Below are 44,006 nucleotides of genomic sequence, written 5' to 3'. Positions count from 1 at the left end.
GGCGCCCTCATCACCACCCTCACCATCCTGCTCGCCGCCCCCTACCTCTGGCTCCGCTACTTCCTCCTCACCTAACACGACAAACGACCCGCAGGCCCGAGCCCTTCGGCCGAGTTGTCCGCAAAATTGTTGACAATCTGCGAACGGCGCTCTTAGGGTCGGGTCAGCGACGGGGCGAGCAGGGAGATGTCCACGATGAGTCCGAATCCGCTTCCGGCGAGCGGAGTGCGTTGCCTGCTCATGCGCGGTGGTACCTCCAAGGGTGCCTACTTCCTCGCCGAAGACCTGCCTGCCGATCCGGGCGAGCGGGACGATCTGCTGCTGCGCGTCATGGGCAGCCCGGACCCGCGGCAGATCGACGGGATCGGCGGCGCGCACCCGCTCACCAGCAAGGTCGCGGTGATCTCGCCGGCCGCCGGCGCGGACTCCGATGTGGACTACCTGTTCCTGCAGGTGGGGGTCGAGGAGGCCACCGTCACCGACCGGCAGAACTGCGGCAACATCCTGGCCGGCGTGGGACCGTTCGCGGTCGAGCGCGGCCTGGTCGCGCCCGGCCGCGAGACCACCTCGGTGCGGATCCACATGGTCAATTCGGACTCCGTCGCGATGGCGACCTTCCCCACCCCCGGCGGGGTAGTCCAGTACGACGGCGACACCGCCATTTCGGATGTCCCCGGCACCGCGGCGGCGATCACGCTCGACTTCGCCGACACCGAAGGGTCCGCCTCGGGCAGCCTGCTGCCGACGGGGAACGTGCGCGACGTGATCGACGGCATCGAGGTGACCTGCATCGACAACGGCATGCCCGTCGTCGTCGCATACGCGCGGGATTTCGGCATCACCGGCTACGAGAGCGCCGCCGAACTCGCGCGTCTCGCCGACCGCATCCAGCCCATGCGGCTCGAAGCCGGGAAGCTCATGGGGCTCGGCGACGTCAGTGAGGCGTCGGTTCCCAAGACGACGCTGGTGGCCGCGCCACGTGACGGCGGCACGATCTGCACGCGCACGTTCATCCCGGTCAAACCGCATACGTCGATCGGTGTGCTCGGCGCGGTCAGCGTCGGGACGGCCGTGCTCATGGACGGCGCGGTCGGGCACGAGCTCGCGCACGTCACCGGCAACCGGCTCGACATCGAGCATCCGTCCGGGCATCTGGAGGTGGAGGTCGAACTCGACGGCGCGCACGTGCGCCGCTCGGGTGTCGTGCGCACCGCCCGCAAGCTCTTCGACGGCACCGTTTTCCCGCGTAGCTAGGAGATCGCTGATGGCACCGTTGCACGACATCGCTCACGTCGGCCACGTCGAGCTGCTCACCCCGGAACCGGAGAAGAGCCTGTGGTTCTTCACCGAGATCATGGGCCTGACCGAGAACGGCCGGCAGGGCGACTCGGTATACCTGCGCACGTGGGACGACTACGAGCACCACAGCCTCAAACTCACCGGGCATTCGACGTCCGGGATCCGGCGCACCGCGCTGCGGGCGTCGAGCCAGGAGGCGCTCGACCGCCGGGTCAAGGCACTTGAAGCGGCGGGTCGCGGTGTCGGCTGGATCGACGGCGACGAGGGCATCGGGCCGACGTATCTCGCCACCGACCCGGACGGGCACGAGTTCGAGCTGTACTGGGAAAGCGAATGGTACGACCCGCCCGAGGAGCTGCGACCTTCGCTGAAGAACCAGGCGCAGGCCTACCCGGGGCGGGGCGTGTGCGTCCGGCGGCTCGACCACGTGAACTACCTGGCCGCCCAGGTGGAGCCGAACGGCGATTTCGTGAGCGAACTGCTCGGCGGTGAGGTCACCGAGCAGATCCGGCTCGACGAGGGCAAGATCGCCGCGCAGTGGCTGCACTTCGGCAACAAGTCCTACGATCTGGTGTACACAGAGGACTGGACGGGCAGCAACGGGCGCCTGCACCACATCGCGTTCGCGACCGACACCCGCGAGGACATCCTCCGCGCGGCCGACATCTTCCTCGACAACGACGTGTTCATCGAGACCGGCCCGCACAAGCACGCGATCCAGCAGACGTTCTTCCTCTACGTCTACGAGCCCGGCGGCAACCGGATCGAACTGTGCAACCCGGTGGCCCGCCTGATCCTGGCCCCCGACTGGAAGACGGTGACCTGGACCCAGGCCGAGCGCGCGAAGGGCCAGGCCTGGGGTCTCAAGACGATCGAGTCGTTCCACACGCACGGCACCCCGCCGGTGCCCGCGAAGTAACCCGGCGCCGATCCCGGCCGCGCAGCGTTCGCTGCGCGGCCCTTTTGCGTTGTGATGCTTGCCAGGCGCTCCTTCTAGCGTTACGTTACTAACGAATCGTTAGTTGCTGATGCGGCCGGAAGTGGGCCACGCCAGGCGGATCGTCGTGACCGTGGCCGGATCAGCAACGATCAGCACGGTAGGAGCCAGCGTGGGCTATGACGACGACGGGGACTCGCCGTGGGCGGGTCCCGGATCGCATCGGGTGACGGTCGCCGAGTTCGGCGAGTGGGCCGCGGTCGGCGGGCATCGGATCGCCGTCGTCGCGCGCTATCCCGATCCACATCCGGCCGGTCCAGTGCCGGTGATCGTGCTGTGCCACGGGCTCGGCGGTGACCACCGTGGCTACGCCGGGCTCGGCACCCGCTTGGCGTCGCACGGCTACGCGGTGCTGCACCCGCGATTCCCTGACTCACCGGGCGTCGCGTTCCCGGAACTCACGCAGGACGATCCGCGCCTGCGGGACCTAATACGCCCGATGCTGTTCGACCCCGCGCATTGGGTCTCCCGCGTGGCGTGTGTCCACGCGATCGTCGATTCGCTGGCCGGGCAGACACGTCTGCCGATCCGTCTCGACGCCGGCGCCGTGCTGGTCGCCGGGCACTCCTACGGCGCCTACACCGCGCAGCTCCTGCTCGGGACGAAATTGTCCGGGGCCGGCCTGGACGGCGAAGATTTCGCCCACCCGGCCGTCGCGGGCGGGATTCTCCTGTCACCACAGGGAAGCGGGGACCGGGGACTCACCCACCGGTCGTGGCGAAGCGTCGAGTCGCCCTTGCTGGTCGTCACGGGCACCCGTGACACCGGGGCCCGCGGCGAGGGGCTGAGCTGGCGGCGGGAGGTGTTCGACCGGGCACCCTCCCGCTTCAAACATCTCGCGATCGTGCGCGGCGGCGACCATTTCCTGGGCGGGATTCCTGATCCCGGCACCGGATTCCTCGCCGGAACAGGGGCCGCGGTCTCGGCGGTGACCGTGGCGTTCGCCTGCCACGTGCACGGTGACCGGGCGGCGGGCGCGTGGCTCGCGGCCGGTCCCTTCCCGACCACGTTCGAGCACGCTCACCGAGAGGAACCCGCATGTCCGATGTCGTGATCAGCGCAACCGGCGTGTCGCGGACGTTCATCGCCCGCCGCCACACGGTGCACGCGCTCGGACCGGTCGACTTCGCCGTGGACCGGGGGCAGTTCGTGGCGATCGTGGGCCCGTCGGGGTGCGGGAAGTCCACTTTGCTGCGCATCGTCGCGGGCCTGGCCGCCCCGTCGGCCGGCGAACTCGTCATCGACCGGGCCGATCCGAAGGCGCCGCTGTGCTCGATGGTCTTCCAGGACTATGGGATCTTCCCGTGGAAGACGGTCCTCGCGAACGTCCGGTTACCGCTCGACATCGCCGGCGTCTCCCGCGCCCGCGCGAACGAGGCCGCTCGCGCCTGGATCGAACGCGCCGGAGTGACCGGTTTCGAATCCGCTTACCCGGCAACGCTGTCCGGCGGGATGCGGCAGCGAGTCGCGCTGGCGCGGGCGTTCGTGGCGAACCCCGAGATCCTGCTGATGGACGAGCCGTTCGCGGCACTGGACGCCCAGTTGCGCCTGGTCCTGCAGCAGGAGTTGCTACGGGTATGGGAGGCGAACCGCCGGACCATCCTGTTCGTCACCCATTCCATCGACGAGGCCTTGCTGCTGGCCGACCGGGTCGTCGTCATGTCCGCACGCCCCGGACGCATCCTCGAAGACATCGAAGTCCCCTTCGCGCGGCCCCGAACGTGGGACGCCCGCTCGACCGCCGAGTTCGGCGCACTCGAAGACCAGATCTGGCGACTGCTGAAAGGCGAGGTGGAAGAACGTGAGCACGCTCATGACGTCGCATGACCAGCTCGGCCGCGACCTCGTGCGGCGCGCGCCGGGCCCGGCCGAGCTGGACCCGAAACGGCACGCCCGTAGCCGGCGGATCGCCGGCCTCATACTGGCTTGGGCCACCCCGGTGCTGCTGGTCGCGGCGTGGGAGGTTTCGGCTCGGTTCGGGTCCCTCGACACGCGGTTCTTCCCGGCGCCGTCCACCATCTGGCAGGCGGGTGTCCGGTCCATTCAGGACGGTACGATGACCGGCGCCATCACCGCGACCGTGCGCAGCCTGCTCATCGGGTACGGGGCCGGCGTGGCGTCCGGCGTCGCGCTGGGCGTGCTGCTCGGCCTGTCCTGGGTGGCCCGGTCCGCGCTCGAACACACGCTGGTCGCGCTGTACACGCTGCCGAAACTCGCGCTGTTCCCGGTGTTCCTCCTGGTGTTCGGGCTCGGCTCGACGCCGCAGATCGTGTTGGTGGCGGTGTCGGTCTTCTTCATCGTGGTGCTCGCCTCGACCACCGCCGTCATCTCGGTCGAGCAGGGCTACCGCGACGCGGCGGCCGTGTTCGGCGCGAAACGCATGCAACTGCTGCGGCACGTCATCATCCCGGCCGCCCTGCCGGCCATCGCGACCGCGATCAGGCTGACCGCCGGTATCGCCATTCTCGTGATCGTCGGCATCGAGATGGTCTCGGGCGACAGGGGTCTCGGTTACCTGATCTTCCAGCGATCGCAGGTGTTCGATCCCGGCACGATGTACGCCGGGGTGGTCATCGCCGGGCTGATCGGGGTCGCCTTCACCGGTCTCGTCAGCTTCGCGCTTAAATTCGCGATCCCGCAACAACGACCACGATTCCGTCATTCCTGAGCCTTTTCGGCACGGTAGGAGAAAGCGATGTTCAGATTCCACCGCAAATGGGCCGTGTGCGTCACAGTCGTCGCTGCCGGCCTGGCATTGACGACCGGGTGCGCCCCGTCCGGCAACGGTGCCGGTGCGAGCCAGGCGGCCGACGCGCGTCAGGTGTCGGTGCTGCCGGCCGGGGTGAGCCTGGCCGGCGGGCCGGGAACCCCGCAGCCCAAACCGCTGCCGTCCCGCGAGACGCTCCAGGTCGGCATCCCCTCGAAGCTCGAGCTGGAGGCCCCCGCGCTCCTGGCGAAGGCGTACGGGCAGTTCGAGAAGGAGAACCTCGACGTCACCTTCGTGACCGACACGGTCCCGAACCTGCTCACCCTGCTGGGCCAGAACAAGGTCGATCTCGTCTACGCCGGGGCGCAGGCGCTCGTCTTCAACGCGCTCCGGCACGGCGTGCCGATTCGCTGGGTTTCGGGCGTGGCCTCCTCCGCGCCGGACAGCGGCGTGTACATGAGCACCAAGTACGGGCACTCGGCCGCCGATTTCGACCCGAAGACGTTGAAGGGAAAGAACATCGGCGTCAACCCCGGCGGGCTGGCCGCGCCCTCGGAGTACGGCCTGTACGAGCTGATCACGAAGGGCGGGCTCAGCCCGGGTGACGTGCAGATGACGCCCTTCAAGGACATCTCCGCGATGGCGCAGGCCCTCAACAGTGGAAGCATCGATGGGGCGACGCTCGGGCCGCCCTACACGGCCGGCCTCGAACCCGGTGCCTCGTTCCTTGCCGAATCCGTGTATCCGGCCAGCATCCAGATTGCCGGGTACTTCGCGACCACGTCTCTGCTCGATGCCCACCGGGCGGCGGGGGTCGCCTTCTTCCGCGCACTCGAACGCACCGTGAACACCTACCTCACCGGCGACTACCACCAGAACGCCGACGTCATGGCTGCGATGGCCAAGGAACTCGGCGCGAGCGTGGCGTCACTGAAGGTCGCTCCGTCGGTTCCGTTCGATTTCAACGTTCCCGCGCAATCCGTGGACAGCCTCCAGCAGATGTACCGGGCCGTACCGAACACGCTCCAAAGTGGAGACGCCGTCAAGCCCGGTGAGCTGGTGGATCTGTCGCTGGTCATCGACGCGGCACAGGGTAAGTGACGAGCAGGGAGGCAACCGCAGGATGAGCGACGCACTGGCCGGCGTGAAGGTACTCGACGCCGCGACCGTTCTCGCCGGACCGGTCTCGGCGACGATCCTCGGCGACTTCGGCGCCGAGGTGGTCAAGATCGAGGACCCGAAGACCGGGGACTTCACCCGCGCCGGCGGGCGATCGCCCAGCTGGCTGCAGGAGGGGCGGAACAAGAAGTCCGTGTCCCTCGACCTGCGGACACCGGCCGGGCAGGCGCTGTTGCACCGGCTCGTGCCACGGTTCGACGTGGTCGTGACCAACTTCCGCCCGCCGACGCTCGAGCGCTACCGGATGCTGCCCGCACACCTGCGGCCGCTCAACCCCCGGGGGATCTTCCTGTATCTCACCGGATTCGGCTTGGAGGGACCGTACCGCGACCGGGGCGCGTTCGACCGGATCGCCAGCGCCTACAGTGGCCTGACCTACGTCACGGGCGAGCCGGGGAACCCGCCGGTGCGCAGCGGATACTCCGTCGTCGACTACATGGGCGCGTATCTGGCGGCCTTCTCCGTGGTGACCGCGCTCTACCACCGGGACCGCGTATCGGGTGCCGGGCAGGTGATCGATCTGGCGCTGTACGAAGCGGCGCTACGGTCGAGCGAGGATTCGGTGACGGCGTTCGGCCTGCAACGGCAGGTTCGCGAGCGCCTCGGCAACAAGAACCCGTCGATCGTCCCGGCGTCGGACTTCGAAACCGCCGACGGCCAGCGGGTTTCGTTGCACGCCGGCACCGATCCGCTTTTCCGCCGGCTGGCGACGGTCATGAACCAGCCGGAATTGGCCGCCGATGCCCGGTTCGCCGAGCGGGCGGCGCGGGTGGAACACCAGGACGAGCTCTATCCGCTCATCGGTGCGTGGGTGTCGCGGCTGCGCGCCGACGAGGTCGTCAAGATGCTGAGCGACGCGGACATCCCCGCCTCGCCGATCATGAGCGTCGCGGACCTGATGAACGATCCGCACTGCCGGGCCCGGGGCTCGGTCGTCACCGTGCCCGATCCGGAACTGGGCGACATCCCGATGGTCGCTCCGCTGCCGCGGATGAGCGCGACGCCCGGCGCCGTGCGCTGGGCCGGCACCGCGCTGGGCGCGCATACCGACGAGGTGCTCGGCGAGTTGCTCGGGCTGACCGTGCCCGAGATCGACACGCTACGGGAGAACGGAGTGGTGTGAGCCGCTCAGTAAGCTCGGCCCCGCGCCCAAAACGAATCCTATCCGGGAGTTCAGGTGAACGAAGCTGCCGAGCAAGCGGCCCAGGCCCGGCGAATACGCGACCGGGCTCGCACCGAGGCAGACCTGCTCGAAGCCACCTTCGATCTGCTCCAGCGCGACGGCATCTTCGCCGGGCTGAACCTGCAGGAGGTCGCGGACCGCGCCGGAGTGAACCGTGGCCAGATCTACCAGTACTTCGGTGATCGCCGCTCATTGTTGCGGGCGGCGGTGGCCTACCGGGCGAGGGAGTGGGCGGCCGGGGCCAGACGGCACTGGGAGATGCCGTTCATCCAGCGGCGCCGGGCGAAGTTCCGCAGCGCGCTGCGGAATCCGCGGTCGACGTTCGTCGAGGCGATGCTCGCGATCGACGGCGACCCGGACTACCACGTCCTGCCGGAGATCGACAAGACACGGGCGGCGCTCGAACGCGATCAGCGGACCGGGGACCTGCCGGCCGAAGCCGACGCGGTCGCCACGCACGCGTTCATGGTGGCGGCGTACAAGGGTTACCTCATCTTCCGCGAGTCACTCGCGCGTGACCTCGGGATTCCGGTCAACCGGCTCGATGCCCGCGTGCTGGCGGTTCACGACCGGATCCTCGAAGCTATGGCCGAGGACGGTTGAGCGCGTCCGCCCAGTTCGCGGGCGCGTCGCGGGTGAGGGCACCGATGTCCAGCTCGTCCTGACCCGGCACCCCGATCCTGGTGAAGCGCATCGGCTCGGCACCGGCCGGGATCGTCGCGTCGAGGCCCATCTTCGCGCCGACCCCGGCCGACGTGGACGGGTCCAGTTTGGACGCCTGCGTGCCCGGCACGACGATCAGATCGCGATCGGCCTGGAACCGGGTCGCCACCGCCCATTCCACCTCGGCCGGGTTCGCCACGTCGACGTCGGCGTCGACGACCGTCACGTGCTTGATGTCGTAGTGCACCGAAAGCGCGGCGAGAATGACGTTGCGTGCCTCGCCCGGCGCGGGCCGGTCGACCTGGACGTGGAGGTGGTAGCGGCAGGCGCCGCCGACGGGCAGGTGCACCGCGGTCACGCACGGGAAGGTGCGGCGCAGTTCGGACAGGAACGATCCCTCGCGCGGGATGCAGCCGAGCAGCAGGTGTTCGCGGCCGCCGCCGACGATCGTGTGGTAGAGCGGATCGCGGCGGTGGGTCACCGTGCTGACCTCGATCACGTGCCGGTCCGCGCGTTCTCCGTAATACTGCGGGAATTCGCCGAACGGGCCCTCCGGTTCACGAACCCGCGCCAGCAACCTGCCCTCCAGCACGATCTCGGCGTTCGCGGGCACCCGGATCTCGCTGCCGAGGCACCGCACGAGCGGCAGCGGCGATCCGCGCAGGGCGCCGGAGATCTCCAGTTCGTCCTGGCCGAGTGGCACGATCGCCTGCGAGGCCATCAGGGTGAGCGGGTCCGCGCCCACCACGATCGCCACGTCGAGATCCTCGCCCGCGCCTTCCCGGTCCCGGAAGAAGGCGAGCGTGTGGCGGGGCAGCAGCAGCGCGCCGAGCCGGTCGGGCCCGCTGACCTGCAGCCGGTGGATCGACACGTTCTGCCGTCCGTGCGCGTCGCGGGTGATCAGCAGGCCGGCGGTGAGATAGGGCCCGTGGTCGTGCTCGTTGTGCGTCGGCAGCGGCAGCAGCCGGGTGAGGTCGACGTCCCGGTGCACGACCTCCTGCACGGGCGCGGCGGTGATCTCCTGACCGGGCAGCGGATCGCGGCAGGCTTCCTGGAAGCGGGGGACCAGATCGCGTTCGGCGACGCCGGCCGCTTCGGCCATCCAGGACCGTTGCGACAGCAGGCCCGACACGATCGGCACGGGGTGCCCGCCGGGCCGTGGGAAGAGCGTGGCCTGACGGCCGTCGAGGCGGTTGGCCACCCCGGCGACGCCGAAGCGCAGGTCGATACCGGGGCCGGCCAGCGCGAGGCGGCCGGTCGAGGCCAGGCGGCCGAGCCAGGTGCGAAGGTCAGCGCCGGGTGTCATGCTCGCTCCGCGAAATCGACGGCAACGGGTCAGTCACGACACTGCGGCCGGCGCGGTGTCGCGGCAAGGGGTGAAGCGTGATGGCAGCGATAGGGAGCGGCTATCCGGCCCTGGCCGCGTTGCGCGCCGAGGACGGGAACTCGCCGCGCGCGACCTGCCCGGCGACACGCTGCCAGAACTCGAGCGCCGCGTGTTCCATACCGAGCCCCAGTTCCAGGGTCACCATGCGGGTGGCCACGTCGTCGATGTCGCCGTATTTCGCCTTCATGTCCTCGTAGTCGGCGATGCGGCGTTCGTGCTGCTCGATCTGGCTCGCCGCGAGGCTGGCCACGTCGTCGGGCCCGGCGAGTTCGTTGAAGAACAGCTTGATCTCGGCGACGTCGCGGAGTTCGAAATGCGCGTTCACCGGTTCCGCGAGCCAATCCCGCAGCGCCGCCCGGCCTTCCGCGGTGATCGTGTACAGCTTCCGGCGGCGCCCGTGCCGCTCCTCCTCGAGGTCGAGCAGGCCCGCCTCTTCGAGCCGCTTCGGCTCCGAATACAGCTGCGCGTGGGGAAAGCTCCAGAAGTAGCCGATCGACCGGCCGACCGCGCGCTTGAGGTCGTACGGGGTCGACGGGCCGCGCAGCGCGATCATGCCGAGGACGACGTACGACGTCGTGGACAGGCGGACGCTTGACATGCCACGAAGGCTATCGTACGTTCTGGACAGTCTGAAACAGATGATGCTGATCGCACTATTGCCGGGCGGACCTCCCTTCCGCATCCCGAACGGTGACAACGGAGAACAGTGATGGATCTGGGCACGGCACTGCGCTGGACCGCCGAGCGCTATCCGGCGCGCCGGGCGGTCGGCGGCGCGAATCCCCTCAGCTACGCGGAATGGGACGACCACACGAGCCGCCTGGCCAGCGCACTCGGCGAACAGGGTGTGGGCGTGGGCGACCGCGTGGTGCTGGTGCTCGCCGGCGGGCTGCCGCTCGCGAGCCTGCACCTGGCGGCGCAGATGCTGGGCGCGACCTCCGTGCCGCTGTCGTTCCGGTTCGGTGTGCCCGAACTGGCGTACTGCGTCGCGGACGCGGCACCGGCGCTGGTGATCTACGACGCGGAGAACGAGGAACTGGTCACGAAGGCGCTCGCGGAGGCGCCCGGCGTGCGCGGGGTCTCCGCCGGCGCAATCGGGCACCAGGCCGCGCGCGCCGAGCCCGCGCCCGCCGTGCCGGTGGCGGACACCGCCACCAGTGTCATGCTGTACACGTCGGGCACCACCGGGAAGCCCAAAGGTGTGCCGCGCAGCCACTCCGCCGAGCACTACGCCGCACTGGCCCACCTGATCCAAAGTGGACAGTCATGCTTCGACACCACGCTCGGCGTCATGCCGCTGTTCCACACCATGGGCATGCGCACGCTGCTGTCGACGATCCTCACGGCGGGCACCTGGGTGCCCCAGGTCCGGTTCGACGCCGGGGAAGCGCTCGAACTGATCGTGCGCGAGGAGATCACCACCCTCTACCTCGTTCCCACGATCTACTGGGCGCTCCTGCGCACCGGCCGCCTCGCCGAGGCCACTTCGGTGCGGAAGATCGCCTACGCGGGCGCCGCGATGACCACCGCGCTGGCCGAGCGGCTCGCGGGCACGCTGCGGCCACGGTCGTTCGTGAACCACTTCGGCAGCACCGAGATCTACACGTTCTCGATCGGCCCGGACGCGGCCGCGAAACCCGGCAGCGCCGGGCGTGCCGGGGTGTTCTCGCGGGTCCGGCTCGTCCGGCCGGAGCCCGGGGCGAGCCCTGACGAGCTGGTCGGGCCGGGTGAGCAGGGGCAGGTCGCGGTGTCGATGGCCAGCCCCGAGGCGTTCGCGGGCTACTGGAACCGGCCCGATGCCGACGCGAAGACGATCCGCGAGGGCTGGTACTTCCCTGGCGATCTGGCCGTCGCCGACGAGGACGGGGACCTGTGGGTCTCGGGCCGGGTCGACGACATGATCAACTCCGGCGGGGAGAACATCTACCCCGACGAGGTCGAGGACGCGCTGGTGCGGTGCCCGGCCGTGCGCGAGGTCGTGGTCGCGGGCACCCCGGACGACCGGTGGGGCCAGGCCGTCACCGCCTTCTTCGTGCCCGAGCGGGGCACCGATCCGGCGCGGGCGGCCGACGAGGTGTGGCGCTTCGCGCGCGAAGGCTCCGGCCTGCCTTCGCTCAAACGGCCCAAGCGGGTCATCGCGGTCCCGGAGATCCCGAAGTCGGCGGTGGGCAAGATCCTGCGCCGCGAACTCGGCGCCGGGCACTACGAGGTGCTCGCCGATGTCGGGGAGAACGCGTGACCGGGCAGGGCTGCGCGCGGCTGGAGGATCCGGCGCTGCTCACCGGCCGCGGGCGGTTCCTCGACGATCTCGACCCGTTCGCGGGCACGCTGACCGCCGCGATCGTCCGCAGCCCGCACCCGCACGCGCGGATCCGCCGGGTCGATCTCTCCCGGGCCCGCCGGCATCCCGGTGTCACCGCGGTGCTCGGCCCGGAGGAGGTGGCCGCCGAGCTGAAGCCGTTCCCGCTCGCGGTGAAGGCGCCCATGCCGTATTACCCGACCGCGGTGGGCAAGGCCCGCTTCGTCGGGGAGCCCGTCGCGGTCGTGGTCGCGGCGGACCGGTACGTCGCCGAGGACGCGGCCGAACTCGTCGACGTCGAATACGGACCGCTGCCGCCCGTGATCGACATCGGGCACTCGCTCGAACCCGGCGCGCCGCGGTTGCACGACACCGCGGACAGCAACGTGGCCACCGACCGCACGTTCGACTTCGGCGACGTGGACGCGGTGTTCGCCGATGCGGACAAGGTCGTGGTGGGGGAGTACGACTTCCCGCGCTACTCGTCCACGCCGATGGAGTGCTATTCGGTCATCGCGGAATGGCGCGACGAGGCCGGTGGCCCCGCGATCGAGGCGTGGGCGAACTTCCACGGCCCGTTCTCGATGGTGGCCGTGCTCGCCGGGGCCTTCGGCCTGCCCGCTTCGCGGATCCGGCTACGCGTGCCCGCGGACAACGGCGGCAGCTTCGGCATCAAGGCCGGGATCTACCCGTATGTCGCGTTGATGGCGCTGGCGAGCAAGTACGCGGGACGCCCGGTGCGCTGGACCGAGGACCGCGTCGAGCACCTGCTCGCCAGTTCGGCCGGATCCGACCGGAAGATGCGGTTCGAGGCCGCCGTCTCGCCCGAGGGCCGGGTGCTGGGCCTGCGCGCCGACCTGATCGACAACGTCGGCGGCTACCTTCGCCCACCCGAACCGAGCACGCTTTACCGCTGTTTCGGCAATATCACCGGCGCCTACCGCATCGACGCGGTGCGGATCCGGTCTCGCGCGGTCGTCACCAACAAGACCCCGACCGGGCTCAACCGCGGCTTCGGCGGCCAGCAGCTCTACTTCGGGCTGGAGCGGCTGATGGACGAGATCGCGGAGACCTGCGGAATCGACCCGGCCGAGTTGCGCCGCCGCAACTTCGTCCAGGCCGCCGATTTCCCTTACGCCACCCCGACCGGCGGCATCTACGACTCGGGCGATTACCACACCGCACTGGAGATGCTGCTGAAGAACTCGGATTACCAGGCGTTGCGGCAGCGGCAGGCGCGGGCCCGCGAACGCGGCGAGTACCTCGGTATCGGGATCGCCACGATCGTCGACCCGTCCGCGACGAACATCGGCTACGTCGGTCTCGCGACCCCCGCCGAGCAGCGCGCCGCCGGGCGCGGGAAGTCCGGTTCGACCGAGCACGTGCGGATCAGCGTCGATCCGAACGGTGTCGTGTCGGTGCTGCTCGGCACGGTGCCGCAAGGGCAGGGGCACGCGACCGTCGCGCAGGCGGTGGTCGCCGACCAGCTCGGGCTGCCCCGCGAGCACGTGCACCCGGTGGTGGAGATGGACACCGCGACGACGCCGTGGACGATCAGCTCCGGCAGCTACTCGTCGCGGTTCGCGCCGCTGCTGACCAGCGCGCTGGTCGAGGCGAGCGAGCGGCTCGCCGAGACCGTCAAGATCGCCGGGGCGACGCTGCTCGGCGTGGACCCGGCGGCCGTCGAACTCGCCGGGGGAACCGTGCGGGAGAAGGAGAATCCGGATCGGTCGGTGCCGTTCCGGCGCGCGGCCGGGCTCGTGCACTGGGACCCCGGCGCACTGCCCGAGGGGGTGCCCGCGCGGCTGTACGAGGAGGCGGCGTTCACCCCGCCGCAGTCCAAGGCGGCCAGCCGCAGCGACCAGATCAACTCCAGCCTCTGCTACGGGTTCGTCGCGGAGATGGCGGTCGTGCGGATCGATCCGGAGACCCGCGAGGTCCGGCTGGAGCAGGTGTTCACCGTGCACGACGCGGGCACGATCCTCAACCCGGTCCTGCTCGAAGGCCAGGTGCACGGCGCGCTCGCGCACGCACTGGGCGGCGCGCTGTACGAAGAGATGCGCTACACGGAGAACGGGCAGCCGACCGCGACGTTCATGGACTACCTGTGCCCCACCTCCGCGGAGACGAGTTTCGAACTCGACAGCGACCACCTGCAGACCCCGTCGCCGCTGACGAAGCTCGGCGCGAAGGGCTGCGGTGAGGGCAGCAGCATGAGCCTGCCCGCCGCCATCGCCAACGCCGTGGCCGACGCGCTCGGCATTCCGGTCACCGGCCTGCCCCTGCACGGCAACGTCGTGCACGAACTGCTCAGCCGCAAGGAAAGGAAGAACTGACGATGGCACTGCACGGAGGCGAGATCCGGCTGGACCGCGGGCACCAGGGCCGCGTGGCCTACCTGACGCTCGACCACGGCAAGTACAACATCATCACGTGGGAGACGCGCCAGGTCATGGCCGACCGGTTCGCCGAGATCGATGCCGACGGCGAGATCCAGGCCGTCGTCGTCCGCGCCGAGGGCGAGCACTTCTCCTCCGGCGGCGACATCGCCGGATTCATGGAAGTCGATCCCGTCGACTTCACCGACCTCGGCCACAACGTCACCGCGGCCGCGCGCAGCCCGAAACCCGTGATCGCCGCCGTCGACGGGTACTGCTTCGGCGTCGGGCTGGAGCTGGCGCTGTCCACCGACATCCGGGTCTGCACCGAGCGCAGCGAGTTCGCGCTGCCCGAGATGCGGCTCGGCATGATCCCCGGCTCCGGCGGCACCCAGCGGCTGGCGCGGCTCATCGGCCTTTCGCGGGCCAAGTACCACATCATGACCGCGACCCGGATCAAGGCGCCGCAGGCGGGGGACTGGGGCCTGGTGGCGAACGTGGTGCCGGACCGGGCCGCCCTCGACGCGGAGGTCGAGCGGATCCTCGGTGTGCTGCTCGGGTTCTCCCCGATGGCCGCCCGTACCGCGAAGGAAGTGCTCGACAAGGGCGTGGACGCCCCGCTGTACTCCGGAATCGAGCTGGAACGCAAGGCGTACGCGATGCTGCGGGCCAGCAGCGATTTCGCCGAGGGCGTCGCGGCGTTCACGGAGAAGCGCAAGCCGAAGTTCCAGGGCCGGTGACCGGCGCGTGAAGGCAGCACCGTTCGCCTACGCTCGCCCGTCTACAGTGGACGAGGCGGTGGCCGAACTGGCCCGCTCCGCCGGCGGCGGCAAGGTGCTCTCGGGCGGCCAGTCGCTGGTACCGGCGCTGGCGATGCGGCTGGCCCGGCCCGAGGTGCTGGTCGATATCAACGCGATCACCGAGCTGTCCCGGATCGAGCGGTCGGACGGGTTCGCCGAGATCGGCGCCACGGTACGGCAGCGCGCGGTCGAACGCGATCCGCTCAGTACGAGGATTCCCTTGCTGGGCCTGGCGTTGCCGTGGGTGGGGCACCGGGAGCTGCGCAGCCGTGGCACGGTGTGCGGCAGCCTCGCGCACGCCGATCCGGCCGCTGAACTGCCCGCCGTCGCGTGCTGCCTCGACGCCTCGCTCACCCTCGTCGGCCCGTCCGGCACGCGGCGGGTGCCGGCGCGGGAGTTCTTCGCCGGGGCGATGATGACCGAGCTCGGGCCCGACGAAGTCCTCACTTCGGCGCGAGTCCCCCTGGCACGTAAGGGAGACGGGTTCGGCTTCGGCGAGATAGCGCGCAGGCACGGGGATTTCGCGCTGGCCGGGGTCGCGGTGCACGTGCGGGACGGGCGTATCACGCTCACCGGGTTCGGGATCTCCGACCGCCCGGTCACCCGGACCGTCACCGAGGTTTCCGACAGCCTGCTCGACGACATGGTCGACACCGAAGGCGACACGCACGCCTCGCGGGACTACCGGCGGCGCCTGTTCCGGGTGCTCGCCCGGCGGGAAATCGCCCGGGCCGCCAGGGAGGCCGGCAATGGCTGAACTCGGGCCGGTCCGCGCGGAGGCCGGGGAACTCGTCGAGGTTTCGTTCACCGTGAACGGCACCCCGGCGACGCTGCGGCTGCCCGCGCGGGTCACGCTGTCCGACGCGCTGCGCGGTCACCTCGGGCTGACCGGCACGCACGTCGGCTGCGAGCACGGGGTGTGCGGGATGTGCACCGTGCTCGTCGACGGCGAGGCCGCGCGCGCCTGCCTGCTGTTCGCGGTGCAGGCCGGCGGTGCCGAGATCACCACGGTCGAAGGGCTCGGCAAGCCGGGCGACCTGCACCCGCTGCAGCGTTCGTTCGGGCGCAACCACGCGCTGCAGTGCGGTTTCTGCACCCCGGGTTTCCTGATGAGCTCCTACGATCTGCTCACCACGAAACACGGGGTGCGGCCGGAGGACCTGCCCGGGGAGCTGTCCGGCGTGATCTGCCGGTGCACCGGCTACCGCAACATCGTCACGGCGGTGCGGGAGGTCCAGGCCGAATTCCCGGACGGCATCCCGGCCCCGGGCAACCGCGCCACCCCGGCGGCACCGGAACCGGAGGCGGCCGGACCGGTCGCGACGGACATCGTGCTGCCCGGCGGCGCGCCCACGATCGCCGTCGAGATCTCGACCGGGGTCGCGGTCGAGGCGGACCGCGTGTGGACCGTGCTCGACGACATCCACCTGCTGGCCCGGTGCCTGCCCGGCGCCGAGCTGACCGGCGATCTCGGCGGGGACACGTACGCCGGCCGCGCCCGGGTTTCGGTCGGCCCGGTGAAGCTCGCGTTCCAGGGCATCGCGCGGATCCTGGACCACGACCGCGCGTCCGGCCGCATGCGGGTACTCGCACAGGGACGGGACACGGGCGGCGCGCAGACCCAGGCGGACATCGTGCTGCGCACCGAAGGCGCCGGCGGGACCACCGTCCTGCATGCCGACGCCAAGGTGTACCTGACCGGGCGGATCGCGCAGTTCGGCCGGGCGCTCGCGGGTGACATCAGCCGCCGCATGTTCGAGCAGTTCGCGGCGGCGGTCGCCGAGGCCGCGAGCTCCGGCCACGCCGTCCCGGTGAAACCGCCCAGCGCGCTGAAGCTGATGGCCGGGACGCTGCTGCGGCGGATCAGGGACACGCTGCGGTGGGGAAGGAGGCGCCGGTGACGCCCTTCCTGGCGCGGTGAGCGGGCGTGGAACTCCACCAGCTCAGGTATGTCCTGGCCGTCGCCGAGGCGGGCAGCTTCACGCGCGCCGCCGAGAAGCTCTACCTGGCGCAGCCGTCGCTTTCGGTGCAGATCCGTAAGCTCGAAAAGGAACTCGGGGTCGCGCTGTTCGAACGGCTGGGCCGCAAGGTGGTGCTGACGACGGCGGGCGAGGCGTTCCTCGAACACGCGCGCCCGGCGCTGTTCCACCTGGAGCGGGCGCGGGAAGAAGCCGTCGCGGTGCGGAATCTCCACCGTGGACGGCTGGCACTGGGCACGCTGCCCAGCGTCGGCGCGAGCCTGCTGCCGGGTGTGCTCGCCGGGTATCGCGGCGCGCATCCCGAGATCGAACTGCGCCTGATCGAGCACACCGTGTCGGGCGAGTTCGAGCGGATGGTGCAGGTCGGCGAGCTCGACCTGGCGATCATCCGGGCGCCGTGGAGCAGGCCGGGTGTCACGGGACGGGTCCTGGTCCGGGAGCCGATGGTGGCGATGCTGCCTCCCGGGCACCGGCTCGCCTCCCGCGAGACGCTCGACCTCGCGGAACTCGCCGCCGACGATTTCGTCGGCATGCGACCGGGTTCCGGGCTGCGCACGCTCCTGGTGTCGGCCTGCCACCGCCACGGATTCACGCCGGCGGTGACGGTGGAGACCGAGCAGCTTTCGGTGCTGTGCGGGATGGTCGGCAGCGGGGTCGGCGTCTCGGTGGTACCGAGGCTGGTCGCGGCCGGCTATCCGATCACCGTGCCGCTCGGCGATCCGCGGGATTCCCGCGAACTGGCGGTGGTGTGGCGGTCGGCCGGCCCGCTCGCACCGGCGGCGCGGGCACTGCTCGACCTGCTGCTGGCGGCCGCCCGCGAGCCCCCGGCCCATAGCCACCGCCTACCGGACCGGTAGGCAGCCGCACATCGCTTCGCACACCCGCACGGACTGTAATTCCTGCAGTAAGTGCGTCACCACAAGGAGGTGGGTATGCACGAACCGTCCCGTCGGGCCACGCTGTCCGCGGCCGTCGCCTCGGTCGCCGGCTGGGCCTTCGATCTGTTCGACCTGTTCATCCTGCTCTACATCGCCGGCACCGTCGGCAAGCTGATCTTCCCGGCGCACAGCCCGACGCTGAGCCTGGCGGCCGTGTACGCGTCGTTCGCGGTGAGCGTGCTGCTGCGCCCGGCGGGCGCCGCGATCTTCGGCGCGGTCGCCGACCGCGGCGGCCGCAAGAAGACGATGGTGATCGTGCTCGCCGGGGTGGGCCTGTCCACCGCGGCGATGGGCGCGGTGCCGACGTATGCGGCCGCCGGGCTCGCCGCGCCCGTGCTGTTCCTCGTGCTCCGGCTGGTGCAGGGCGTGTTCGTCGGCGGCGTCGTCGCGGCGACGCACACGCTGGGCACGGAAAGCGTTCCGCCGCGGTGGCGTGGTCTGATGTCGGGGCTCATCGGCGGCGGGGGAGCGGGCGTCGGCGCCGCGCTGGCCAGCGGCCTCTACCTCGGGGTCAACGCGGCGTTTCCCGGGCCGCAGTTCACCGTGTGGGGCTGGCGCGTGATGTTCTTCGCCGGCCTGCTCGCCGCGATCCTGAGCTACTTCGTGCTGCGCGGGGTCGAGGAGTCTCCACTGTGGAAGGCCGCGCGCGAATCCGGCCCGCCCGCGAAGGCCCGGATCGGTGATCTGGTGCGCGGCGGGCGCGGGAAGCTGTTCGCGCTCAACATCGTGCTGGTGGCGGGCGCGGGCTCACAGTACTACCTGACGTCGGGCTACCTGCCAACGCTGCTCGGTGACGTGACCGGCGTGCACTCCGGCGCGCGGGGCGTGATCCTGCTCGTCTCCAGCGCCGGCGTGATCTTTGCGGCGGTGGCGGCGGGGCAGTTGAGCGAGCGGTTCGGGCGGCGGCGCACGATGCTCGTCATCGGCGGCGTGAATCTCGTCGCGCTGCCCTTGCTGATCTGGCTCATCACGAGCACCGACCCGGCGCGCGCCGGCGTGATCGGGCTGTACTCGACGCTGCTGGCGTTCTTCGCCAACGCCGCCTACGCGCCGGTGCTGGTGTTCCTCAACGAGCGGTACCCGACGGCCCTGCGCTCGCGCGGCACCGCGGTGTGCTGGAACGTGGGCTTCATGATCGGCGGGCTGATGCCCACGTTCGTCAACCTGGCCAGTCCGGGACTCGCGGACGTGCCTGGCAGGCTGATGCTGTTCCTGGGCGTGATGGTCGCGGTGTTCCTCGTCGCGAGCGTGCTCAGCCCGGAGACGCGGGGCGCGATGGAAGCCCCGCGGGTATCCACGATCGAGAGGGAGGAAGTGGCGTGAGCCTGCGGGACAGGGCCGTGCTCCTGACCGGGTGCACGGGAGATATCGGCGCCGCGTACCTGGACGCGATGACCAGCGCCGGGGCGAACGTGGTCGCGGTCGATCTGGACGACGGCACGGAGCTGGCGGCGCGAGCCTCCGAACGGGGCCCGGGGAAGGCCGTGTTCCAGCGCTGCGACATCACCGACGATTCCGATGTGCACAGCGCGGTGCGGGCCGCTGTGGAACGATTCGGCGGGCTCGACGCGGTCGTGAACAACGCGGCGGTGTACCGCGGTCTCGGGCGGAAACGCCCGCTGGAGGAACTGACGCTCGAGGACTGGGACACGGTGCTGCGTGTCAACGTGCGCGGCACCTGGCAGGTGATCCGCGGCGCGCTGCCCGCGCTGCGGCGGCGCGGCGGCGGGCGGATCGTGAACGTCTCGTCCGCCACCGCCCGCATGGGCACCGCCGGGTTCGCCCACTACGTCGCGTCCAAGGCGGCGGTCGAGGGCCTCACCAGGGCCGCGGCCCGCGAACTCGGCAAGGACGGCATCACCGTCAACGCCGTGTCGCCCGGGCTGGTCGACGACGGCGCCACACGGGCGCTCAACGATCCCGGCTACGTGGCCGCCGCGGCCGGCGCCCGGTCGCTGCCCCGCGACATGCGGCCCGATGACCTGGTCGGCGCCCTGCTGTGGCTGATCGGACCGGACAGCGGGTTCGTCTCCGGGCAGACCGTCATCGTCGACGGCGGCGGGGTGTTCGCCTGACCGGCTAGGTATGCGGTCGCGCCAGCCGGAACACCGGATGCCGGGCGGCTTCGGCGGCGAACTCCTCGACCGGGGCGCCGGGGGCCGCGTCGAAGAACGGCGCGGTCACCCGCACCTGGCCGACGTAGTGGCGGAGTACGGGTGCGGCTGCCGCGCCGTCGGCTTCCTCGACGTCCCACACCTCGCGGGTCGCTCCCCGGTGCAGCCGGGCGACGGGTTCGGCGCGCAGGTTGTGCACCCAGCCGACCGTGCCGTAGGGGGACACGAGCCAGCGCGCGCCGCCGAACTCGACGACGTTGACCGGGGTCGTGCGGTCGAGACCGCTCTTGCGCCCCTTCGTGGTCAGCAGGAAACCGGTCTTGCCCGCGGCCGGGACGCCACGGGCGAGCAGCGCCCCGACGACCACGTTGGCCAGCTTCCGGGCGAACCCCAGCCGGTATGTCCTCGCCATCCTCGCCCCCTCGGTCCGTGATTCCAGGGGCAGCCTAGCGATCCTCCGGCGGGAGCAAAGCCGCGGACCAGATGTCGCCGAGCACCTCGGCGGGTCTCGCGCTTCTGCCGGTCCCGCAGCGTCAGGCGTTCGCCCAGCGAACATGTCACAGTGGCAGCGGGCCGGAGGCGGGCGTCGTGAGCGAGGGCGCCCGCGATCCACGGTTCGCCCCGGTGCGCGATCTCCTGGACCGCAGACTCGAACAGGATGGCACCGGGGCTGGTCGGCGCCGCCAACGCGACCGCCTTCACCGAGGCCGTCTACTCCTGTTTGGACAGCCCGTGACCTTCCTCAGCTCAGGTCGAACACGCCCGGCGCGTTCCGGCTCAGCACGCGGTCCCGCTCCGCGTCGCTCAACCGCGCCTCGCCGAGGATGCCGGTCGCGGCCCGCGGGCTCCAGCACGGGTAGTCGGTGCCGTAGAGCACCTGCCCGGCTCCGTAGAACTCCATCGCGGTGCGCACGGTCAGCGCCTGGGGTGTCACGGTGTCGACGAACGTGCGCTTGAGGTACTCGCTCGGCGGGAGCGGCAGCGGTTGCCGCGCGTTCTTGTCGATCCGGCCCGCCTGGTAGGGCAGGAAACCGCCGCCATGGGTCTGGACCACCTTCAGGCCGGGATGCCGTTCGAGGATCCCGGCGAAGATCAGCCGCAGTACGGTGACGCTCGAATCGAACAGCCGCCCGATCGTGCGCTGCAGGGCGTCGCCGTAGTCCGAAAGGGCCTCGCCGAACACGAGGTCCGTCGGATGCACGATCAGCGGCACGCCGAGTTCGGCCACGCGGGTGTAGAACGGATCGAGCCGCGCGGCGTCGATCGCGTCGCCCGCGCTGACCGGCGGCAGGTTGACCGCGCGCAGGTCCAGCTCACCGATCGCGTGCTCGAGCACGGCCAGCGCCTGCGCACCGTCCTGCAGCGGAATCGCGGCCGTGCCGAAGAACCGGTCGCGATGGGTGCGCTGCGCCTTCGCGATCTCCTCGTTGTACGCGGCGGCGATGTCCACCGCGTCGCCGGCCGGCAGCTGATCGAGCAGCCCGCTGAGCACGCCGGTCGTGCACACCACGGCGGTTTCCGGCCCCGTCGCCGCCTCGGCCGCGGCGAGCCCGGCGTCGAGGTCGAACCAGACCGCGGGCAACGGCAGGAAACCGCGGCCTTCGTTGTAGTAGTAGCGGTAGCCGTCCCCGGCGCGTTCGGTGCGCGGGTACTCCGCTCGCGCGGCCATGGCTTCGAAATGCGAACGCGGGAACCAGTGGAAGTGTGTGTCGACCGTCCTCATCGGACACTCCTCTCGGTCAGGGCTCACCCTGGTTGGCCGCCAGGATCTCCGCGACCAGCGCGGCCGCGGCGGGTGCGTAGCGTTCGTGCAGCGTCCGGAACAGCTCCTCGCAGCGCGCCGCCGGCCAGTCCGGCGGCAGGTGCCCGGCCGGCAGCCGCGGCGTTTCCCGCAGGAGCTGCCGCCACGTGCTGATCAGCAGCAGGTCCTTGCCCAGCTCGTCGGTGGCGGCCGCGGCCGGGTCGGGGACATCCCAGTCCCGCAGGAACCGCCGGTACCGCCCGGCCAGCTCGCCGAGCTCCCAGACCCGCGCGATCATGCCCTGCACGTCGGCGAACTTCGGCCGCGCGGTGAACGCGTCGATCTGCTGGTCGACGCCGATCTCGCGCAGCGCTTCGTACATCTCGGTGAGGTCGTGGTCGCCGGGCGCGATCCACACGCCGTCGCGCAGCAGGCCGAATCCCTCCCACGCGAGCCTGCGCCGCAGCAGGTGCCGTTCGCGGCGCTGGGCCTCGGGCAGGCTGAAGCTCAGGATCGTCCAGGTGTCCTCCGCCGCGGGCAGGCCACCGGACTCGCCGAACGTGCGCCGTTCCTGGTTCCGCATCACCCGGAGCCCCAGTTCGGTGATCCGGTAGTACGCGAGCCGTCCCCGGCGCAGCCGTTCCAGCAGGCCGCGCTCGACCATGCGGGCGAGCGTGAGCCGGGCGGCCTGCTCCGACAGCCCGATCCGCGCCAGTACCGACAGATGACCGTTGGTGGCGATGGCCGGATTGTCGTCGAGACAGTAGCGGCCCAGCATGGTCATCAGCACCATCTGCGGTGTCGGTGGGCGGCTTCCCCCCGGCATCAGGCCTCCTGTCGGGCAAGTTGCGGTCGCAGCAACGGCAGCACCTGTTCGGTGAGCACCGCCGCCGGGGTGGTGTCGAGCAGTGCCGACGCCAGGCCCCGGGCCGCTTCGTCGCCGAGCGCGGGACCCGCGAGCGTGACCGCCTTGCGCAGCAGTTCGCCGGTACTCAGCTCGTGCCCGGGATCCCCGCGGGCGTGGTGACGTTCGAGCCGGACCGTACCGGAGTGCGTGGCGATCTCCAGCCGCGCACCCCAGCTCACCGGGTACGCGCGCGACAACTCCTCGTCGGCGACGACCTCGACCCGCCTGGCGAGGCCGGTGATCCGCGGGTCCGTGAGCGAGGCGGCGTCGAACTCCCAGGGCGTGCACCGCCCGCGAAGCGCCGCGACCGCGAGCATGTACTGCGCGCTGGCCAGCGCGTGCAGCGGGGAGCGGAACGGCGGCGGCCGGTCGACGGCGCGGACCAGCGGGCCCGGCAGCGCGCACCGGATCCCCCGCACCTCGTCGTCCATAGCGGACAACGCGTCCAGTGCCGCCTGCATGTGCTTGGCGCCGGCGTGCGCCTTGAGGCTGGTTTCGGGCAGCAGGAACGGTTCCGGCGGGTTCCGCCGCCGGCGCAGCGGCGACCGTGGATCGTCCAGGACGTCCAGCGGTCCGCGCCAGCCCGAGCCGGCGGTGAGGACCGCGGTGACGGCGCGCTCGGCGGCGAGCCCGCTCAGCAGGTACCGTCCGTCGGCGTCCGCGGTCGTGCCCGCGACCGAACCGCCCGCCTGCTGCGCGGCCAGCGCGATGGCCGACGCGATGGCCGGCACCGGCTTGCCGAGCAGGATCGACGCGGCCGCCGCGCCGCCCAGTGGCGCCACCAGAGCGGTCGGCCACCAGCCGAGTTCGATCAGCCGGTCCCCGCCGACGGAGAGCGCCGCGGCGAGCGCCACCTCGTACCCGGCGAGATACGCCCGCAGGACTTCCTCGCCGCTGGCGGACGGGCGCAACTCCAGCGCGGCGAGCATCGCGGGGAGCACGACGCAGCCCGGGCAGAGCACGGCGCCGCGGTGGATCCCCGCGACCTCCCAGGCACCCGCGTAGACACCGCCGGTGAACGCGGTGCGCGCGGGCGGGGCCAGCCCGCGCGCGTCCGCGAGCCGCGCGGCGGGCGCCCGCAAGGTGGTGTACCCGGCGACGACCGCGGCCACGGTGTCGGTCAGATGCGCCCTGGCCGCGGCGAGCACGGCGGCGGGCACGCGCCCGGTGGCGACCGCATGCCCTCGTTCGGCGAGCTCACTGACCAGGGACATCGGCCGTCTTGCGCAGTCGGTCGGTCGCTTCGGCGTCCACTTCGCCCCCGGCGGTCACGACCACGCGGTACTCGTCGCGGGCCGCGCGCGGGGTGACGAACCCGTCCAGCACGTCCTCGGCCACGGCGGCGGGGTCGCGTGTGGACGGATCGCCCCAGCCCCCGCCGCCCGCGGTGCGGAAGGTGATCGCCGAACCGGGCGCGAGCGGCAGCCCGGTGTGTTTCTTGATGTGCACGGGTTCCGCGCCGGGTTGCACGACGACGGTGTCGTTGGTGGCCCCCGGCTGCCCGCCGTGCAGGCCCCACGGCGGGCAGGTGGTGCGCTCGTTGGCGATGTTGGTGAACATGGCCTGCTGGGGGAGTGCCTCGATCTCCAGCCCGAGGCCGCCGCGATGCCGCCCGGCGCCTCCGCTGTCGGCGCGCAGTTCGTGCCGGGTGAACACCAGGGGGTAGCGCGACTCCTGGATTTCGATCGGGATGTTGCGCACGTCGCCCTGGCATACCGACACGCACGCGCTGGGGCCGTCGCCGCCGGGCCGCCCGCCCCACCCGCCGCCGTTGATGTTCAGGCACACGAACCGCGAACCGGTGCGCTCGTCCACCCCGTAGAAGGTGAACCCCGCCATATCACCCTTGTGCCCGGCGGGCACCTGCTCCGGCAGCGCGGGCGCGAGCGCCTTGACGATCGTGTCCACCACCGTCGGCAGCGAGATGCTCCACTGCCCGAGCGCCGCCGGGGGCCGCGCGTTGAGCAGCTTGCCCTCGGGCAGGATCACGTGCAGGTTCCGGAACGAACCCTCGTCGACCGGATGCGACGGCAGGGTCAGCGCCTTGAACGCGACCCGCGCGGCCGCGACGCCACCGGATCTGCCCGAGTTCAGCGGACCCCGCACCTGTTCGGCGATCCCGGAGAAGTCGATGGTCAGCTCCTCGCCGGCCACCTCGACCCGGATGTCCAGCCGGACCGGCCGGTCCAGGTCCTGCCCGTCGTTGTCCATCCACGACGAGGCGAAGTACTCGCCGTCGGCCATCCGGGACACCGCGTCCCGGGACAGCCGCTCGGACTGCTCGCGCATCTGCGCGACACAGGCCAGCACCGTGTCGAGCCCGTAGCGTGCGGCGAGTTCGGCCATCCGCCGCTCGCCGAGCCGGCAGGCCGCGATCGCCGCCCGCAGATCACCCAGCGAGGACTCCGGCATCCGGATGTTGTCCTCCAGGATCCGCATCACGTCGGCGTCCCACCGGCCCGCCTTGAGGACCTTGATCGACCGCAGTTGCAGGCCCTCGGCGTAGATGTCGGTGGTGGCCGTGGAGCCGAACCCGATCCGCGCGCCGCCGATGTCCACCCAGTGCGCCCGCACCGCCGGGAACGCGACCACGCGCCCGTCCACGAAGACGGGGGTGTAGACCACCACGTTGTTCAGATGCTGCCCGGCCACGTACGGGTAGTTCATCACGATCGCGTCGCCCGGTTCGAACCCGTCGAGCCCGTGCCGCTCGATCCCGTCGGCCACCGACACCCCGAGATCGGCCAGGAAGATCGGCAGACCGCCCAGGTTCTGCGCGATCAGCTCGCCGGCGGTGTCCACCAGGCCGACGCAGTAGTCCTGCACCTCGAAGATCATCGGGTTGTACGCGGTGCGGCGCAGCGCGGCCGCCATCTCGTCGCAGTACGCGACGAGGGCGCAGCGCACGACCTCGAGCGTGATCGGGTCCGGGCTCATGACGCGCTCCCTACCGTGATGACCAGCGAGGCGTCTTCGGCGACGGTGAGCACGTCACCGGCGTAGCAGACCACCGACGAGGTGGCCTCCTGCACGACCGCGGGCCCGTCGATGCGGTGCCCCGGCGCGAGATCCTCGCGGTTGTAGACCGGGACCGGCACCGGATCGGGGCCACCGCCGTGCAGCACCACGGCGCGGGTCCCGGTCGGTTCGAGGGGGCCGGCGGTGGCCCGATCCGGTGCCTGCTCGGTGATCCGCGCGAGCGGCATCGAGATCACCGTGCGAACGCCGATCGCCTCGACGGCCTCATCCGGTGCCTGATGGCCGTAGAGCCGTTCGTGCAGCGCGTCGAAGCCGGCCCGCACCGCCGCGTAGGTCGCCGTCGACAGCCCTTCGTCAGGTACCGGGACGGAGATCGTGAACTCCTGCCCGCGGTAACGCAGCTCCAGAAAGTGGTGCAGCGTGGGAGGTTCGTCCGGCTCGCCGGCGTCGGCGCGCAGCCGGGCCGTCGCTTCGGCGGCGAGTGCCTTGACGGTCACCGCGTAGTCGTCCACTGTGGATGGTTCGAACGCGGCGAGCCTGGTGCGGGTCAGATCGTGCCGCACCGGCGAGGACAACATGCCCTTCGCGGAGAACTGGCCGGGCAGCACCGGGACGACGACGGTGCCGATGTTGAGCTCGCGCGCGATCGACACGGCGTGCAGCGGCCCGGCGCCGCCGGTCGCCACGAGCGCGAACTCGCGCGGGTCCTCGCCCTTCTCCACCGACACGGCCCGCACCGCCAGGGACATCTGGGCGTCGGCGATGGTGACGATGCCGCGCGCGGCGGCGAGCACGTCCAGTCCCAGCGGTCCGGCGACGTGGGTGCGGATCGCGGCCTCGGCCGCCGCGGCGTCGAGTGCCATCTGCCCGCCCAGGAACCGGGCGGCGCCGAGCCTGCCGAGCACCAGGTTGGCGTCGGTCACCGTGGGGCGGTCGCCGCCGAGGCCGTAGCAGGCCGGGCCGGGTGCGGCACCGGCGCTGCGCGGGCCGACCTTGAGCGCCCCGGCCGCGTCGACCCACGCGATACTGCCCCCGCCGGAACCCACCTCGACGATGTTCACCACGGGCAGCGACATCGGATGCCCGGTCGCGTACCCGCCGATGAAGTAGCCCGGGCTGACGTCGACCTCGCCGTCCTTGACCAGGCTCGTCTTCGCGGTCGTCCCGCCCATGTCGAACGGGATGAGCCGGGACAGCCCCAGCCGCCCGGCCAGCGCCGCGGCCCCGATGACCCCGGCGACCGGCCCGGACTCCATCATCCGGACGGGGGCGCGCCGGGCGGATTCGACCGACATGATGCCGCCGTTGGACTGCATGATCAGCAGCCGGCCGCGGAACCCGCGGGCGGCGAGCCGGCCGGCGAGCGAGTCGAGGTAACGCGAGACCACCGGTCCGACGTAGGCGTTGAGGACGGTGGTCGAGGTGCGCTCGTACTCGCGGTACTCGCGCATGATCTGGTGCGACAGCGTCACGTACGCCTCGGGCCACAGCTGTTCGAGCAGCAGGCCGAGCCGCAGTTCGTGCTCCGGATTGGCATAGGAGTGCAGCAGGCACACGGCGACCGATTCGACACCGGTCGCGCGCAGGTCTTCGATCAGTGCCTTCGCGCCGTCGACGTCCAGCGGTGTCCGCAGGGAGCCGTCGGCCAGCACCCGTTCCCGGACCTCGCGCCGCAGCCGCCGCCGCACGAGCGGGTCAGGTTTGCCGAAGAACAGGTTGTACGGTTCCGAGCGGTTGCCCCGCCCGATCTCGTAGACGTCGCGGAACCCCTCGGTCGTGATGAGCGCCGTGCGCGCGCCCACCCGCTGCAGGACCGTGTTGATCGCGATCGTCGACCCGTGCAGGAACAGTTCGGTGCCCGGCAGGTCCGCGCCCAGTTCTTCGAGCCCGTTGAGCACCCCTTCGGCGTGGTCGTGTGGCGTGGTCAGGGTTTTCGCCGTGCTGAACACACCGCGGGCGTCCACGGCCGTCAGATCCGTGAAGGTCCCGCCGATATCGGCGGCGATCTGCGTCATCTCGGTCCTTTCCCGCTCAGTCGAGGTCCGCGCGCCACGAGTCCGCGACCGCCTCCAGCCGGCGGGCGAGCACGTTGAGCACGACACCGGCGACGATCACCACGACCACCGAGGCGAGCACGTCGGTGGTGCCGAGGTGGCCGGCGAAGTAGCTGATGTTGTAACCGATCCCGCCGTCGCCGGCGAAGAACTCGCCGACCACGACCCCGACCAGCGCGCGGCCGGCGCCCAGCCGCAGCCCGGCCATGATCGTCGGCACCGAGGCCGGCAGGACCACCTTGCGCAGCAACGCGGTTTCCCCGGCACCGAACGATGTGGCGGTGCGGACCAGTCCCGGGTCGACATTGCGCACCCCCTGCGCGGAGTTCACCACGATCGGCACCACGGACATCAGGAACGTGATCGCCACGACGGCGGGGCTGCCGAGGCCGAGAACGAGCACCAGCAAGGGGAACATCGCGACGACGGGTGCGGAGTAGAGCAGCCACACGTACGGTTCGATCGCGTACTCGACGTACCGGTACCGGCCCATCAGCAGCCCGGCGACCACCCCCGCGACGGCCGCGAGCCCGAAGCCCAGCACGAGTTCGACCGCGCTGGTGCCGAGGCTGCGCAGGAGCAGGCCCGAGCTCGCCTGGTCCTCGAGCGCGTACCAGATCAGCTCCGGCGAGGAGGTGAGGAACGGGTTGACCAGCCCGGTCGCGGCCGCGAGCTGCCACAGCACCGCGATCGCGACGATGAACCCGCCGCCGAGCGCGACCGGCCAGATCCGGCTTTCCCGCGTCATCTCACGCCCCCTGCCACGACGAGAGCCGGCGCTGGGCGATCCGCAGGCCCGTACTGACGAGATAGCCGAAGGCGGCCACCAGCAGCGTCAGGAACAGCAGCGGGGCGATCGCGAAGCTCTGCCCGTAGGTGGAGATCTGCAGCCCGATGCCCTGGGTGCCGCCGTAGAGTTCGGCGACGATCACCGCGATCACCCCGCGCCCGGCGCCCAGGCGCAGCCCGGCCACGATCGTCGGCAGCGCGCTCGGGAACAGCACCTTGCGGAACACCGCGAAATCCGTCGCGCACAACGATCGTGACGCCCGCACCAGTTTCGCGTCGGTCTCCCGGATCCCCGCCATGGCGTTCACCACGATCGTGATCACGGCCTCGATGAACACCATCGCGATCTTCGCCGCCGGGCCGATCCCCAGTGCGAGCACGATCAGCGGGAGCAACGCCAGCGAAGGCGTGACGTACAGCGCCACGAGCGCGGGCTCCAGCGTCTGCCGCAACCGCGTCCGCCAGCCCATCAGCATGCCGAGCGGCACCCCGGTGAGGACGGCGAGCGCGAACCCGGCGGCGAACTCCAGCAGCGTGATCCGCGCGTTGTCCCACAGCTCGCCGGACGCGGCCAGGTCCACACCGGACACCAGGATCGACCACGGGGTGCTCGTGTAGCGGACGTCGATGACACCGAGCGCACCGGAGAGCTGCCAGGCCGCGAGCACGATCAACACGCTCGCCACGGCGACCTGCACTCGCGCCTTCACAGCGCCGCCGGGGCCTGCGTGGCGGCGCCGAACAGCAGGCCGGCCAGATGGGTCCGGTACCGGCCGAACGCTTCGCTCGCCCGGACCGCGGCGTCACGCGGCCGGGGCAGGTCGATCGTCATGGTCTCGACGATGCGGCTCGGACTGCCGCCCATGACGAGTACCCGGTCGGCGAGGAAGATCGCCTCGTCGATGCCGTGCGTCACGAACAGCACGGTCTTGCGGTCGAAGTCCCAGATCCGCAGCAGCTCACCCGCCATCAGCTCCCGGGTCTGCGCGTCGAGCGCGCCGAACGGTTCGTCCATGAGCAGGACGGCGGGATCCATGGCCAGCGCGCGGGCGATCCCGACCCGCTGCCGCATCCCGCCGGAGAGCTGGTGCGGATGGCTGTCCTCGCGGCCGGAAAGCCCGACCAGCTCGACGAACCGGCGCGCGGTCGCGAGGCGTGCCGCCTTGCCGGTGCCGGTGAGCTCGAGTCCGAACGCGACATTGTCGACCACCGTCCGCCACGGCAGCAGCGACGCTTCCTGGAACACCATCGCGCGGTCCGGCCCCGGTTTCGTGACCCGCTCGCCGTGGAGGCGGATGGCGCCGCCGGAGGCCGGGATGAGCCCGTCGGCGGCCAGCAGCACGCTGGACTTCCCGCAGCCGCTCGGGCCGAGGACGGTGACGAACTCACCGGCGTCGACGTCGGCGGTGAACCCGTCGACCGCGACGAACGGGCCCGCCTTGCCGGGGTAGGAGATCCGCAGGTCCTCGAACGAGATATGCGCCATGAGCACCCTTTCCTCAGCTGACGGCCGGCAGGAACCGGCTGTCGAGCCACGTCGAGTCGGGGATCCGCGACTTGAAGACCTTGCCCGTCAAACCCATCTCCCAGAAGGCGTCCATGGCCTTCGCGGAGGGCAGCCGGCCGTCCGGGTAGAGCTGGTCGAGCCAGTCGTTCATGCTCGCCCGCGCGTCCTCCACCGAGATCTTGATCGCCTTGGCCATCGCCTGCGCGGCCACGTCCGGCTGCTGCTTGGTGGCGGTCATCGCGGCGGACAGGGCGTCCACGAACCGTTTCGCGCGGTCCGGGTTCGCGTCCACAAAGGACGACTTGCCCCAGGCGACGTGCATCGGGTAGCTGTCCACGAGGTCCCGCAGGTCGAGGATCTTGCGATAGCCCGCGCGCTCGGCGTACCTCGTCTGCGGCTGGGTGAAGATGTTCGCCTGCAGCTGCCCCGCCTGCATCGCGGCGAGCCGGGCGGCGGACGCGCCGCCCTGGACGACCTTGATGTCGGTGTCGGGGTTGAGGCCCGCCCGTGCCACCGCGTACCGCGTGAGCAGATCGGTCGAGGAGCCGAGCGTGGTCACGCCCCAGCGTTTGCCCTTGCCTTCGGCCACGTTGTGGATACTCGGGAGCGCGTACCAGGCGAACGCGGTCATGTCGAAGCCGCCGTAGAAGACCTTGGCATCCTGGCCGGCTTCCTCGGCCGTGAGTGGTCCGGCCAGCGACCCGATCGCCACATCGACATCGCCGGAGAGCACCGCCTTGGCCAGCTCCGCGTCGCCCTTGAACGTGACGACCTTGACGGTGAGCCCGTGGGCGGCCCACATGTTCTGCTCGTCGGCCAGGTACACCGAGGCCAGCGTGGTCGCGGGGACTGGCAGCCCGAGCGTGATGGTGTCACTGGTGTTGCCGCCGCCGGCCCGGCCCGTGCACGACGTGGCGAGCAGCGCGGCCAGCACGGCGAGGACCAGGGCGGACAATCGCGCGAAACATCGGAAACGCATGGCAGACCTCACTGTCCACAATGGATTCACAAGGCGTTCGGCGGCCCTTGCTCGGCGCGCCTCGCGGTGCCCACCATGTTGCACTCGAACGTGACGAGCGTCAAGAGTCTGATAAATATGGCCGCGGGCGGCCGGTCCGGCTACCTGATCGCGAGCGTGAACCCGGTAGACACCCGCTTCGAGCTCGGCCCGCTATGCGGTGAAACCGCCGTCGACGGGCAGGACGACCCCGTTGAGGTGGCTCGCGCGATCGCTCAGCAGCCACGCGGCGGCGTTGCCGACTTCGGCCGGCGTCCCGGCCTTGCGCAACGGGACGGCGTTGATCCGGCGCTCGACGGCCGCCGGATCGTCCTGCTGCCATTTCCGCAGCATCGGCGACCAGGTGGGCCCCGGCGCGAGCACGTTGACGCGGATGCCCAGCGGCCCGAAATCGTGCGCCGCCGTCCGGGTCAGGCCGATGATCGCATGCTTCGAGGCCTGATAGGCGCCGAGCCCGCTGCTGCCGCGTACCCCGCCCACACTGCTCGTGTTGACGATCGACCCGCCGGACTCGCCCATCGCGCGCACCTGCTCGCGCAGGCACAGCCACGTGCCCTTGACGTTGACCGCCATGAGCCGGTCGAACTCGTCCTCCGGCACCTCGTCGAGGCGGCCGTGCTGGTTGACGCCCGCGTTGTTGAACGCTCCGTCCAGGCGGCCGAACCGGTCGAGGGTGGCGTCGACGAACCGTGCGACATCGGCTCCGGCACTCACGTCACCGGCCGTGCAGGCGACGTCGTACCCCTCGCCGCTGAGCTTGTCGGTCAGCGCGGCGAGCTTGTCCCGCGAGCGCGCCGCGAGCATGACGGAGGCGCCCTCCTCGGCGAAGACCCGCGCGGATTCGGCCCCGATACCGGTGCTCGCACCGACCACGAGCACGGCCTTACCGGCGAGCAGCCCGGTTCCGTTGTCGGACAAGGGATTCCCTTTCGGCTAGAGGGTGACGTGCTCGGCGCCCTTGAGCGCCGGCATGCGCCGGACATCGGCGGGCTTCGTGAGCTGCTTGCCGAGATCGGCGAGGATCATCTGGTGGCGCCCGGCACCGTTGTCGGCGATCGCGACCATATGCGTGAGGTTGGCGTGATCGGCCCCGATCCGGCCGAGCACCCCGAAGACCCCCTGGATGAGGAACGGCGGCTTCGCGAGCCCGAGGTCGGCGGCGATCATGACGGTTGCTCCTCGTATCCTGACCGGACGTGCGTATTGCGAACGTCCAGTTCAAGATACGGACCGACTGCCACGGTGTCCACCAGTCGAGCACGAGAAGCAGCGACCTATGTTCGCAATACGAAGCCGAGAGATTGTATCGCGAACACTTGAGCTCTCCCGGCTCCGGTCGGCGTGCTGAGCCAGTGACCGTCGCTCAGGTCCGGTCGCGCCCCTCGAGCCGGGACAGCATCGCGTTGTAGGCGCGCAAAGCCTCTTCGTCGTCGTCGATGTCGACGCCGCTGTCGAGACCGCCGCCGACCGCGGACCGGCGCGCGGCCTCGAGCCAGGGGCCGAGATCGTTGCCGCCGCCGGGGGAGTTGACCCAGCGGGTGATCACGACGATCGCGAGCGCGGCCATCAGCACGTCGCCGCCGACCCACATGATCGCGCCACCCTGGTGGAGGTCGTCGAGCAGGCCGGGGCCCCAGTCGCGCACGGTCGCGCCGTAGGCCGGGAACGGGTTGTGCGAGGTCAGCAGCAGCGTGAGGCCGACGATGGTGTCGACCATCATCCCGGCCAGCAGGATCGTGAGCCGCAACAGATGTGACGGCGGCCGCCGGACACCGTCCTCGCCGAGCACGGGCACCAGCAGCAGGTAGCCCGACACGAGGTACAGCACTTCCTCGAGCCCGTGCAGCCAGTGCTGGGTGACCGCGCTCTGCTGGAACGGCGTGAGGTGGGTGCCGACCACGACGGCGGTGTACAGGACGAACGCCGCGGCGGGATGCGTCGCCACGCGCAGCGCACGGCCGTCGGCGCCGAGCAGGCGCAACGGCTGCGCGAGTACGAAGAAGGCGGGAGCCACCATGATCAGCAGGAGGTGCTGGATCATGTGCATCGAGAACAGCACACCGGCGTAGGCGTTGACGCCGCCGCCCATCGCGAGCGCGGTCACCACGATCCCGGCGAGGAACCACGCGGTCCGCGCGCGCGGCCACGGCGACCGGCGGTGGGCCAGCCACAGGTAGCCGAGCGTCGCCACGGCGAGCACGACCGCGGCCGGGATGGGCATCGCCCAGGAGGTGACCGGGGTATGCCAGGTGAAGGGAGCCATCGCGTTCAGTATCGCACCGGGCAACTATTGTCTGTCGCGGGACGAGAAAACGATGGTGAGCACGACATGACGGCTATCGAGGCCACGACCGGCGAACCGCGCTCCGTGGAGCTCGCGGTCGGCGGGATGACCTGCGGGGCCTGCGCGGCACGCGTCGAACGCAAGCTCAACCGCCTCGACGGGGTGACGGCGAGCGTGAACTTCGCCACCGAGAAGGCCCTCATCCAGACCAACCTCCCGGTCGAGCGGCTGGTCGCGGTGGTCGAGCAGACCGGGTACACCGCCGAGGAGGTGCGCCGCGCCGCGCCCGCCGAGACCGCGGACGACCCGGTGCGGCCGCTGTGGCGGCGCCTCGTGGTCGCGCTGCTGGCCGGCGCCCCGCTGGCGGACCTGTCGATCACGCTGGCGCTCGTGCCGTCCCTGCGCTTCGCCGGCTGGCAGTGGGTGCTGCTGGCGCTGACCCTGCCGGTGGTGACGTGGTGCGCGTGGCCCTTTCACCGCAAGGCGATCGCCGACGCCCGCCACGGCGGCAGCAGTATGGACACGCTGGTCTCGCTGGGCATCATCGCCGCCAGCTGCTGGTCGCTCTACACCGTCTTCGGGCAGTCGGCGCACGAAGAGGCCGACAGCGTGTGGGGGCTCCTGCTGCGGCCGGGCGGATCGATCTATCTCGACGTGGCCGCCGGGGTGACGATCTTCGTGCTGGCCGGGCGCCTGTTCGAGGCGAAGGCCAAGCGCAGCGCGGGAAACGCCCTGCGCGCGCTGGCCGAACTCGGTGCCCGTGACGTGGCGGTGCTGGGTGAGGACGGCAGCGAGCGGCGCGTGCCGGTCGACGAGCTTCGCGCCGGCGACCGGTTTGTCGTGCGCCCGGGCGAGACGGTCGCGACGGACGGGGTCGTCGAGGACGGCCGGTGCTCGATCGACGCCAGCGCGATGACCGGCGAGTCGATCCCGGTCGAGGTCGCGCGAGGCGGTGAGGTCGCGGGCGGCACGGTCGCGCTGGGCGGCCGGATCGTCGTGCGCGCCTCGAGGGTCGGCGCCGAGACCCAGCTGGCGCGGCTGGTGGAGCTGGTGCAACGCGCCCAGCACGAGAAGGCCGCGGTGCAGCGGCTGGCCGACCGGATCGCGGGGGTGTTCGTCCCGGTGGTCGTGGGCCTTGCCGTGCTCACGCTCGTGGTATGGCTGCTCGCGGGCGGCACGGAGACCGAGTCGGTCAGTGCCGCGCTCGCGGTGCTGATCATCGCCTGCCCGTGCGCACTCGGCCTGGCCACGCCGACCGCCCTCATGGTGGCCTCGGGCCGCGGCGCCCAGCTCGGCGTGTTCATCAAGGGGCAGCAGGCATTGGAGTCCGCGCGCGCCATCGACACCGTGGTGTTCGACAAGACGGGGACGCTGACCAGCGGCAGGGTGTCCGTCGTCGATCTGCACGCGGTGGACGGCGTGCCGCGCGAGACCCTGCTGCGGTTGGCGGGTGCGGTGGAGGACGCCTCCGAGCACGTCATCGGCGCCGCGATCACGAAACTGGCCCGGCGCGAACTCGGTGAGCTTCCCCCGGTCGAGGACTTCGCCGGGCTGCCCGGTCTGGGCGCGCGCGGTGTGGTGGGCGGCCACGAAGTCGTCGTCGGATCCCCCCGGCTGATCGAGGCGCGCCTGCCCGGCCCGCTCGCGGAATCGGTGTCGCGCTGGGAAACCCTCGGCCGCACCGCGGTCGTCGTGGCGCGCGACGGCGAGGTGGCCGGCGGGTTCGCCCTCGCCGACACCGCGCGGGCGAGCGCGAAGGGTGCCGTGGCGGAGTTGCACCGGCTCGGCCTGCGCACGGTGATGCTGACCGGCGACAACCGGGCCACCGCCAAGGCCGTCGCGGCGGAACTGGGCATCGGCGAGGTCGCCGCCGAGGTCCTGCCCGCCGGTAAGGCCGAGGCGATCGAGAAGCTGCAGGCGGAGGGCCGGGTGGTGGCGATGGTCGGGGACGGCGTGAACGACGCGCCCGCCCTGGCCCGCGCCGATCTCGGGCTGGCCATGGTCACCGGCACGGACGTCGCGCTCGGCGCCGCCGACCTCGTCCTGGTGCGGACCGAGCTTTCGGTGGTGCCGTGCGCGATCCGGCTCGCCCGCGCGACCCTGCGCACGATCAGGGGCAACCTCGTGTGGGCGTTCGGCTACAACGTGGCGGCCCTGCCGCTCGCCGCGCTCGGCGTGCTCAATCCGCTGATCGCCGGCGCGGCGATGGCCCTGTCCTCGCTGTTCGTGGTGTCGAACAGCCTGCGGTTGCGGCGGTTCCGTCCCGAGTGATCAGGCCGCGATGTCGAGCCAGCCGGGCTGCTGCCAGTTCACGAGCTTGCCGTTCACCAGCACCGTCGGGGTGCCGAAATTGCCGCTCTGCCACAGCGACTGGTCGTTTTCCGCGGTCTGCAGGTTCTGCTGGATCTTGGCGGCATAGGTGCTGCCGTTCACCAGCGACGTGAACTTGTCGCCGGTGACCCCGAGCCGCTGCGCGAGGTTCGACAGCTGGTCCTGGGTCCAGCCCGTGCCGTTCTCCTCGGGCTGCTTCCAGAACAGGCTCTTGTGGAAGGCCAGGAACTCCTTCGGGTCGGCGGTCGCGACCGCGAGCGCGGTGTTCGCCGCGATCGTCGAGTAGCCGGGCGGGTTCGAGCGGTCGGCGAGCAGGTTGAGCATGTGGTAGCGGATCTTGATCGCGCCGCCGGACAGCCGCTGCTCCAGATCGCCGAAGTTCGCGCGCTCGAAGTCGCCGCAGATCGGGCACAGGAAGTCCTCGTAGGCGTCCACGGTGACCTTCGCCGTGTCCTTGCCGACCAGCACCGTCCCGGTGCCCGGATCGAACACGGCCGGGATCGAGGGATCCGCGATCTGCTGGACGGGGATGACGGACTCCGCGGCCTGCGCGGCGCGGTGCTTCTGGTACCAGACGCCGCCGCCCACGGCCAGCGCGAGCACCACGACCACGACGATGCCGACCGCCATCGGGGTGTTGCCGCGGCGCGTGCCCCGCGCCGCGGCGACGGCGCGGCTGGCCTGCTTGCGGGTGCGGTTGTTCGTCATGCCTCTCCTAGGGATCGTGTTCGCCTGGTGAACAGGCCGTCGAGGGACAGCGGGGTGCGGGGGCGCCAGGTGAGCCACGCCGCGAGCACGAGGAAGCCGATATCGCGCAGGATCTCGGTGCCGTAGTGGGTCTGCCCGGCGGCCACCTGCCCGCCGCCGCCGAAACAGCCGCAGTCGATCGTGAGACCGCGGGCCCACGACTGCGCGACCCCGGCGATGTAGGCCAGCAACAGCAGCCCGGACAGGACCGCGACCAGCCGGACGCCGAGGCCGAGCACGAGCAGCAGGCCCAGCGCCAGTTCGAGGAACGGGATCACGGCGGCGAGGACGCTCGACACGCTGCCGCCGAACAGCTGATAGGCGCGTACCGCGCCGTAGAACTGGTCGGGATCGGCGACCTTGATGGCGCCGGAGATCAGCCACACCGCCGCCAGCCCGAGCCGCGCCAGCGCACCGGCGCCGTCGAGCGCTATTCGTCGGTTCACTCTTGTCCTCTCCCGGTCCGGGCGGTGAGCGTCAGCCCGGTCAGTTCGGGTTCGTCGTCGGCATCGACGCGCGCCCATCGCCCGATCAGCGCCCCGAGCACGACCAGCAGCGTCAGTTCGCCGACGACCAGCGCGAGCAGCCCGGCGAGCCGCTGGTCGGCATGTAGGTCCGGCACCCACGGCAGGGCGAGGGCAGAGTACATCTGCGCCGACGCGACCCCGTTGCCGATCAGCCGCGACGTGCCGAGCACGACCGCGCCGAACAGGATGTCGGCGGGCATCGCGGCGAGCAGCAGGCCCAGCCGCGCCGCGTTCGGCAGCGGCCGGGGCGCCGCGTCGACCCCGATCACCGGCCACAGGAACAGGTAGCCCACGCCGAGGAACCAGGCGTCGATCGCCAGATGCGCCCAGTGGAAGCGGGCCGCGGCGTCGAACAGGCCGGTGAAGTAGAGCGCGAACGGCGAACCGGCGAACAGCACGAGCACGACGAAGGGATGCGTCAGGGCGCGCACCAGCGTCGAGTCGCGGACGAGATCGAGCCAGTCGCGGAGGCCGGGCAGGCCGGTTCCGACCGGGCGCGCCGTGCGCACCAGCGTCAGCGGCCCGCCCAGCACCAGCAGCGCGGGCGCGAGCATGGACAGCAGCATGTGTGCCGCCATATGCATGCTGAACATCGCGGCCGCGTAGCGCCCGAGCCCGGACGAGGTGGCCACCAGCACCACCGCGCATCCGGCGAGCCAGGCCGCGGTCCGGCCCGCCGGCCACGGCTGCCCGTAGCCGCGGACCCGCCGGACCCCGGCGAGGTAGGCCAGCGCGAGCAGAATCGCCAGCGGCGCGAACAGCGGGTCGATGCGCCATTCGGTGAGCAGCCTCAGCACGGTCGGCGGCCCGGCGAGGTCGTAGCCCAGCATCGCCTGCGTCGTCGTGGCCGCCCGCCCGAGTACGGCGGGAACGGACAGGTGGGTCAGGTCGGCCGACAGCGCGAAGAGCCCGAGTAGCGTGAGCAGTTCGGCGCGCCAGAATCGGGCCCGCCGCCGCAGCCGGAGTCCCGCCGCGCCCAGCGCGATCGCGAACACGGTCTTGACCGCCAGCACCAGCCCGTAGCCCGAGAGCCATTGGCCAGGCGGCGCGAGGACGAGGCCGAGGACCAGCCCCGACCCGATCAGCACCAGCCAGCATCCGGTCGCCAGGCGCGCGTACCGGGCGAGGTGTTCGGGCGTGCGGCCGCGCCGGAGCACCGCGAACAGGCCGCCGAACCAGATCGCGGCGGCGGGCACGTGCACCACGAGCGCCGCCAGCGCCAGGTCGTGCCCCATGTCGCCGGACCCGTGACCGGTCACCAGCGGGGGCAGCACCGCGAACACCGCCGTGCCCAGCAGCAGCAACGCGGGATGCCAGCGCAGGACCAGCCGGGAGCCCACGGCCACGACGGCGGCGGCGACCGCCGTCACCAGCCACGCCCTGGGTTCCTCGCTCGCCCCGATCAAACCCACGAGCGCGGCCGGGTCGAGGACGGTGCCCAGCGGCAGCCCGGCCGTGGCGGCGGCGGACCAAGGCACCAGCAGCACGGCGATGACGGCCCACGCGGTGGCCGCCCGGCCCGCTATCCGGAGCTCGGCGTACCCCGGCCCGGACAGCAACCCGGTCTGCTGCGGCCGGGTGAACATCCCGGTGAACACCAGCGCGCCCACGGTGAGGGCCGCGGCCACGTCGGCGAGCAGGCGCAGGACGGGCGCGCCGATCGAGACCAGCGCACCCGGATCGGCATTGCCGACGGCGTGATAGGGGCCGGCACCGGCCAACGCGGACAGCACGGCGAGCGCGGCGCAGGCGAGGACGAGCCCGGTGGCCGCCGCGGCGCGTGGACTCATGCCGCTACCCGGCCGGATGGCGCCACCGTCCGGCTCTCACGCATCGTCCACGACATGCTTGCAGTATGCGACGTTGGCTTGAGCTCGCCGTAAGGGGTGTGCGGTAGAACAGAGGTATGCCCACGCGTCGCAGCGCCGCACCCACGGCAACCGATGACGTCGACGCCGTCACTGACGCCGTGCTCACCGCTTCCCGCCTGCTCGTGGCGGTGTCCGCGCGCTCGATCGCGGCCGTCGACGAGTCCATCACGATCCCGCAGTTCCGGCTGCTCGTCGTCCTGAGCAGCCGCGGACCGGTGAAGCTCACCGTGCTGGCCGACTCGCTCGCGGTGAACCCCTCGACCGCGACCAGGATGGTCGACCGGCTCGTCGCCGCCGACCTCGTCAGCCGCGAGGCGAATCCGGCGTCCCGCCGCGAGCTCGTCGTGTCGCTGACCGCGACGGGGGCCGCAGTCGTGCGTGAAGTCACCCAACGGCGCCGGCGCGAGATCTCCCGCATCGTCAGCCGGATGCCGGTCGCCGTGCGCCGCGACCTGGTCGGAGCGCTGGCCGCCTTCGCGGAGGCGGGCGACGAACCGGGCATCGCCGAACATGGCGACGGGCTCCTGTGGCTGTAGGCGGTCAGGGTTGTCCCGGCTCGACCAGCCCGGTTTCGTAGGCGTGGACGACCAGTTGCGCCCGGTCCCGCGCGCCGAGCTTCCGCATCGCGCGGCTCACGTGGGTCTTCGCCGTGGTCGGGCTGATCACCATGTGCTCGGCGATACCGTCGTTGGACAACCCGCGCGCGACCAGGGTGACGACCTCGCGTTCCCGTGGTGTCAGATCGTCGGGTGCCTGCGGCATCCGCGGCGGGCGCGCGACGAAGGCGCTGATGAGCTTTCGCGTGATCGAGGGGGACAGCAACGCTTCGCCGCGCGCCGCGACACGCACCGCGGCGATGAGGTCGGCGGGTTCGATGTCCTTCACCAGGAATCCGCTCGCCCCGGCGCGTAACGCGTCGAACACGTACTCGTCGAGCCCGTAGTTCGTCAGGATCACCACGTGCACACCGGCCAGCCCGGGGTCCGCGGCGATCCGCCTGGTGGCTTCGATCCCGTCCACGGCAGGCATCTGGATGTCGATCAGGGCCACGTCCGGTCGGTGCCGGGCGGCCAGTGCGGCCCCGGCCGCGCCGTCCGCGGCCTCACCGACGATCTCGATGTCGTCCTCGGCATCGAGCAGCGCGCGGAACCCGCCGCGGATGAGCGCCTGGTCGTCGACGAGCAGCACCCGGATCACCGCGCGCCCTCCAGCGGCAGTTCCGCGGTCACGCTGAAGCCGCCGCCGGGACGCGGGGCCGCGTTGAGGCACCCGCCGAGCGCCGTCACGCGTTCCCGCATCCCGGCCAGCCCCATGCCCGGCACGATCCCGTCGCCGGCCGCCGCCGTGCCGTCGTCCTCCACACGGATCGCGACCATGCCGGGCGTGTAGCCGATCGTGACCCGGGCCGCGGTCGCGTTGGCGTGCTTGGCGACGTTGGTGAGCGCCTCCTGCACGATCCGGTACGCGGCGCGGTCCACGGCCGGCGGTACCGAGCCGCGCTGCCCCTCGACCGTCATCGTCGCCGGCGGGCCCGCGGTGGCGGCCCGCTCGATGAGCGCAGGCAGGCGATCGAGCCCGTAACCGCCGTCCTCGCCGGGGCCACGCAGCACTTCCAGCGTCGCGCGCAGTTCCCGCATCGCCTCCTGGCTCGCGTCTTCCACGGCCACCAGAGCTTCGGGCACCTCCTCGCCGCGTTTGCGGGCGAGGTGCACGGCGACGCCGGCCTGGACCTTGATCACCGAAATGGTATGGGTGAGCGAATCGTGGAGTTCCCGGGCGATCCGCAGCCGCTCTTCGTCGGCGCGGCGCAGCGCGACCGCCTCACGTGTGCGTTCGGCGTCGCGCGCCCGCTCCTGTGCTTCCGCGACGAACGCGCGGCGGTGGCGGCTGACCTCGCCGAGCACGAAGGAGGCGACGAACCACCCGACGGGCAGGATGGCGGCCTGGATCGCCTGCCCGGCGGGGTCGCCGGGCGTTTTCGCGAGGTTGGACGCCACCGCGATGACGATCAGCGGCACCGTCACCGACGCGGCCAGGATCCGGTGCCCCGCGGCGGTGACCGTGTAGATCGCGATGAGCACGGGCACCGTGGCGATCGGGCCCGGCCCGACGCGCGCGGTGTAGGCGAGAATGAGCACCAGGCTGATCACCAGCACCGTCCGCGGCGCGCGCCGCCGGACGGCGATGACCAGCGTGCCCGCGAGCAGCAGGGCGTAGTCGAGGGCGGCGAGCCGGTGGGCGCTCAGCGCCGCGTCCGTCACGGCGAGGGCGGCCACGGCGGCGGCGAGCGCGACATCGCGCGCGAGCGCCCATCCCCGGTCCGCGGTCATGGGCGAACGATAGCCCGATCGCGGCACCACCGCGTTCTCCCACGGACGTACTACCAGGGGAGTAGCGCGCGCCCGGCGCTGCTTCCCGAGTATCGCGCGGATTGCCTTCCCCCATCCGACGCGAAGACGGCCCGCGGCGGGTGAGGATCGGGGCCACAGGCGGAATCCACGAGGGGAGTCAAACCCATGATGTTCGTCGAGGTGTGCTACCCACCGGGCGCGTTGAGCGCCGGCCAGCGCCGGATACTGGGCGAGCGGCTGGTCACCGACGTGATGCAGGCCGGCGACAGTGACGCGCCCGAAGCCGTCATCGTCGCCGGGCGGTCACTGTGCCACGTGCTGTTTCACGAGACGGACGACTGGTACGTCGCCGGGCGCTCCCGGGAACCCGGTGCCGCACCGCCTTACCTGGTCCGCGTCACCGTGCCGGAAAGCTGGCGCGAGGAGATGGCTCCACACCTGGTGAAGGCGTTCACCCAGGTGTTCGCCGACATCGACGCGCAGCCGTCCCGGTTGTACGACGAACCGGTGTGCTGGATTCACGTGCTCGGCCTGCGCGAAGGGGGAGCCGGGGCGATGGGCCGGCCGCTGAGCTCCGCGGACCTGCTCCGGATGATCACGAAACCGCACCGCGACGCCCCACGATCGGCGGAGGGGCTCCCGCCAGGCACCGGGCTCGACCCGGTCTGCGGGATGACCGTCCCGTTCAAGCACGCCGCCGCGACCGTCGAGCACGAGGGCACGCGCTATGCCTTCTGCAGCAAGGGATGTCACGAGGTGTTCGCCGAAGACCACGCGCTCGCCTGAACGTGCCCGGGGCCGTCACCTCCTGGTCGCCAGGGCCTGGGGACCAACGACGCCGACGTGACCGGGTCACCAGGACAGGTGGTCAGCGCGCCCCATTCGGGGAGATTCCGGATCTTTCCTCGCTGACTGGTGCTCCACTGCTTCTATGGACAGGTCAATCGCTCGCCGCGTCGTGATCGCCTTGCTGGCCGTGTGCTGTGCGCTGCTCGTGGCGGCCCCGGCCGCTGCCGCCGCGCCCAAGACCAAGGTCACCCTGCACGCGAACGCCGCCCAGCAGCAGGTCAAGGTCGGGCAGAAGCTCAAGGTCCGCGGCACGCTGGACGTGGCCGCCCGATCCGGCGGCGGCGCCGAACCGGTCGTCGTGCAGAGCCTCCAGGCCGGGGCGTGGGTGGACCTGACGACCGGCCGGTGCCGGCCGGACGGCGGGTTCACCCTGGATCTCAGCTTCGCGGTGTCCGCGCAGTTCACCTTGCGCGTCTACCACCCGGAAACCACCCTGTACGCCTCCGCCGCGTCGAACGTGTTCGCGGTCCTCGTGCTGTGAGGCAGGGGGCCCGGGTGCCGCCGGGAACCTCGCGCGTGCACGCTCCGTCCTAACGCCGAGCGTGCACGAGTTCGGCGAAACGGCTGCCGGACAGGATGGTTGTTGCCATACTTGTCGGGCGCCCGGGCAGCGCTGAACGGGGAGGTGGACTGGGTGGATCCGCGCCGGCTGCAGGACAAGGAAGACGTCAGGAACTATCTCCACAAAGTGGGCAAAGAGCCCAAAACGCCGCACCACGTGCAGCGCGCCGAGAGCGTCGACGCCCCCAGCGGGGCAGGCTCGGCGCGACTGGTCGGCGACGGTGGCCGGATCGAACTGGACCCCGCGGAGATCGCCGCGGCCGATGCGCAGCTGGGCAAGCGTTACGACGAGCTGTCCGAGCTGCTGACCCAGGCCAAGGAGCTGGGGGCACCGCTGCGGGACGGTGGCGGTCCGGTGGCGGCGCATCTGCGCAAGGCGTTCGGCGTGCGCGGTTCGGACCAGACGGGAGTGCAGGCGACGCTGCGCGAGTACCTCGACGAGCTGGCGTCGTTGCGTGACGCGATCAGGCGCGCCGGGGCCGGTCACGAGCAGCAGGAGGAGCAGGCCCGCGACGCCATGGCGGCGATCCACAAGGACACCGAATCCGGGGGAACGGGCCGATGAGCGAGAAGAACCTGCCCTACAACACCCACCGCAAGCACCGGTACTACACGCAGGATCATCCGCTGTCGGCCGGGCAGCGCAGGCGGATCCGCCGGCTCCGGCAGATCCAGAAGGTCAACCAGCGCGAGTCGACCTTCGGCAAGATCAACTGGCAGGCCTACGACCACCAGCAGCTGTGGGACATGGTCCAGTCCTCGGATCCCTCCGCGATGGGGACGGCGGCGCACCGCTGGGCGAAGCTCGCGGTCGACGTGGACTCCGCGACGGCGGACGTGCACAAGACGGTCCAGAAGCTGCTGCTGTCGTGGCGCGGCGGTTCGGCGGTGAGCGCCGCCGACTCGGCGTCGAAGCTCACCGCGTGGGGGGCCGGTGCCAGCGGGACCATGCGCGAGATCGGCGACGGTCTCGACACCTACACCAGCGCGCTGATCGAGGCGCGCAACCGCATGCCGGAACCGGTGTACTACTCGGACGTGCGCCATTTCCGCGAGGGCTACGACGTGCAGGCGAGCAGCGGCCCGAGCGGCGCGATCCTGGCCGACCAGCTGCTTGACGACCACCTGCCGAGCAAGCGCGAGGCGACCCGCGCCAAGGCCGAGGCCGTGCGGGTGATGGATCAGTACGAGGCCACGAGCAAGGGCGTGCACGAGAAGCTGCCGACCTTCGGCGAGGCGCCCGCGGTGACGACCGGCCAGGGCGGCGGCGATCCGGCACCGGGGTCGCCGACCGGTGACCCGGGCACCGACGGCACCGTCGCGGCTTCGGCCGCCGGTGGTGCCCCGCCGGGCTTGGGCGGCGCCGGTTCAGTCCCGGGAGGAGGGTCACTCTCCGGCGGCGGCCTCACCCCCGGCGACGGCAGGGCCCTGACCGGTGGTGGCATGTCCGCCAGCGAGGCCGGCGCGGCTGGTGCCGGGCGGGCCGCCGCGGCTGCCGCGGGCGCGGCGGCAACGCGTGGCGCGGGCGGCGCCGGCGGGGTCTTCCCAGGCGCGCTGGGCGGTGCGG

At 71.4% G+C, this 44,006-nt stretch carries 42 protein-coding genes; 22 read left to right on the top strand and 20 right to left on the bottom strand.

Annotation, left to right across the window (positions count from 1 at the left end):
- Nucleotides 1–195 precede the first annotated feature (195 nt).
- From FG385_RS31430 to FG385_RS31395, 8 genes are all read left to right on the top strand, one after another.
- The gene (locus FG385_RS31430; protein ID WP_139100441.1) at nucleotides 196–1,254 is read left to right on the top strand and encodes a 4-oxalomesaconate tautomerase; all 1,059 of its coding nucleotides are present in this window, start codon (nucleotides 196–198) and stop codon (nucleotides 1,252–1,254) included.
- A gap of 10 nt (nucleotides 1,255–1,264) precedes the next feature.
- On the top strand, nucleotides 1,265–2,218 hold the full coding sequence (locus FG385_RS31425; protein ID WP_200834752.1) for a catechol 2,3-dioxygenase: 954 nt from the start codon (nucleotides 1,265–1,267) through the stop codon (nucleotides 2,216–2,218).
- A 190-nt stretch (nucleotides 2,219–2,408) separates the two neighbouring features.
- The gene (locus FG385_RS31420) at nucleotides 2,409–3,350 is read left to right on the top strand and encodes an alpha/beta hydrolase family protein (RefSeq protein WP_160148934.1); all 942 of its coding nucleotides are present in this window, start codon (nucleotides 2,409–2,411) and stop codon (nucleotides 3,348–3,350) included.
- Nucleotides 3,335–4,123: an ABC transporter ATP-binding protein gene (locus FG385_RS31415; RefSeq protein WP_139100439.1), complete on the top strand. Its 789-nt coding sequence runs from the start codon at nucleotides 3,335–3,337 to the stop codon at nucleotides 4,121–4,123. Before FG385_RS31420 ends, FG385_RS31415 begins: the two co-directional genes overlap by 16 nt.
- Nucleotides 4,098–4,964: an ABC transporter permease gene (locus tag FG385_RS31410; protein ID WP_139100438.1), complete on the top strand. Its 867-nt coding sequence runs from the start codon at nucleotides 4,098–4,100 to the stop codon at nucleotides 4,962–4,964. Before FG385_RS31415 ends, FG385_RS31410 begins: the two co-directional genes overlap by 26 nt.
- Nucleotides 4,965–4,991: 27 nt before the next feature.
- Nucleotides 4,992–6,104 (top strand): ABC transporter substrate-binding protein, encoded by a 1,113-nt coding sequence (locus FG385_RS31405; protein WP_139100437.1) that lies wholly within the window; start codon nucleotides 4,992–4,994, stop codon nucleotides 6,102–6,104.
- A gap of 22 nt (nucleotides 6,105–6,126) precedes the next feature.
- Nucleotides 6,127–7,305 (top strand): CaiB/BaiF CoA transferase family protein, encoded by a 1,179-nt coding sequence (locus tag FG385_RS31400; RefSeq protein WP_139100436.1) that lies wholly within the window; start codon nucleotides 6,127–6,129, stop codon nucleotides 7,303–7,305.
- A gap of 54 nt (nucleotides 7,306–7,359) precedes the next feature.
- The gene (locus FG385_RS31395; protein ID WP_139100435.1) at nucleotides 7,360–7,968 is read left to right on the top strand and encodes a TetR/AcrR family transcriptional regulator; all 609 of its coding nucleotides are present in this window, start codon (nucleotides 7,360–7,362) and stop codon (nucleotides 7,966–7,968) included.
- Here the strand turns inward: FG385_RS31395 and FG385_RS31390 are convergent.
- Complete coding sequence (locus FG385_RS31390) at nucleotides 7,949–9,334, bottom strand: UbiD family decarboxylase (RefSeq protein WP_139100434.1); 1,386 nt, start codon at nucleotides 9,332–9,334, stop codon at nucleotides 7,949–7,951. The two genes, FG385_RS31395 and FG385_RS31390, sit on opposite strands and share 20 nt — an antisense overlap.
- A 100-nt stretch (nucleotides 9,335–9,434) precedes the next feature.
- Nucleotides 9,435–10,013 carry a PadR family transcriptional regulator gene (locus tag FG385_RS31385; RefSeq protein WP_139100433.1) on the bottom strand — a complete coding sequence of 193 codons (579 nt, stop codon included), beginning with the start codon at nucleotides 10,011–10,013 and terminating at the stop codon, nucleotides 9,435–9,437.
- A 111-nt stretch (nucleotides 10,014–10,124) separates the two neighbouring features.
- Here FG385_RS31385 and FG385_RS31380 point away from each other — a divergent pair, with 111 nt between their 5' ends.
- The 8 genes from FG385_RS31380 (at nucleotide 10,125) to FG385_RS31345 (ending at nucleotide 19,884) form a co-directional block, all read left to right on the top strand.
- Complete coding sequence (locus FG385_RS31380; protein ID WP_139100432.1) at nucleotides 10,125–11,654, top strand: class I adenylate-forming enzyme family protein; 1,530 nt, start codon at nucleotides 10,125–10,127, stop codon at nucleotides 11,652–11,654.
- Nucleotides 11,651–14,050, top strand: coding sequence for a xanthine dehydrogenase family protein molybdopterin-binding subunit (locus FG385_RS31375; protein ID WP_200834751.1), 2,400 nt, complete (start codon nucleotides 11,651–11,653; stop codon nucleotides 14,048–14,050). Before FG385_RS31380 ends, FG385_RS31375 begins: the two co-directional genes overlap by 4 nt.
- A gap of 2 nt (nucleotides 14,051–14,052) precedes the next feature.
- Nucleotides 14,053–14,832 carry an enoyl-CoA hydratase/isomerase family protein gene (locus FG385_RS31370; RefSeq protein WP_139100431.1) on the top strand — a complete coding sequence of 260 codons (780 nt, stop codon included), beginning with the start codon at nucleotides 14,053–14,055 and terminating at the stop codon, nucleotides 14,830–14,832.
- A gap of 7 nt (nucleotides 14,833–14,839) precedes the next feature.
- Complete coding sequence (locus tag FG385_RS31365) at nucleotides 14,840–15,649, top strand: FAD binding domain-containing protein (RefSeq protein ID WP_139100430.1); 810 nt, start codon at nucleotides 14,840–14,842, stop codon at nucleotides 15,647–15,649.
- Entirely contained in the window at nucleotides 15,642–16,793 is a 1,152-nt protein-coding gene (locus tag FG385_RS31360; RefSeq protein ID WP_139100429.1) for a xanthine dehydrogenase family Fe-S subunit, read from the top strand. Before FG385_RS31365 ends, FG385_RS31360 begins: the two co-directional genes overlap by 8 nt.
- A gap of 26 nt (nucleotides 16,794–16,819) precedes the next feature.
- Nucleotides 16,820–17,728, top strand: coding sequence for a LysR family transcriptional regulator (locus FG385_RS31355; RefSeq protein WP_139100428.1), 909 nt, complete (start codon nucleotides 16,820–16,822; stop codon nucleotides 17,726–17,728).
- 75 nt (nucleotides 17,729–17,803) lie between these two features.
- Entirely contained in the window at nucleotides 17,804–19,132 is a 1,329-nt protein-coding gene (locus FG385_RS31350; protein WP_139100427.1) for an MFS transporter, read from the top strand.
- Nucleotides 19,129–19,884 carry an SDR family NAD(P)-dependent oxidoreductase gene (locus FG385_RS31345; protein ID WP_160148933.1) on the top strand — a complete coding sequence of 252 codons (756 nt, stop codon included), beginning with the start codon at nucleotides 19,129–19,131 and terminating at the stop codon, nucleotides 19,882–19,884. The genes FG385_RS31350 and FG385_RS31345 overlap by 4 nt, the downstream gene beginning before the upstream one ends.
- A gap of 4 nt (nucleotides 19,885–19,888) precedes the next feature.
- Here FG385_RS31345 and FG385_RS31340 read toward each other — a convergent pair whose 3' ends face one another.
- The 13 genes from FG385_RS31340 to FG385_RS31280 all read right to left on the bottom strand — a co-directional run bounded on the left by FG385_RS31340 (nucleotide 19,889) and on the right by FG385_RS31280 (nucleotide 33,181).
- Nucleotides 19,889–20,335 carry a nitroreductase family deazaflavin-dependent oxidoreductase gene (locus FG385_RS31340; protein WP_139100425.1) on the bottom strand — a complete coding sequence of 149 codons (447 nt, stop codon included), beginning with the start codon at nucleotides 20,333–20,335 and terminating at the stop codon, nucleotides 19,889–19,891.
- Nucleotides 20,336–20,665: 330 nt separating this feature from the next.
- On the bottom strand, nucleotides 20,666–21,646 hold the full coding sequence (locus tag FG385_RS31335; RefSeq protein ID WP_139100424.1) for an amidohydrolase family protein: 981 nt from the start codon (nucleotides 21,644–21,646) through the stop codon (nucleotides 20,666–20,668).
- A gap of 16 nt (nucleotides 21,647–21,662) precedes the next feature.
- A complete protein-coding gene (locus tag FG385_RS31330) occupies nucleotides 21,663–22,490 on the bottom strand; it encodes a PaaX family transcriptional regulator C-terminal domain-containing protein (protein WP_139100423.1) in 828 nt (275 codons plus the stop codon).
- Nucleotides 22,490–23,785 carry an MmgE/PrpD family protein gene (locus FG385_RS31325; RefSeq protein WP_139100422.1) on the bottom strand — a complete coding sequence of 432 codons (1,296 nt, stop codon included), beginning with the start codon at nucleotides 23,783–23,785 and terminating at the stop codon, nucleotides 22,490–22,492. The genes FG385_RS31330 and FG385_RS31325 overlap by 1 nt, the downstream gene beginning before the upstream one ends.
- A complete protein-coding gene (locus FG385_RS31320; protein WP_139100421.1) occupies nucleotides 23,769–25,508 on the bottom strand; it encodes a hydantoinase B/oxoprolinase family protein in 1,740 nt (579 codons plus the stop codon). Before FG385_RS31320 ends, FG385_RS31325 begins: the two co-directional genes overlap by 17 nt.
- Complete coding sequence (locus FG385_RS31315; RefSeq protein WP_139100420.1) at nucleotides 25,505–27,565, bottom strand: hydantoinase/oxoprolinase family protein; 2,061 nt, start codon at nucleotides 27,563–27,565, stop codon at nucleotides 25,505–25,507. Before FG385_RS31315 ends, FG385_RS31320 begins: the two co-directional genes overlap by 4 nt.
- Nucleotides 27,566–27,581: 16 nt before the next feature.
- On the bottom strand, nucleotides 27,582–28,352 hold the full coding sequence (locus FG385_RS31310; RefSeq protein WP_139100419.1) for an ABC transporter permease: 771 nt from the start codon (nucleotides 28,350–28,352) through the stop codon (nucleotides 27,582–27,584).
- A gap of 1 nt (nucleotide 28,353) precedes the next feature.
- The gene (locus FG385_RS31305) at nucleotides 28,354–29,079 is read right to left on the bottom strand and encodes an ABC transporter permease (protein ID WP_139100418.1); all 726 of its coding nucleotides are present in this window, start codon (nucleotides 29,077–29,079) and stop codon (nucleotides 28,354–28,356) included.
- Nucleotides 29,080–29,099: 20 nt separating this feature from the next.
- Entirely contained in the window at nucleotides 29,100–29,879 is a 780-nt protein-coding gene (locus FG385_RS31300; RefSeq protein ID WP_139100417.1) for an ABC transporter ATP-binding protein, read from the bottom strand.
- Between the two features lie 13 nt (nucleotides 29,880–29,892).
- The gene (locus tag FG385_RS31295) at nucleotides 29,893–30,879 is read right to left on the bottom strand and encodes an ABC transporter substrate-binding protein (protein WP_139100416.1); all 987 of its coding nucleotides are present in this window, start codon (nucleotides 30,877–30,879) and stop codon (nucleotides 29,893–29,895) included.
- 192 nt (nucleotides 30,880–31,071) lie between these two features.
- A complete protein-coding gene (locus tag FG385_RS31290; RefSeq protein WP_139100415.1) occupies nucleotides 31,072–31,836 on the bottom strand; it encodes an SDR family NAD(P)-dependent oxidoreductase in 765 nt (254 codons plus the stop codon).
- 15 nt (nucleotides 31,837–31,851) lie between these two features.
- Nucleotides 31,852–32,085, bottom strand: a complete 234-nt coding sequence (locus tag FG385_RS31285) for a hypothetical protein (protein WP_200834750.1) — start codon at nucleotides 32,083–32,085, stop codon at nucleotides 31,852–31,854.
- A gap of 196 nt (nucleotides 32,086–32,281) precedes the next feature.
- The gene (locus FG385_RS31280) at nucleotides 32,282–33,181 is read right to left on the bottom strand and encodes a cytochrome c oxidase assembly protein (protein WP_139100414.1); all 900 of its coding nucleotides are present in this window, start codon (nucleotides 33,179–33,181) and stop codon (nucleotides 32,282–32,284) included.
- 66 nt (nucleotides 33,182–33,247) lie between these two features.
- On the opposite strand from FG385_RS31280, the gene FG385_RS31275 reads away from it, so the two are divergent.
- A complete protein-coding gene (locus FG385_RS31275) occupies nucleotides 33,248–35,473 on the top strand; it encodes a heavy metal translocating P-type ATPase (protein ID WP_139100413.1) in 2,226 nt (741 codons plus the stop codon).
- On the opposite strand, the gene FG385_RS31270 is transcribed toward FG385_RS31275, so the two are convergent.
- Genes FG385_RS31270 through FG385_RS31260 form a run of 3 tightly spaced genes read right to left on the bottom strand, consistent with a single transcriptional unit; the run spans nucleotide 35,474 to nucleotide 38,597 of the window.
- Complete coding sequence (locus tag FG385_RS31270; RefSeq protein WP_139100412.1) at nucleotides 35,474–36,241, bottom strand: DsbA family protein; 768 nt, start codon at nucleotides 36,239–36,241, stop codon at nucleotides 35,474–35,476.
- Complete coding sequence (locus FG385_RS31265) at nucleotides 36,238–36,726, bottom strand: MauE/DoxX family redox-associated membrane protein (protein WP_235022908.1); 489 nt, start codon at nucleotides 36,724–36,726, stop codon at nucleotides 36,238–36,240. Before FG385_RS31265 ends, FG385_RS31270 begins: the two co-directional genes overlap by 4 nt.
- The gene (locus tag FG385_RS31260) at nucleotides 36,723–38,597 is read right to left on the bottom strand and encodes a cytochrome c oxidase assembly protein (protein WP_139100410.1); all 1,875 of its coding nucleotides are present in this window, start codon (nucleotides 38,595–38,597) and stop codon (nucleotides 36,723–36,725) included. The genes FG385_RS31265 and FG385_RS31260 overlap by 4 nt, the downstream gene beginning before the upstream one ends.
- Nucleotides 38,598–38,713: 116 nt before the next feature.
- Here FG385_RS31260 and FG385_RS31255 point away from each other — a divergent pair, with 116 nt between their 5' ends.
- Nucleotides 38,714–39,214 carry a MarR family winged helix-turn-helix transcriptional regulator gene (locus FG385_RS31255; protein WP_139100409.1) on the top strand — a complete coding sequence of 167 codons (501 nt, stop codon included), beginning with the start codon at nucleotides 38,714–38,716 and terminating at the stop codon, nucleotides 39,212–39,214.
- A gap of 4 nt (nucleotides 39,215–39,218) precedes the next feature.
- Here the strand turns inward: FG385_RS31255 and FG385_RS31250 are convergent, their stop codons facing one another.
- Both FG385_RS31250 and FG385_RS31245 read right to left on the bottom strand, forming a co-directional pair.
- Complete coding sequence (locus FG385_RS31250) at nucleotides 39,219–39,875, bottom strand: response regulator (protein WP_139100408.1); 657 nt, start codon at nucleotides 39,873–39,875, stop codon at nucleotides 39,219–39,221.
- Nucleotides 39,872–41,008 (bottom strand): sensor histidine kinase, encoded by a 1,137-nt coding sequence (locus FG385_RS31245; protein WP_139100407.1) that lies wholly within the window; start codon nucleotides 41,006–41,008, stop codon nucleotides 39,872–39,874. The genes FG385_RS31250 and FG385_RS31245 overlap by 4 nt, the downstream gene beginning before the upstream one ends.
- Nucleotides 41,009–41,194: 186 nt before the next feature.
- Between FG385_RS31245 and FG385_RS31240 the strand changes: the two genes are divergently transcribed.
- From FG385_RS31240 to FG385_RS31225, 4 genes are all read left to right on the top strand, one after another.
- On the top strand, nucleotides 41,195–41,815 hold the full coding sequence (locus FG385_RS31240; RefSeq protein ID WP_139100406.1) for a YHS domain-containing protein: 621 nt from the start codon (nucleotides 41,195–41,197) through the stop codon (nucleotides 41,813–41,815).
- A 145-nt stretch (nucleotides 41,816–41,960) separates the two neighbouring features.
- Nucleotides 41,961–42,359, top strand: a complete 399-nt coding sequence (locus tag FG385_RS31235) for a hypothetical protein (RefSeq protein ID WP_139100405.1) — start codon at nucleotides 41,961–41,963, stop codon at nucleotides 42,357–42,359.
- 102 nt (nucleotides 42,360–42,461) lie between these two features.
- Nucleotides 42,462–43,004 carry a hypothetical protein gene (locus FG385_RS31230; protein WP_235022907.1) on the top strand — a complete coding sequence of 181 codons (543 nt, stop codon included), beginning with the start codon at nucleotides 42,462–42,464 and terminating at the stop codon, nucleotides 43,002–43,004.
- Nucleotides 43,001–44,006 (top strand): PPE domain-containing protein (locus tag FG385_RS31225; RefSeq protein ID WP_139100403.1); only part of this gene is annotated, 1,006 nt, incomplete at its 3' end. The genes FG385_RS31230 and FG385_RS31225, both read left to right, overlap by 4 nt.

Origin of the sequence: Amycolatopsis alkalitolerans, from assembly GCF_006152065.1 — a bacterium.
Classification (GTDB): Bacteria; Actinomycetota; Actinomycetes; order Mycobacteriales; family Pseudonocardiaceae; genus Amycolatopsis_E; species Amycolatopsis_E alkalitolerans.
The sequence above is the reverse complement of the archived record's forward strand: the minus strand, read 5'-3'. Positions and strand labels throughout refer to the sequence as shown.

Bases quoted from the DNA above. Each gene is read 5' to 3' on its own strand.
- FG385_RS31430 (WP_139100441.1), top strand. From the start codon at position 196: ATGAGTCCGAATCCGCTTCCGGCGAGCGGAGTGCGTTGCCTGCTCATG.
- FG385_RS31425 (WP_200834752.1), top strand. From the start codon at position 1,265: ATGGCACCGTTGCACGACATCGCTCACGTCGGCCACGTCGAGCTGCTC.
- FG385_RS31415 (WP_139100439.1), top strand. From the start codon at position 3,335: ATGTCCGATGTCGTGATCAGCGCAACCGGCGTGTCGCGGACGTTCATC.
- FG385_RS31405 (WP_139100437.1), top strand. From the start codon at position 4,992: ATGTTCAGATTCCACCGCAAATGGGCCGTGTGCGTCACAGTCGTCGCT.
- FG385_RS31400 (WP_139100436.1), top strand. From the start codon at position 6,127: ATGAGCGACGCACTGGCCGGCGTGAAGGTACTCGACGCCGCGACCGTT.
- FG385_RS31390 (WP_139100434.1), bottom strand. From the start codon at position 9,334: ATGACACCCGGCGCTGACCTTCGCACCTGGCTCGGCCGCCTGGCCTCG.
- FG385_RS31385 (WP_139100433.1), bottom strand. From the start codon at position 10,013: ATGTCAAGCGTCCGCCTGTCCACGACGTCGTACGTCGTCCTCGGCATG.
- FG385_RS31380 (WP_139100432.1), top strand. From the start codon at position 10,125: ATGGATCTGGGCACGGCACTGCGCTGGACCGCCGAGCGCTATCCGGCG.
- FG385_RS31370 (WP_139100431.1), top strand. From the start codon at position 14,053: ATGGCACTGCACGGAGGCGAGATCCGGCTGGACCGCGGGCACCAGGGC.
- FG385_RS31360 (WP_139100429.1), top strand. From the start codon at position 15,642: ATGGCTGAACTCGGGCCGGTCCGCGCGGAGGCCGGGGAACTCGTCGAG.
- FG385_RS31350 (WP_139100427.1), top strand. From the start codon at position 17,804: ATGCACGAACCGTCCCGTCGGGCCACGCTGTCCGCGGCCGTCGCCTCG.
- FG385_RS31340 (WP_139100425.1), bottom strand. From the start codon at position 20,335: ATGGCGAGGACATACCGGCTGGGGTTCGCCCGGAAGCTGGCCAACGTG.
- FG385_RS31335 (WP_139100424.1), bottom strand. From the start codon at position 21,646: ATGAGGACGGTCGACACACACTTCCACTGGTTCCCGCGTTCGCATTTC.
- FG385_RS31330 (WP_139100423.1), bottom strand. From the start codon at position 22,490: ATGCCGGGGGGAAGCCGCCCACCGACACCGCAGATGGTGCTGATGACC.
- FG385_RS31325 (WP_139100422.1), bottom strand. From the start codon at position 23,785: ATGTCCCTGGTCAGTGAGCTCGCCGAACGAGGGCATGCGGTCGCCACC.
- FG385_RS31320 (WP_139100421.1), bottom strand. From the start codon at position 25,508: ATGAGCCCGGACCCGATCACGCTCGAGGTCGTGCGCTGCGCCCTCGTC.
- FG385_RS31315 (WP_139100420.1), bottom strand. From the start codon at position 27,565: ATGACGCAGATCGCCGCCGATATCGGCGGGACCTTCACGGATCTGACG.
- FG385_RS31310 (WP_139100419.1), bottom strand. From the start codon at position 28,352: ATGACGCGGGAAAGCCGGATCTGGCCGGTCGCGCTCGGCGGCGGGTTC.
- FG385_RS31300 (WP_139100417.1), bottom strand. From the start codon at position 29,879: ATGGCGCATATCTCGTTCGAGGACCTGCGGATCTCCTACCCCGGCAAG.
- FG385_RS31295 (WP_139100416.1), bottom strand. From the start codon at position 30,879: ATGCGTTTCCGATGTTTCGCGCGATTGTCCGCCCTGGTCCTCGCCGTG.
- FG385_RS31285 (WP_200834750.1), bottom strand. From the start codon at position 32,085: ATGATCGCCGCCGACCTCGGGCTCGCGAAGCCGCCGTTCCTCATCCAG.
- FG385_RS31280 (WP_139100414.1), bottom strand. From the start codon at position 33,181: ATGGCTCCCTTCACCTGGCATACCCCGGTCACCTCCTGGGCGATGCCC.
- FG385_RS31275 (WP_139100413.1), top strand. From the start codon at position 33,248: ATGACGGCTATCGAGGCCACGACCGGCGAACCGCGCTCCGTGGAGCTC.
- FG385_RS31270 (WP_139100412.1), bottom strand. From the start codon at position 36,241: ATGACGAACAACCGCACCCGCAAGCAGGCCAGCCGCGCCGTCGCCGCG.
- FG385_RS31260 (WP_139100410.1), bottom strand. From the start codon at position 38,597: ATGAGTCCACGCGCCGCGGCGGCCACCGGGCTCGTCCTCGCCTGCGCC.
- FG385_RS31255 (WP_139100409.1), top strand. From the start codon at position 38,714: ATGCCCACGCGTCGCAGCGCCGCACCCACGGCAACCGATGACGTCGAC.
- FG385_RS31245 (WP_139100407.1), bottom strand. From the start codon at position 41,008: ATGACCGCGGACCGGGGATGGGCGCTCGCGCGCGATGTCGCGCTCGCC.
- FG385_RS31240 (WP_139100406.1), top strand. From the start codon at position 41,195: ATGATGTTCGTCGAGGTGTGCTACCCACCGGGCGCGTTGAGCGCCGGC.
- FG385_RS31235 (WP_139100405.1), top strand. From the start codon at position 41,961: ATGGACAGGTCAATCGCTCGCCGCGTCGTGATCGCCTTGCTGGCCGTG.